Annotated in this window: 49 protein-coding genes and 1 tRNA gene (1 of these 50 running past the window's edge); 19 read left to right on the plus strand and 31 right to left on the minus strand. The window is 35.9% G+C overall.

Features of this window, described 5'->3' with window-relative positions; translation table 11 throughout:
* Nucleotides 1-128 precede the first annotated feature (128 nt).
* From KEM10_RS11265 to KEM10_RS11290, 6 genes are all read left to right on the plus strand, one after another.
* Nucleotides 129-827, plus strand: coding sequence for a hypothetical protein (locus KEM10_RS11265; RefSeq protein WP_212216106.1), 699 nt, complete (start codon nt 129-131; stop codon nt 825-827).
* Complete coding sequence (locus tag KEM10_RS11270) at nt 824-3,169, plus strand: DEAD/DEAH box helicase (protein WP_212216107.1); 2,346 nt, start codon at nt 824-826, stop codon at nt 3,167-3,169. The genes KEM10_RS11265 and KEM10_RS11270 overlap by 4 nt, the downstream gene beginning before the upstream one ends.
* A gap of 670 nt (nt 3,170-3,839) precedes the next feature.
* On the plus strand, nt 3,840-5,093 hold the full coding sequence (gene ltrA / locus KEM10_RS11275) for a group II intron reverse transcriptase/maturase (RefSeq protein WP_212216108.1): 1,254 nt from the start codon (nt 3,840-3,842) through the stop codon (nt 5,091-5,093).
* Nucleotides 5,094-5,252: 159 nt separating this feature from the next.
* Complete coding sequence (gene hxpB, locus KEM10_RS11280) at nt 5,253-5,891, plus strand: hexitol phosphatase HxpB (RefSeq protein WP_212216109.1); 639 nt, start codon at nt 5,253-5,255, stop codon at nt 5,889-5,891.
* Nucleotides 5,892-6,671 (plus strand): MBL fold metallo-hydrolase, encoded by a 780-nt coding sequence (locus tag KEM10_RS11285; protein ID WP_212216110.1) that lies wholly within the window; start codon nt 5,892-5,894, stop codon nt 6,669-6,671.
* An 86-nt stretch (nt 6,672-6,757) separates the two neighbouring features.
* Entirely contained in the window at nt 6,758-8,350 is a 1,593-nt protein-coding gene (locus tag KEM10_RS11290) for an IS1182 family transposase (RefSeq protein ID WP_212216111.1), read from the plus strand.
* 367 nt (nt 8,351-8,717) lie between these two features.
* On the opposite strand, the gene KEM10_RS11295 is transcribed toward KEM10_RS11290, so the two are convergent.
* The 8 genes from KEM10_RS11295 to KEM10_RS11330 form a co-directional block, all read right to left on the minus strand.
* Complete coding sequence (locus tag KEM10_RS11295) at nt 8,718-9,761, minus strand: inorganic phosphate transporter (protein ID WP_212216112.1); 1,044 nt, start codon at nt 9,759-9,761, stop codon at nt 8,718-8,720.
* A gap of 129 nt (nt 9,762-9,890) precedes the next feature.
* Nucleotides 9,891-11,183, minus strand: a complete 1,293-nt coding sequence (locus tag KEM10_RS11300) for an alginate export family protein (protein WP_212216113.1) — start codon at nt 11,181-11,183, stop codon at nt 9,891-9,893.
* A gap of 32 nt (nt 11,184-11,215) precedes the next feature.
* The gene (locus tag KEM10_RS11305) at nt 11,216-12,034 is read right to left on the minus strand and encodes a phosphate ABC transporter ATP-binding protein (RefSeq protein ID WP_212216114.1); all 819 of its coding nucleotides are present in this window, start codon (nt 12,032-12,034) and stop codon (nt 11,216-11,218) included.
* A gap of 8 nt (nt 12,035-12,042) precedes the next feature.
* Nucleotides 12,043-12,897 (minus strand): phosphate ABC transporter permease PstA, encoded by an 855-nt coding sequence (gene pstA / locus KEM10_RS11310; RefSeq protein WP_212216115.1) that lies wholly within the window; start codon nt 12,895-12,897, stop codon nt 12,043-12,045.
* Nucleotides 12,890-13,780 carry a phosphate ABC transporter permease subunit PstC gene (gene pstC / locus KEM10_RS11315; protein WP_212216116.1) on the minus strand — a complete coding sequence of 297 codons (891 nt, stop codon included), beginning with the start codon at nt 13,778-13,780 and terminating at the stop codon, nt 12,890-12,892. Before pstC ends, pstA begins: the two co-directional genes overlap by 8 nt.
* Nucleotides 13,781-13,796: 16 nt before the next feature.
* Entirely contained in the window at nt 13,797-14,738 is a 942-nt protein-coding gene (locus KEM10_RS11320; protein WP_212216117.1) for a PstS family phosphate ABC transporter substrate-binding protein, read from the minus strand.
* 217 nt (nt 14,739-14,955) lie between these two features.
* Entirely contained in the window at nt 14,956-15,600 is a 645-nt protein-coding gene (locus KEM10_RS11325; RefSeq protein ID WP_212216118.1) for a response regulator transcription factor, read from the minus strand.
* On the minus strand, nt 15,597-16,532 hold the full coding sequence (locus KEM10_RS11330; protein ID WP_212216119.1) for a sensor histidine kinase: 936 nt from the start codon (nt 16,530-16,532) through the stop codon (nt 15,597-15,599). The genes KEM10_RS11325 and KEM10_RS11330 overlap by 4 nt, the downstream gene beginning before the upstream one ends.
* A 185-nt stretch (nt 16,533-16,717) precedes the next feature.
* Here KEM10_RS11330 and KEM10_RS11335 point away from each other — a divergent pair, with 185 nt between their 5' ends.
* A complete protein-coding gene (locus KEM10_RS11335) occupies nt 16,718-17,626 on the plus strand; it encodes an IS1595 family transposase (protein ID WP_212216120.1) in 909 nt (302 codons plus the stop codon).
* Nucleotides 17,627-17,656: 30 nt separating this feature from the next.
* On the opposite strand, the gene KEM10_RS11340 is transcribed toward KEM10_RS11335, so the two are convergent.
* Both KEM10_RS11340 and KEM10_RS11345 read right to left on the minus strand, forming a co-directional pair.
* Nucleotides 17,657-18,862 (minus strand): site-specific integrase, encoded by a 1,206-nt coding sequence (locus tag KEM10_RS11340; protein WP_212216121.1) that lies wholly within the window; start codon nt 18,860-18,862, stop codon nt 17,657-17,659.
* A gap of 300 nt (nt 18,863-19,162) precedes the next feature.
* Nucleotides 19,163-19,236 (minus strand) — tRNA-Arg (locus tag KEM10_RS11345).
* Between the two features lie 217 nt (nt 19,237-19,453).
* On the opposite strand from KEM10_RS11345, the gene KEM10_RS11350 reads away from it, so the two are divergent.
* Nucleotides 19,454-20,815, plus strand: coding sequence for an MATE family efflux transporter (locus KEM10_RS11350; RefSeq protein WP_212216122.1), 1,362 nt, complete (start codon nt 19,454-19,456; stop codon nt 20,813-20,815).
* Between the two features lie 62 nt (nt 20,816-20,877).
* Here the strand turns inward: KEM10_RS11350 and KEM10_RS11355 are convergent, their stop codons facing one another.
* The 5 genes from KEM10_RS11355 to hydE all read right to left on the minus strand — a co-directional run bounded on the left by KEM10_RS11355 (nt 20,878) and on the right by hydE (nt 27,005).
* On the minus strand, nt 20,878-22,182 hold the full coding sequence (locus KEM10_RS11355) for a carboxypeptidase-like regulatory domain-containing protein (RefSeq protein ID WP_212216123.1): 1,305 nt from the start codon (nt 22,180-22,182) through the stop codon (nt 20,878-20,880).
* A 123-nt stretch (nt 22,183-22,305) separates the two neighbouring features.
* Nucleotides 22,306-23,481, minus strand: coding sequence for a PP2C family protein-serine/threonine phosphatase (locus KEM10_RS11360; RefSeq protein ID WP_212216124.1), 1,176 nt, complete (start codon nt 23,479-23,481; stop codon nt 22,306-22,308).
* 78 nt (nt 23,482-23,559) lie between these two features.
* Nucleotides 23,560-24,273, minus strand: coding sequence for a 6-phosphogluconolactonase (gene pgl, locus KEM10_RS11365; RefSeq protein WP_212216125.1), 714 nt, complete (start codon nt 24,271-24,273; stop codon nt 23,560-23,562).
* 72 nt (nt 24,274-24,345) lie between these two features.
* Nucleotides 24,346-25,875 (minus strand): glucose-6-phosphate dehydrogenase, encoded by a 1,530-nt coding sequence (zwf, locus tag KEM10_RS11370; protein WP_212216126.1) that lies wholly within the window; start codon nt 25,873-25,875, stop codon nt 24,346-24,348.
* 26 nt (nt 25,876-25,901) lie between these two features.
* Nucleotides 25,902-27,005 (minus strand): [FeFe] hydrogenase H-cluster radical SAM maturase HydE, encoded by a 1,104-nt coding sequence (hydE, locus tag KEM10_RS11375; RefSeq protein ID WP_212216127.1) that lies wholly within the window; start codon nt 27,003-27,005, stop codon nt 25,902-25,904.
* Nucleotides 27,006-27,246: 241 nt separating this feature from the next.
* Between hydE and KEM10_RS11380 the strand changes: the two genes are divergently transcribed.
* From KEM10_RS11380 to KEM10_RS11410, 7 genes are all read left to right on the plus strand, one after another.
* Nucleotides 27,247-29,307: an acetate--CoA ligase family protein gene (locus KEM10_RS11380; RefSeq protein ID WP_212216128.1), complete on the plus strand. Its 2,061-nt coding sequence runs from the start codon at nt 27,247-27,249 to the stop codon at nt 29,305-29,307.
* A 170-nt stretch (nt 29,308-29,477) separates the two neighbouring features.
* The gene (locus KEM10_RS11385; RefSeq protein ID WP_212216129.1) at nt 29,478-30,002 is read left to right on the plus strand and encodes a flavodoxin; all 525 of its coding nucleotides are present in this window, start codon (nt 29,478-29,480) and stop codon (nt 30,000-30,002) included.
* A gap of 71 nt (nt 30,003-30,073) precedes the next feature.
* On the plus strand, nt 30,074-31,411 hold the full coding sequence (locus KEM10_RS11390; RefSeq protein WP_244825775.1) for an aminotransferase class I/II-fold pyridoxal phosphate-dependent enzyme: 1,338 nt from the start codon (nt 30,074-30,076) through the stop codon (nt 31,409-31,411).
* Between the two features lie 127 nt (nt 31,412-31,538).
* Complete coding sequence (locus KEM10_RS11395; RefSeq protein WP_212216130.1) at nt 31,539-31,775, plus strand: 4Fe-4S dicluster domain-containing protein; 237 nt, start codon at nt 31,539-31,541, stop codon at nt 31,773-31,775.
* Nucleotides 31,776-31,808: 33 nt separating this feature from the next.
* Nucleotides 31,809-32,888 carry a 3-methyl-2-oxobutanoate dehydrogenase subunit VorB gene (locus tag KEM10_RS11400; protein WP_244825777.1) on the plus strand — a complete coding sequence of 360 codons (1,080 nt, stop codon included), beginning with the start codon at nt 31,809-31,811 and terminating at the stop codon, nt 32,886-32,888.
* A gap of 3 nt (nt 32,889-32,891) precedes the next feature.
* A complete protein-coding gene (locus KEM10_RS11405) occupies nt 32,892-33,656 on the plus strand; it encodes a thiamine pyrophosphate-dependent enzyme (protein WP_212216131.1) in 765 nt (254 codons plus the stop codon).
* A 24-nt stretch (nt 33,657-33,680) separates the two neighbouring features.
* Nucleotides 33,681-34,223 carry a 2-oxoacid:acceptor oxidoreductase family protein gene (locus KEM10_RS11410; RefSeq protein WP_212216132.1) on the plus strand — a complete coding sequence of 181 codons (543 nt, stop codon included), beginning with the start codon at nt 33,681-33,683 and terminating at the stop codon, nt 34,221-34,223.
* 99 nt (nt 34,224-34,322) lie between these two features.
* Here the strand turns inward: KEM10_RS11410 and KEM10_RS11415 are convergent, their stop codons facing one another.
* Nucleotides 34,323-34,769, minus strand: coding sequence for a hypothetical protein (locus tag KEM10_RS11415; RefSeq protein ID WP_212216133.1), 447 nt, complete (start codon nt 34,767-34,769; stop codon nt 34,323-34,325).
* Nucleotides 34,770-34,945: 176 nt separating this feature from the next.
* On the opposite strand from KEM10_RS11415, the gene KEM10_RS11420 reads away from it, so the two are divergent.
* The gene (locus KEM10_RS11420) at nt 34,946-36,493 is read left to right on the plus strand and encodes a DUF3300 domain-containing protein (RefSeq protein ID WP_212216134.1); all 1,548 of its coding nucleotides are present in this window, start codon (nt 34,946-34,948) and stop codon (nt 36,491-36,493) included.
* A 72-nt stretch (nt 36,494-36,565) separates the two neighbouring features.
* Here the strand turns inward: KEM10_RS11420 and KEM10_RS11425 are convergent, their stop codons facing one another.
* From KEM10_RS11425 to KEM10_RS11450, 6 genes are all read right to left on the minus strand, one after another.
* Nucleotides 36,566-37,222 carry a DUF2490 domain-containing protein gene (locus KEM10_RS11425; protein WP_212216135.1) on the minus strand — a complete coding sequence of 219 codons (657 nt, stop codon included), beginning with the start codon at nt 37,220-37,222 and terminating at the stop codon, nt 36,566-36,568.
* Between the two features lie 19 nt (nt 37,223-37,241).
* Nucleotides 37,242-37,916: a DUF4956 domain-containing protein gene (locus tag KEM10_RS11430; RefSeq protein WP_212216136.1), complete on the minus strand. Its 675-nt coding sequence runs from the start codon at nt 37,914-37,916 to the stop codon at nt 37,242-37,244.
* A gap of 6 nt (nt 37,917-37,922) precedes the next feature.
* Entirely contained in the window at nt 37,923-38,693 is a 771-nt protein-coding gene (locus KEM10_RS11435; RefSeq protein WP_212216137.1) for a polyphosphate polymerase domain-containing protein, read from the minus strand.
* Between the two features lie 246 nt (nt 38,694-38,939).
* Nucleotides 38,940-39,695, minus strand: a complete 756-nt coding sequence (locus KEM10_RS11440; protein WP_212216138.1) for a LytR/AlgR family response regulator transcription factor — start codon at nt 39,693-39,695, stop codon at nt 38,940-38,942.
* Nucleotides 39,676-40,875: a sensor histidine kinase gene (locus tag KEM10_RS24740; protein ID WP_212216139.1), complete on the minus strand. Its 1,200-nt coding sequence runs from the start codon at nt 40,873-40,875 to the stop codon at nt 39,676-39,678. The genes KEM10_RS11440 and KEM10_RS24740 overlap by 20 nt, the downstream gene beginning before the upstream one ends.
* Before the next feature lie 128 nt (nt 40,876-41,003).
* The gene (locus tag KEM10_RS11450; protein WP_212216140.1) at nt 41,004-42,722 is read right to left on the minus strand and encodes a carbohydrate-binding domain-containing protein; all 1,719 of its coding nucleotides are present in this window, start codon (nt 42,720-42,722) and stop codon (nt 41,004-41,006) included.
* A gap of 222 nt (nt 42,723-42,944) precedes the next feature.
* On the opposite strand from KEM10_RS11450, the gene KEM10_RS11455 reads away from it, so the two are divergent.
* A complete protein-coding gene (locus tag KEM10_RS11455) occupies nt 42,945-43,355 on the plus strand; it encodes a DUF6242 domain-containing protein (RefSeq protein ID WP_212216141.1) in 411 nt (136 codons plus the stop codon).
* Nucleotides 43,356-43,426: 71 nt separating this feature from the next.
* Here KEM10_RS11455 and hemF read toward each other — a convergent pair whose 3' ends face one another.
* The 5 genes from hemF to KEM10_RS11480 form a co-directional block, all read right to left on the minus strand.
* Entirely contained in the window at nt 43,427-44,326 is a 900-nt protein-coding gene (gene hemF / locus KEM10_RS11460) for an oxygen-dependent coproporphyrinogen oxidase (RefSeq protein WP_212216142.1), read from the minus strand.
* Nucleotides 44,327-44,547: 221 nt separating this feature from the next.
* The gene (locus KEM10_RS11465; protein WP_212216143.1) at nt 44,548-44,850 is read right to left on the minus strand and encodes a hypothetical protein; all 303 of its coding nucleotides are present in this window, start codon (nt 44,848-44,850) and stop codon (nt 44,548-44,550) included.
* A 37-nt stretch (nt 44,851-44,887) separates the two neighbouring features.
* The gene (locus KEM10_RS11470; RefSeq protein WP_212216144.1) at nt 44,888-48,124 is read right to left on the minus strand and encodes an efflux RND transporter permease subunit; all 3,237 of its coding nucleotides are present in this window, start codon (nt 48,122-48,124) and stop codon (nt 44,888-44,890) included.
* A gap of 32 nt (nt 48,125-48,156) precedes the next feature.
* A complete protein-coding gene (locus KEM10_RS11475) occupies nt 48,157-49,224 on the minus strand; it encodes an efflux RND transporter periplasmic adaptor subunit (protein WP_212216145.1) in 1,068 nt (355 codons plus the stop codon).
* Nucleotides 49,225-49,261: 37 nt separating this feature from the next.
* A complete protein-coding gene (locus KEM10_RS11480; protein ID WP_212216146.1) occupies nt 49,262-50,596 on the minus strand; it encodes a TolC family protein in 1,335 nt (444 codons plus the stop codon).
* Nucleotides 50,597-51,122: 526 nt separating this feature from the next.
* Here KEM10_RS11480 and KEM10_RS11485 point away from each other — a divergent pair.
* Together KEM10_RS11485 and KEM10_RS11490 are read left to right on the plus strand one after the other, a co-directional pair.
* The gene (locus KEM10_RS11485; protein WP_212216147.1) at nt 51,123-51,494 is read left to right on the plus strand and encodes a hypothetical protein; all 372 of its coding nucleotides are present in this window, start codon (nt 51,123-51,125) and stop codon (nt 51,492-51,494) included.
* 87 nt (nt 51,495-51,581) lie between these two features.
* A complete protein-coding gene (locus tag KEM10_RS11490) occupies nt 51,582-51,971 on the plus strand; it encodes an SRPBCC domain-containing protein (RefSeq protein WP_212216148.1) in 390 nt (129 codons plus the stop codon).
* A 9-nt stretch (nt 51,972-51,980) separates the two neighbouring features.
* Here KEM10_RS11490 and nspC read toward each other — a convergent pair whose 3' ends face one another.
* From nspC to KEM10_RS11510, 4 genes are all read right to left on the minus strand, one after another.
* Nucleotides 51,981-53,123 (minus strand): carboxynorspermidine decarboxylase, encoded by a 1,143-nt coding sequence (gene nspC / locus KEM10_RS11495; protein ID WP_212216149.1) that lies wholly within the window; start codon nt 53,121-53,123, stop codon nt 51,981-51,983.
* 105 nt (nt 53,124-53,228) lie between these two features.
* On the minus strand, nt 53,229-54,815 hold the full coding sequence (gene asnB / locus KEM10_RS11500; RefSeq protein ID WP_212216150.1) for an asparagine synthase B: 1,587 nt from the start codon (nt 54,813-54,815) through the stop codon (nt 53,229-53,231).
* A gap of 416 nt (nt 54,816-55,231) precedes the next feature.
* Nucleotides 55,232-56,425: a saccharopine dehydrogenase family protein gene (locus tag KEM10_RS11505; protein WP_212216151.1), complete on the minus strand. Its 1,194-nt coding sequence runs from the start codon at nt 56,423-56,425 to the stop codon at nt 55,232-55,234.
* Between the two features lie 272 nt (nt 56,426-56,697).
* Nucleotides 56,698-57,671, minus strand: the 3' portion of a protein-coding gene (locus KEM10_RS11510; RefSeq protein ID WP_212216152.1) for a DUF5689 domain-containing protein. 679 nt of this gene lie beyond the right edge of the window; only the last 974 of its 1,653 coding nucleotides appear in the window; the start codon falls outside the window, past its right edge; its stop codon occupies nt 56,698-56,700.

Below are 57,671 nucleotides of genomic sequence, written 5' to 3' on the forward strand. Positions count from 1 at the left end.
TGCTCGTCCTGACACTTTAGTCTACCGTCTTAGTCCCCCTATCGGGTGACACGACACCACGACTAATGCGCCACGACTTCATCCAGCCAACGTTGCCAGTAATTTTAAGAGACCTCACTACATAGATTATGGAAATTATAAATATTGAAAATATAGACATGAGTAAATATGGCAAAATAGCCAAAGGAAGTGTCTATAAAATTCATGTGAGGATTGATGATATTGAGGAAAGAGCGAAAGAATTAATAAAAACGATATCAGATAAAAGTTGGATATCGGGATTAGATATTATTGAACAAATATCATATGAAGCTAGAGCCGAAAAAACAATTACTAAGCTTGTAACTGAAATATTCGAGAAAGTTGACAATGTAGTAACAGAAGAATTTGGTGAATACTTAGTTTCTGAATCTGCTAGAGATTCTCTCTGTGATAATTTCAAACATATTAAATTGCCCCTTGCAGAAATATGGAAAGAGAAGAAAACAGGTAATCCTGGATTTGATTTCCACACAGAAAGTGAAAGCAAATTACTGTCGTTTGGGGAGGCAAAATATAGTAGCTCTTCAAATCCTCATACGGATGCAATAAATCAGATAGTAGGTTTTATTGCAAAGAATAAGGATAAGATGGAGCTAACAGACTTAAAGCATTTTTGCTCCAAAGAGGCTGTTGGAAATGCAATAAAGGGACACAAGGCATACGTAGCTGCTTTTTCTGTAAATGGACAACAATATGATAGAATATTTGATACAGCATTGAATTCGAAAGGTTTTGAGGAGTTGCTAGGTTTTCCTGAACTATACATAATTGGAGTGGAGGTATGAATATTCTAAAATATATTGAAGGAGTAGAAGTTGAGGATGTTATTCAAGAAATTTTGGATAATATACATATTTATGGTCCAGTTAATACTCATGATTTTGAAAGACTTTCATTCATTAAAAAATATCATCCACAAGTTTTTTCTTTGTACGAAGGAAAGCTAATGCATTTAATAGGTTTGTTTTATAAAACTACCACACCTCAAAGTTTAATTGAGGAAGTTTATTCAATTTATGCAGATGCAATTGAGGAAGACACAGGTCATAGATTTACACCAATACAAGCGAGTGCATTCCGAAAAATTAGTGATAAGAGATATTTTTCATTTTCTGCACCAACGAGTTCAGGCAAATCATACTTGTTTAGAGAGTTGATTTTAAATACAGAAGAAGATATTATAATAGTAGTACCTTCAAGAGCTTTAATTTCGGAATACATCTTTAGGGTAAAAGACATGCTTAAAGATGACACCTCAGTTTTAGTTTTGCAGTTTATTGAAAATGTCAACATATACAATACAACAAGAAGAATCTATATAATTACTCCCGAAAGAGGTGAAGACTTATTTAGTAAAATTGGTGATTTAAATATTGGGTTATTTCTATTTGATGAAGCTCAAATATCAGAAGAACGTATCAGAGGTATGCGGTTTGACTCTTTTGTGCGAAGAGTTGATAGGTTAATTCCAAACGCAAAAAAAGTATTCACGCATCCATTTGTTGAAAATCCACAAGCTCAACTTCTAAAACATGGATTTGAAAACGACTCTGCTTATGCACGATACAACCAAAGTTCTGTAGGGAAAATCTACATATCTGAAAGTAATAAAGGTTTCCATTATTTTTCTCCTTTTATAGATGATAAAAACAGAGAGTTTGTAGATGTTAATTATGACTTAGTTGAGGATGTTTTAATTAACAACGGAACATTACTTATTTACATCTCAAAGAATAAAATCTATGATGGTACATATATTACAGATTACGCTAAGTATATAGAACTATGTCCTAAACTAGATGAAGAAGAGTCAATTCTGATTATTGATGAACTAAGAAGTTTTATCGGAGCCTCTACAGCTCTTGGAGACAAACATTCTCACATGATTGACATGATGGAAAAAGGGATTGTTGTTCATCATGGTTCAATGCCTTTATTTGCAAGACTTTTAATTGAAAAATTTGTAAACCAAGGTCATGCAAAAATTTGTTTTGCCACATCTACCTTGACTCAAGGAATAAACATGCCTTTTGATATCGTTTGGATTGATAATTTTAGATTTCAGGGTAATGAAAATATTAAAAACCTTGATTTGAAAAATCTAATTGGTAGAGCTGGTCGAAGCACTCCTGAGCTTAACTCATTTGATTATGGATATGTAATAATCAAATCAAGAAATGTAGGTAGGTTTTGTCTTCGTATGCAAGAAACAACAAATTTATCCGAATCATCAATGCTTGACTCTAGTATAGCTGATTTGGATGAAGACTTAAGAGATGTTTCAGAAGCAATCCAGAATGATACATTTGATAATGATTTACACCTGACACAAAGTCAAGTAGTGAGATTGTCAGAAGCCGAAATCAATGACCACATTCAGCTTATTTTAGATAATTTTTTAATTGACGAAAAACCGATTACTGGGAAAGCATACTATGAAATTGAGAATGATACAAGAAGTGCAATCAAGAATTCATTCAAACAAATTTATATCAGTCATTTAAGAAAAAATGCTCTAACAAAAGGAGAAGCAAGTGTTTTAAGTGTATCTATTCCTATTTTGTTGTGGAAGATTCAGGGTAAATCATTTAAAGAAATTGTTTCCTTACGTCATGCATTCTTGACAAATAAAGATGCTCAGCGAAATATTCAAACTAGATTGCGGAGACAAGAAATATTACCATCCGAGGCTGCAACACTAAGGGAGAAAATAACCATTAGACATTCAACGATTGCAACATCGCTTCCTGATTCGGGTGCCACAACTGCTGGTATTTTCAGAAGAAATACATCAATAATTCATTTTGACTATGATATTTTAGTTTATGACACCTACGATTATTTAGATAAAGTTATTTCACTGTCCTTATCAGACCCATTATCAGCTGCATTTAAAATTTATCATGATAAAACAGGTGATAATAGAGCATTGATACTAAGAAATTATATTAAATATGGCACCAATGATGATGTAGAAATTTGGCTTTTAAGATATGGTTTTGGTTTTGAAGAAATCGAATGGATAAAAGGTTATATAGTTTCCATAGATGAAAATGAAATTGTATTTTCCGATGAAATAGATGGTTTGTCTGATTCGCGATATGAATTAATTGAGAGGTATGTATAAAAAACTACTGGCAACACGCGTTATAAAACATAGCGCGTAAAGTGTTATATTTGAAAGAAACAATATTTAATCAACGGTTTAGCGGGCTGATAGATTTGTGCTTCGAAGTGCGCAACGTTTCATACGTGTGCCAAGACGCAGTACATCGGCGTTAAACAGTACTGCATGCTTTAATTGAGATGATGGAAACCAGTTGTACGGTTGGCCCATCGGTGTCGTCTTGCAGGAGAGGGCATCAAACCACCTAAAGGTGCTGTGGTAAAGAGCCATGGTATTGAGCGTTTAGGAAAAGCTTACTCCATGAGGGTTTGCAGGTAGGTATAAAGGAGATGAACGTAAGTAAACCGCTGAAGAGGTGTCGAGAACGTGCCATACTCAGTCAAAAGCCGTAGAGGTATGAATGCGGTGATAAGTGTAGCGGAAACCTGATTACTGGCTGCACGGCTGGCGTCATTCAGGCGGCATGAACTTTATACAGGCTTGGTTAAGGAACTTGGGAAACTGCATATCAATGCCAAGCGAAAGGTACAATAGAATCAAGCTAGAGGCCGAAAAGCGAAGTGGTATGCAGAGACGGACTGACCAGTAGTAGCGATGAAGTACCTGTAATGGGAATGGAGCCAAGGGGTCAGGTTATACAGTATCATAACATTTACCAACTCGGAAGAGGATGAATTTATGGAATGAAACAAAATCAATACCGATAAGTCGCCAAATGATCTGGGAGGCTTATAAAAAGGTAAAGGCCAACAAAGGGAGTGAGGGAGTTGACGAGGTTAGTATGGACGAGTTCGATGCCAACCGAAGTAAGCACCTGTACAAACTTTGGAATCGAATGGCATCAGGCAGCTATTTTCCACCACCAGTCAAAGAGGTGGAGATATCGAAAGATGATGGAGGAATTCGCAAATTGGGAGTGCCAACCATCGCAGATAGAGTAGGTCAAATGGCTGTAAAAGATTATTTTGAGCCAAGATTCGAAAAGCTATTCAGCGAACACTCTTATGGTTATCGACCTAACAAAAGTGCCCATCAGGCATTGACTGATGTCAGGGAGAACTGTTGGAAGTATGATTGGGTGATCGATTTGGATATTAAGGGATTCTTTGACAACATTAGCCACGAAAAACTCATGGTAGCAGTACAAAGGCACGTTCCGGAACATTGGGCGTGCATGTATATCAAAAGGTGGTTAGAAATGCCTGTGCAACAGAAAGACGGAAATCTAATGGAGCGACAGGGTAAAGGCACTCCGCAAGGAGGTGTGATAAGCCCGTTGCTAGCAAATCTGTTTCTTCATTACACGTTCGATAAATGGCTAGAACTAAAAGCTTCTGGGGTAAAATATGTGCGTTATGCCGATGATGCCATAATTCACTGCAAAAGCCAAGCCCAAGCGGAATGGGTGTTAAGTCAACTGCATCAAAGAATGAACGACTGCGGATTGGAATTACACCCCGAGAAAACAAAGTTGGTGTATTGTCGAGACTATAAGCGTAAAGGCAAGTACAGAACTGTAAAATTTGATTTTCTTGGTTTCTCGTTTCAACCTCGTACGACCAAATCCAAGAGGACAGGGAAACTGTTCTTGGGTTTTGATTGTGCAATAAGTATAAAATCACGTAAGAAACTAGCCGACAAACTGGAGGAACTTGATATTATAAACATGAGTTTCAAAAGTATAGTAGGTATAGCCCAAAAGTTGAATCCACTTATTCGGGGTTGGATAAACTATTATGGTAAATTCAGAGGACATGAGCTTTCAAAGGTATTCTACCTCTTGTGGTGCCGATTGGTACGCTGGGCGCGAAAACGGTATAAACGCTATAGGTATAGCCTCAATAAAGCCTATGCATGGTTGGATAGGGTAAGGAAACAATATCCTTACTTGTTTTACCATTGGCAATTGAGATATTCCCATTAACTTGTAGCAGATTGTATAACAAGAGCCGTATGATGGGAGACTATCACGTACGGTTCTGTGAGAGGCTTAGGGTGCAATTCCCTTTGCCTACTCGACCGCCACCGTTATGGGCAAGGTTAACTGACGGGCTTTGATACTTTTACAGGTAATTAAAAGAGAATGAATAAAGCGATTATATTTGATATGGATGGAGTCTTAATTGACTCGGAAAGATTTTGGAAGCAAGCAGAGAATGAGGTATTTACATCTTTAGGAGTAAAAGTCACTAATGAATACTCTAAACTAACGGAATCAATGACAACTTCAGAGGTTACTAAGTTTTGGTATGATAAATATCCTTGGAAAAACATAGAATTAAGGACTGTAGAAGAAATGGTTATTTCAAGAGTTATAGAATTGATTAAAACTGAAAATTGTCAAATTAAAGGAGTAAAACCATTTATTGAAAAACTTAAAACAAAAAAATATAAAATTGGATTAGCAACAAATTCACCAGATAAAATCATTCCTGTGGTTTTAGAAAAATTAAATGTTTTTCATTTATTTGATTCCATTTCATCCGCGGAGTTTGAAATAAAAGGTAAGCCTGACCCTGCAATATATTTTAAAGCTGCAAAAAAGTTAGGGATTAAACCTGAAAACTGTATTGTAATTGAAGATTCTTATTCAGGTATGTTGGCAGCAAAAAATGCAAGAATGAAAGTTGTTGCTTTTACCAATGGAAATAGAGAATGTGACTTTGAAATAGCCGACTATAAAATAGAAAATTTTAACGATAAAGAAATCGAATTTATATAAATGACAAATAGTAAGAAAGATAATTGGTTTACAATTGAAAAAATTGACGAGAACACATCAATAATAAGTGAGTACAAACATTGGGAAGAAACACATTGCTATGTGCTAAATGGGACAGAAAAATGTTTGCTAATTGATACGGGACTTGGAGTTGAAAATATTCTGGAACAAGTACAAATACTAACAGATAAACCTGTTACAGTCGTTACGACACACGTGCACTACGACCATTTTGGTGGACATAAATATTTCCCTGACTTTTATGTGCACGAAGCAGAAACAGAATGGATAAATGGAGGATTTCCATTGGCAATAGAACAAGTTAGAAACTTTTTGATAGAAGAACCGTGCGATTTTCCAAAAGATTTTAATGTTAACGATTACGACCTTTTTAAAGGAGTTCCGACAAGAATACTAAAAGATAACGATACAATTGAATTGGGAGGACGAACAATACAAGTTTTACACACTCCTGGACATTCACCAGGACATATGTGCTTTTTTGAAAAAGATAAAGGCTATTTATACACAGGAGATTTGATTTATATGGATGTATTGTTTGCGGATTTTCCATCAACAGACCCAATTGCTTATATGAATTCAATTAAAAAATTATTGCCATTGACTGTAAAGAAAATTTTACCTGCACATCACGATTTAAATGTACCATTGTCGATTATAAAAGATATGGATAAAGCTTTTTCCAAATTGTACGAGAAAGGAAAATTAAAACACGGAAGTGGAACATTTACATATGAGAATTTTGGAATAAGACTTTGAAAACAAGAAAATTGATTAAAACCCAGCCCATAACATTTGTAACTGTTGCACAACTAGCAAATAGCCAAAAATTATTAACTTAAGGCATGCAAGGCAATAAAGAATATCAGGAAAAGCTATTTGTTAGTTTTCAGCTCAGTCAAGTTGTTCCAGAGCATAACTTCTACCGCCGATTAAAGTCAGTATTGAATCTGGATTTTCTGCTAAAAGAAACCGAATCTTATTATGGTAATTGCGGTCAAAAAAGTATCGATCCACGTGTCTTTTTTAAGTTATGTATTGTGGGCTATTTAGAGAATATTATTAGCGATCGTAAATTAATTGAACATTGTTCAATGCGTCTGGATATATTGTATTTTTTGGGATATGATATTGACGAGCCCTTGCCTTGGCACAGCACTGTCAGCCGCACCCGTCAGTTGTTTCCAGAGGATATTTTCGAAAAGGTATTTACTCAGATATTTAAATTGTGTGTTGACAGTGGTCTGGTGAGCGGACATACTCAGGCTACTGATGCCGCCCCTATCAAAGCCAATGCAAGCATGGATAGTCTGGAGTTAAAAGTACCGGAAGAAGAACTGGAAGAACATTTATCAAAAATAAGAGCCATCTCCCATGGAGATCAGCAACCGGTGAGAAAAGCAAAGAAGGATAAAGCTCAATCTTCTCAAAGAAAAGTATCTGCCACTAAAGATGAACTCAATGAGATAGCTGCTCGCCAAAAGAAATGGTCCACCGAGCAAACCACTCGTCAAGGAGCTAAATCCAAACGATCAAAATACACCAGCAACAAAACACATTACAGTCCTACGGATCCCGATGCACGTATCAGCGTAAAGCCTGGAAAAGCTCGAAAGTTAAACTATCACGGAAACATTACGGTAGATACTTCACACAATATAATAAGCGACGTTCAAGCCTACCATGCAGATAGAGTTGACAGTAAAAACTTACAGGACATTGTTGAACGGACAAAAAATAGACTGACAAGATCCGGATTATTATGGACAACTATTTTGGCAGATGCCGGCTATAGCAGTGGCGAAAACTATCACTTTTTAGAAGACCAAAAACTGGTAAGTTACATCCCTAAGCACGGTACTTTTAAAGGAGGACCCGAAGGATTTACCTTTGTAAAAGATCAGAATTATTGGATCTGTCCACAGGGAATTAAAGTAGTGTTCAAAAAACAAAAATACAGCAACGATTCATTACAAAATCATTATTACACCAAGCGAAGCGACTGTAAAAACTGTCCTCAGAAGAAGGCTTGCATTGGCAAATCGTTTGAAAAAAAGATTGCTATAACTGCTTATTTGGATGAATATCATAGAAACAACAAACGTGTAAATAGCTGGTTTGGCAAACGAATGAAAGGCAAACGGCAAGCCACCGTAGAGCCAGCTTGGGGTACTTTAACCCAATTTCTTGGATTACGGAAGATTAATACGTTGGGACTAAAACAAGCAAATAAGGTTGTTCATATGGCTGCTTGTGCCTACAACTTGAAAAAACTATTAAAATATAGCATAAGTAAGATTGAGTCTCAGGCAATGACTCCAAAAGCTAATATATTGACCAAATATGCTCTATTATTAGCCTTTTTAGACTCATATGGTACATTTTTACGAATTATAACAAGAGCAACTAAAATGAGAATACAACTTTCTATTTTATGAATAGAATCTATATTAACGCATATAATTGTATAAAAAACGATTTGTGCAACAGGCACATTTTGTATAAGTAATGGCAGGCGATGTGGTAAATATCAAGGTTTGTAGCCCGGTCAAACTGCGTAGTGGTTTGACAGGAAAGTGCCACGCAATCTGCCACTACTCATAAAATCAACCGTGAAAAGGTGAAATGATAATCTTCCAATTAGCTTAAATACAATTATATATGGTTGTTTATTTGAAATTTATGGGAAATACAAATTGCCATACAAAAGGGTAAACAAAACACCTAAAAAATAATAGAAAACCTGTTGATAACTTTTATATTTTTTTATTTGTTGCCCTAATTTTGATGTTCAATATAGATAGATTATTTTGATATTGACGTTATGTGACTTACAAAGTCAAACTGAAAAAATATGTAAGTCAAAAGAAAAGATATACCAAACGCTATTAAAGGAGCAATAAGCCACATTATAAAAAACTTATTCACTTCTGTTTTTCTAAAAATATTTCTGAAACCAAGCTTTGCTGTTCCAATTCCAATTATTGCAGCAACATTTAATTGAACCAAAGAAGTTGGAATCCCTTTAATAAGTGATGCAATAAGCAAAAGGGAGGCAGAAATAAAGGATATAATAACAGCCTCTATTTTGCCAAACAATACAATTTCTTTCCCTGTATTCTTAACCACTTTATAACCAAATAATGAGCTTCCTATTCCGAAGCAAGGTGCTATTATTAATGTTGAGAGTATTAAAATATAAACATAGTCACTTTCACTAATACTAAGAGTGTTGAATGAAAGATTAGCTAATGGGCCGACAGCATTAGCTACATTATTTGTACCAATGGAAAAAGCAACATATAACGACATAGCGATAATTAATCCTTTTAGGATATGACTTTCATTCAATTGCTTTGACATTGTATAACCTCTTTTTCGTATAGGTTTATAGATATACTTACCTATTAAAAATGAAATAACAAATGAAGCAATTGGCATGATTAGCCATGTTGGAAGAATTTCGTAAAAAAGCTTATGAGTATTGAGTGAATTAAAATATACAGCAGGAGCTACAACTGATAAAACGGTTGCCTGGCTTGTTGATTGAGGTATGCCTAAAATATTTGCTATTAATAGAGATATGGAAACCGAAAATAAAATAATAGATACAACAACAAAGGTCATCATTTCCGGATTTAATATACCCTTTCCTATTGTTTTTGCTGTCTCCTTACCACCCACAATTGCTCCAATAAAAACAGCAACTCCAAATAAGCCGGGTATAAGACCTCTTCGTAAAACTCTGGCACCATAGGCTGCTGAAAAGGCTGGAGCAGTTCCACTTCCCCCCATGTTAATTGCCAGAAACATTGCTATAATAAAAGGAATTATAAAAGGAGTAATCATATTATATTTTTGTAACAAAGGTAGTTCCCATCATTATGATTTTAGTACATACAAAACCGTAAAAAAATAATACGTTCAAAAACGTATATGTACGTTTTTGAACGTATTCACAATATTTTTCACAAAACTTTAATTAACGGTAGTTTTATCTGGTAAATCAAACAGAACCGATGGTTTAACAGTTATTGCAACATAGCAATATTGTGGTGTTTTTAGTTCTTGTCCCATTACTTTTTTTAGCTGCTTTAAAGTGTTGGTCATACTGTATATTGAATATCCGCATTCCAGATTTACAGACTTTTGTAATTCCCACTTTAGTTTCAAATCAATTTCATGTCCTAAATTTTTATTTATTTTTTCTACAGGGTTTGTTTCATCATACTTATTACTAGAAAGCAAGAAATAATGATAGTGCAACTGAATATCTAATTTATCGGATGGATTATACGTTAGTTTTGCCATATAGTCTTGCAATCCCTGTTCTGGAGTTGTACTGAAGTAATCCATATACCCATACCATCCGTGACGACGACCATAAAGTATGTCAAACTTATTGTCCACTGTTGACGATGATGTTTCATCATTGCCTGATAGGTAATCCAGACCTATTCCCAGATTCAATTTTTGTACTAAATCATAATATATAAAAGCCGAAAGGCAAATTGATGATACTTTTCCTCCCTCATCATTTAAATTATGCTGATAATAAGCAGATATATGAGAATTAAACTTCTTATTCTTGTAGTTTAGATTTGTTCCATATGTCCCTCTTAAAATGAAGTTTTCTGTGCTATCACTAACTGTGTTTTCTGTGACAACTGCAATACCTGAAAGGGTTAGTTTTTCAATTTTGTATTGGTAGTGGATAAAATCAAACGATTTAAACTTTGTTTCAGGAAACAAAATGTTGCTTTTACTTTCAGCATTATATGACAAACCTATATGCAGACGGTGTTTTGAGGTTTTGAACTCTGCAAGCAAGGCGTCATAAGTAACCTGATAATCATTCCAATTTCTTGCAGATACAATTCGTTGGTCATCGTACGCAAATAATTGTCTTCCTATTTTTAAAGAAAGCATTTTGTTTAAGTTAAGTTTTACCCAACCTTGGTGTAAACTCAAACTTTCGGTGTTGCCATAAACACCGCTGCTTTTATAATTGTTATCCTCGCCCCATAATCTTACATCTTGCAAAGAGATATAACTTTCTACTTTATCCTGCTGAAATCCAGCGTTTAATCGAGTTCGCTGTGTAACATATAAAGGCGTACTTTCTCCTTTTAACTGTGGTGTTCCATAACCATTATCAATTAATAAACGAGGACGAAATTCTGCACCTATTTGTAGCTTACCGGATTGAGCAGAAATTTCAATTGTAAATAATACAGCAATACTTATAAATGTTAGTTTTATTTTTTTCATTGTGATTTTTGTTTTAATTAATTCCTTAAATTTTAGTTTCCATCAACCAAATACTCTTGTAATTGAGAGGATTGAGGATTTTTAAATAGTTTATCAGGAGTGCCTTGTTCAATAATTTCTCCATTCGACATAAAAACAACATTATCAGCAATTCTAACTGCTTGCCTTAATACATGCGTTACCAAAACTATTGTGTAGTGTTTTTTTAAATCTCTGAAAAGGTTTTCAATTATTTTACTAGAAATTGGGTCAAGAGCTGATGTTGGTTCATCTGCCAGTATGATTCTTGGCTTTACGGCTAATCCACGAGCCAGGCATAGTCGTTGTTGTTGACCTATCGACAGACTTTGTGGGGAACTATGCAACCTGTCTTTTACTTCATCCCATAAACCCACTTCTTTAAGATGTTTTTCAATATTGTAATCAATCAGTTTATTGTCCCTTACACCTTTCAGTTTTATACCGTAGGCTACATTTTTGTATATAGATACAGGCAAAGGATAAGGACGCTGACCTAGCAATCCCATCTTCTGTCTTATAGAAGGTATATTTTTAGTTGTATTAAGGATGTTATCATTTTCGATATGGATACTGCCAGAAACACTTAGTTCTTTATATATATCGGTAAGTCTGTTCATACATTTAAGCAGGGTTGTTTTTCCGCAGCCGGATGGCCCCAGTAAAACAGTAACCTTGTTTTTAGGGATTTTCACATTCAAATTTTTTAAAATATGATGTTCACCAGCATATACATTCAGATTGTTTACACGCAAAATGGATTCTGAATTTGTTGGAATATTTACATGGTTTAATTTATCCACATTCATCATTTCTTTTTTTAGCAAATACATAATTAAGCCTAGTTTAAATTGGTTTTTGAAAATCTTTTTGACAGAAACCTAGCCGAGAGGCTAATGAATAAAATTATGATAGTCAATAAGGCTGCTGCCGCAAAAGCTCTTTCTCTAACTTCGGGTATTGGTGAGCCAAGTTGAAAAAATATAACTAATGGTAAAGTTGCAGTAGGTTCATCAAGATGTATAGGAATCAAGTCGGTGTACCCGGCAGTAAAAAGAACAGAAGCTGCATCGCCAATACCCCTGCCAAAAGCTAATAGCAAAGCCGTAATAAATCCAGGAAACCCTTGCTTGAAAATAACCTTGAATGCCATTTCTGACCTTGTAGAACCCAATGATAATGAGGCTTCATGCAAACCTTTTGGTATGGTGCTCAAAACTTCATCAAAAGTGCGTACTACAATGGGAATAATAAGTAAAGCTACCGTTATAATTCCTGCTAGTAACGAAGCATTCATCCCTAAAAACAGCATAAGTGCGAAACCAAATGCTCCGTAAACAATAGAAGGTACACCCCACAATGCATCAAGAATGTAACGAATAGTATTTTGAATCTGCTTATATCTTGACAAGTGTATATTGATATATAATGCAGCCGGAATACCAACTATAGTAGCAATGCTGGTTGCACCTACGGATATATACAAAGAGCCTATAATTGCATTTAAAACACCGCCTTCACCGCCATAATAATAACCTCCTTTGGGTGTATCAAACACCATTTGCCATGACAATGCTCCAAAGCCTTTTACAAAAATCATGATGATTATAAATGCAAGTATTACGACAAGTGAGTAGGTTGCAAAGGCCGAAAATGCACGGAATAATTTTTCTTCGATGATTTTTCTTTTATTCATGTTTCTTTGTTCTGTAAATGAAATACCTAAATACCAGATTGATTAACAGGATTATGACAAAAAGCAAGAGCGCTGCAAACATTAAAGCCGAATCGTACATTGGAATTGAAAGCATTTCACCATAATTATTGGCTATTAGTGCTGGAAGAGGGTAAGCTGAATCAAACAAATGAAATTTGACTTGTACCATATTACCAACCACCATCATCACTGCCATTGTTTCACCAAATGCTTTGGCAATTCCTAATCCAAATGCTGATAAAATACCGGGAAATCCCTTAGATATAACAGTATGTTTAACCATTTCCCAAAACGTAGCTCCTATTGACAGAGAAGCTTCTTTTAAACCAAGAGGAATAGTATTGAATACTTCTATCAACATATTTAAAATGTACGGTATGCACATAACACTTAAAACTATTCCTCCTGCAAGGATACTGTAACCACTACTGGTTGTGCCAAATAGAGGAGCCAGATAATCAGATACAAAAGGAACAATTACAACAATTCCCCACACACCGTAAATAACCGATGGAAGACCTGCCAAAACGTCTATTACAGGATGCATAATTCGCAACACTCGTTTTGATGAGAACTGAGTGAGATATATTGCCGAGAATAAACAAATCGGAGCAGATAAAAGGAAGGCTATAAGTGTGACATACAGTGAACCTAAAATAAAAGGCAAGAACCCAAACTCCTTTTTATGAGGCAGCCAAGTACTTGAACCAACTAGTTCACCTAAGGGTTTTAGTTCTATTAATGGTGCTGCTTTGGTAAATAATCCAAATCCTATTATTATGGGCAGTATCACAATAATAAAAATAGAAGTAACCATCCACCACTCTGTAATTTTATCGGATACTATTCTTCTGTAAAGCATTCTTACAAATGATTAATTATTTAAGTTTATCCAGGTATTTGTTGATTTTTGATTGTTCGATAGGAACATATCCGGCTTCTTTAACAAATGCTTGTCCTTTAGTTAGTGTCCATTTAATAAAGTCGATGGCAGCTTCTTTTTCAGGTTTTCCTTTAGAAACAAAGTATAATTCTCGGGCGGGAGGAGCAGGATATATGCCATTTGCAATGGCTTTTAGTATCTGTTCAAATGAATCATAAAAGTCTTCTTCGGGATCTATTTTTCCGTTAGCATTTATATCAATCGGAATAACCTCGATACCGTCACGTTTAGCACCTGTTTTTATGTTGAATGCAAAAATGGTATTGTTAAATGCAATTCCAACAGGGTCTTTGCTTACAGCGTCAGCAAGACCCGGGTCGCCAAAAATGCCTACTCCGCTTAAATTTTCCTGTTTGCCTCCAAGATATTTAGCCCATGTTCCGGCAGCTCCACAAGCATCAGAACGAGTATAGACTGAAATGGTATTTTTAAGTTCTCCTGCAACTAATTCATCCCATCCGCTAATGCTTTTATCAATAAAAATGGCTTTAAATTCATCACGTGTAAGCCCTCGTTTCTTTAATATCTCTAAATATGAATTTTGGTTGCTGATAGTTGGTACTACAGCATCAATAGTTAAACCTACCCACCATACCCCTTTATCTTTTTCTTCCTGAGATATTTCACGAGAGAACATGCCCAGGTCAACCGCTCCAGCTAAAGCATCAGCCATACCCTTCCCAGCACCCCCACCAGAGATATTGAACCTGACATTGGGATTTTCCTTTTTATATTCATCTGCCCATTTTACAACCAAAGGATAAAGTGCAAATGCACCGGACAGACTAACCGTATTTTCTTTGCTTGATTTTGATGCACATGAGCTAATTAGAATAATAGCTGCTAAAGCAAGTGCAAGGATTCTGAAATTTTTCATTGTTCTGTGTTTTTTAATTACAGAACAAAACTCCTATATATTAACCAATTGAAAAACAGGTGTTAATCGTATTTTAAAATACGATTATGAACGTACCTAAATGATTTTTTTCACCTCTTTTAATGAAACGGTATTTATATAAATTCTTGTAAGTCAAAGGCGGTGGAAAGATGATGTAGCTAAAAGTATATTTAAAATAATATTTAGTTGAGAAATTTCATATCTCGAAAAATTTGTTCTTAATAGCATACACAACCAATTCGGCAGTATTATTTGTTTGGGTCTTTGAAAGAATGTTTTCACGATGTTTATCAACAGTTCTTTTCGCTATATGGAGTTCCTCTCCAATTTCAGGATTAGATAAACCTTGGCAAATACGCACTAATACTTCTTGTTCTCGTAGTGTTAATTTTTGACAAACAGGTATTTCTTGTTTTCGACTTAAACTTTTTACAATAAAGGATAGAATTTCAGGTGAAAAGTAATTTCGGTTGTTATAAGCTTCTATTATTGCAGTTTCTACATCATTAAATTTTGAATTTTTTATTAGAAATCCAATTGCCCCAGCTTCAATCATTTCACTATAAAAATTCTCATCACAATGCATTGAGAGAGCCACAATTTTAAGCTCAGGTAAAATCTTTAATGCTTCTTTAGTGGTATCAATACCATTCAATTCCGGCATCTCAATATCCATTAGCACCACATCAGGATTATAGGATTCCACGTCTGCTAAAAATTCCTGTCCATTTTTTGCTTCTCGAATTTCAGTAATGTACTGGCTATTATTTAATAAAAAGTGTAATCCTTCCCTAAACAAGGAATGGTCATCAACAATATATATTTTTAGACCTTTATTCATATTGGAAACTTTATACAGGTATAAAATCCATTATTTGGTGAAGTTATTATTTCAATAGTACCATTCAATGATTTTACTCTTGATTTGATATTGGTTAAACCCATCCCATCTTCAATATTTGAAATATCAAAACCTATTCCATCATCATCATATTTCAACTCAATACTGTCAGTATTATCAGTAAGTAAAACAGATACATTTTTTGCATTGGCATATTTGAGAGTGTTGTTGATTAACTCACAACAGATTCGGTATAGTATTGCCTCAATGTTATTTCCATATCGTTTATTCCCAAGATTTGTTGAAATGTTCATTTCAATTGTCTCTTGACTTACAATATTTCGCACAAATGTATCAATTGCTTTTTTTAAACCATAACGCTCCAATATGTGTGGAGTAAGCTTATTTGATATTTCTCTGGTAGTAACAATGGCATTGTCTACCAGATTTTCAACCTTATTTAGTAATTGGATGTTTTGTTCAGAAACATTTGTTTTGTTGATAGCTGAAACAGTCATTTTTGCGGAAGATAACACTGGTCCTAAACCATCATGAATTTCTTTGGAGAAGTTTCTTCTTTCTCGTTCTTCTGTGGTTATTATTGCTGTGAGTAACTTAGCTTCACTTTCTTTCCGAAGTTGATGAATACGGTTTAAGACTTCAAATATTTTTCTGATATATATAGAAGCGATTAACATTGCAAGAGATATGATTACAGCAATCCAACTATTAATATTTGTTAGATTATTCGATTCAATTTCTTTGAAAGAAACCAAGACTTCAAGCAGTCTCCGTATTGCCATAAGCAAAAAACCTATTGATATACTAATCCAGGCAATATTAAATTTTGTCTTTGGAATTAGGCTAATAGTGATGAAGAATGCCACAAATTGAGCGACTACTGAAATTATTAATGCAATTTGAATTTCCATAGAGCAAATTTAATTGTATTAGTCCATTAAATGAATACGTCTATGCTCGTATTTTTTTAATGAAGGGATTAAGCTTATCTGTTAGTTGATAAATTTAATTCCTTCAATTCTTTTTTTTGCTTGTCCGCAAATACTCATAATATAGAATAAAATATTAACTTTGAGTATGTTTCAAAAATACACCAATGAATATTTTTAGTTTTACGGCTCACTTCTCAAGTGAAGAGGCTTGCAAAGAGCATTTTAAAGAAGAGCGGGACAAGATTGGAGTTGTTTGCAATAAGTGTGGATGTACAGAACATTACTGGATAAAAAGCAGATGGAGCTATGAGTGTAAGAGCTGTAGGAGCCGAACCTCATTACGAAGCGGAACAATTATGCAGGGGTCGAACTTGTCTTTTATGATTTGGTATAAAACAATGTTTCTACTAACAGCTACGGAGAAAGGTTTTTCCAGTAAAGAGATTCAGCGACAGCTTGGTTTAAAGCGATACGAGCCTGTCTGGGCAATGGTACATAAGTTACGCAAGGCAATGGGGAACCGGGACTCTCGCTATTCACTTGAGGGAATGATTGAAATGGACGAAGGGTACTTTACTGTAGAGTCAACCGATATAGAGAAAGCAAAAGGCAAACGTGGTCGTGGCGCTGCTGGAAAATCAAATGTAGCCATCATGGCCGAATCAACACAGCTAGAAGATATTGAAACAGGTAAGAAAACAAGTCAGTGCAGGTACTTTAAAGCCAAAGTGCTCGAAACACATAAAGCGAACGAGATAAATCATACTGTAGAAAATTCATTTGCAGAATCCAGTATTGTATTTACCGATGATAGTTCTTCATATATTGATATTTCGGACTATGTAGAGCTGCATATTTCCGAAAAATCCAGCGAGGAACTCACAAAAGAAACACTTCGTTGGGTGCATATTACGATCAGTAATGCAAAACGAAATCTACTTGGCAACTATCATAAGATAAAAGGGAAGTATCTACAGTTGTATCTCAACGAATTTGTTTACAAGCTAAATCGAAGGTATTTTGGAGAAAGGCTCTTTGATCGCCTTGTGATAGCTGGGATTACAGGATTATGATACATTGCGGATAAGCAATAAATTAAATACTTAAAAGGACTGCCATATATTCTTTATTTTTTTCATGTCCTTACTTATTTTAGAATCAATTATTTTACCATATATCTGTGTGGTTTTTATTGAAGTATGACCTAGCATTTTAGAAACTGTTTCAATAGGAACTCCGTTTGCAAGAGTAATAGTAGTTGCAAAGGTATGTCTAGCTACATGCATTGTAAGAGCCTTTTTAATATCACATATATCAGCTATTTCTTTAAGGTAGGTATTCATTTTTTGGTTACTGTTTGTTGGAAGGAGTTTACCTTTGTTTACACTCTCCGGATAGTTTTCGTATTTTGTTAGTATGGCTTTTGCTTTTGGCAATATAGGTATTCGGCAGCGAGTTGATGTTTTAGTTCTGTCAATTATTATCCATTCTTCAGCATCATCCCCTTTGAATATATGAAATTTAGTCAGTAGATGTATATCAGAATAAGATAAACCTGTATAACAGGCAAATAAAAAAATATCTCTAACAGTTCTTACTCTTTCTATCTCAATTTTCTTGTTTTCAATTTTTCTGATCTCATTTAGGGATAAGAAGTCTCTATTAGGTTGATAACGCTTAATCTTAAAACGTGTGTATGGATTTTTATCGATTAAGCCTAAGGCAATGGAATCATTTAATACTTTCTTTAGTTTTTTATGATAGTGGCCAATTGTATTAGGACCGACACTATGATGTATTTTTAAAAATGAGTCAAATGAAGTTATAAACTTGAAATTGATACCTGATAAAGGGATATCCGTTTTTTTGTAGGTTACTTTAATAAACTCCTTGAGTCTCCCCAAGATGGTTTTATAATGTTTGTAGGTTCCATAAGAATAGTCATATCCTACGCGTCTATGGATATCATCAAGAATGGTTTGAAAGGTATCAACAAGGAAATGTTTGGGAGTGTTGGTTAGACATTCTTTTAAATTGTTGATATCATACGGATTTCCTATAGCTTCTAATTGGTAATACTTATCAAATATGGTATTTGAAAAATTATTTAGTTTCTTATTCAAATTCCTTGAATTCTCAGCTAATGGAACAACTTGTTGTGCTAAATTATCCCAATCGCATGAATTTAGATAAACGCCTGTTGATAATTCTATCCTTTTTAAATCAATTGTACAACGAATGTAAACAGGATATTTGCCGTCTTTTCTACGTTTTGATTTCTTTAATAAGAAGTTAGTAATGAGTCTCATAGTTCAATATTTTAAAATTACTATTCAATAATTGGTCTCGAAAGGTCTCGGCAAATTCGAAATTACACACTTGAATTATCGAATTAAAACCCAAAATGACCTAAAAGGAATCAATATAAATTTCAAAATATCAGAAGATTATGATTTGCCGAGACCTATTTTGTAAAAAAATGAATAGGTCTCGGTAAAGTCTCTTTTAAGAGGGAATTTTAAGCTATTTTTTGCTGTTTGACTAAAATTAAAAAAGCGCTTAAAACATTCATTTTAAGCGCTTTTAGTTGTTTTTGATATTCTTTCTAGTGATCCCGACAGGATTCGAACCTGTGACCCACAGCTTAGAAGGCTGTTGCTCTATCCAGCTGAGCTACGGGACCATCCTTATTGCCTTTTTACAAAAGCGATGCAAAGATAATCATTCAACTTAATTGATCAAAAGTATTTTCATAAAATTACGATTAAAGTAAAGGTTCAGTCTGATGGAATAAATGTATAGTATTGACGTCTAGTAAAATGTTAGGTGTATTATATTTTAATTTTTTAATCACTTTATTTGAAATACCTTTTAGTAGTTTTGTAGCAAATTTGAGAGGAATGTCAGATAGAAATGTCAAAGAGCTGGAAGGTGAGAAGATTTCGAAACTATTATATAAATACTTCATGCCTGCGTTTGCAGGAGTGATTATCAATTCGTTGTATAATATTGTGGATCGAATCTTTATAGGGCAAGGAGTGGGATCTTTGGCTTTATCCGGATTGAGTGCCATCTTTCCGATCATGGTTATTATTATGGCTTTTGGTATGCTCATTGGAGTTGGTGCCGGTGTTCGGGTTTCATTTAATCTGGGTAAAAAGGATTTTAATCGAGCAGAAAAAGTTTTAGGTAATGCTTTTGTTCTGATGATTGTTGTGGCATTTTTTATTACTCTAATAGGATTTTTGATTAAGCATCCCTTGTTAACTTTTTTTGGAGTAAATGAAGAAACATATGGGTATGCTAACGATTACCTTAATATTATTTTAGGTGGAACCATATTTCAAGTGGTAGGTTATTCATTAAATAATCTTATACGTTCAGAAGGAAGTGCTAAAGTAGCCATGTTTTCGATGGTAATTGCTGCTGGTTTAAACCTGATTCTTGATCCTATTTTTATTTTCTGGTTAGATATGGGTGTAAAGGGAGCTGCCTATGCAACCGTTATTTCTCAAATAGTACTATGCTTTTGGGTTATTTCCCATTTTAGAAGCAATAGGGCGGTTATACGCTTACATTCTAAAAATTTCACCGTACAAAAAGATATTGTCTGGTATATTGTTACTATAGGTTTTTCTCCATTTGCTATGCAGCTGGCTTCTAGTTTGGTATTTGGTACTTTTAATGTGCAACTGGTTAAATATGGAGGCGATATTGCTGTTGGTGCTATGGGTATTATTTTAAGTATTGCAATGTTGATGGTGATGACAATTATTGCCATAAATATGGCGGCTCAACCCATCATCAGCTTTAATTATGGGGGAAAGGACTATAGAAGAGTAAAAGAAACATTGGTTATAGGTCTGATAGCAGCTACTGTTGTTTCAATTGTTGGATTTATGGCAGGAGAGTTGTTTCCCCGATCGATAATTAAATTATTTAATACCAACGACGCAGAACTTTTAGAGATTGGTGTCAGAGGCTTACGTATATTTTTACTGGCATTACCATTAGTTGGATTTCAGATTATCACAGGTAATTATTTTCAATCTACTGGTAAAGCCGGATTAGCTGCCCTTATTTCTTTACTTCGTCAAGTGATTGTTTTATTGCCTATTTTGTTGTTCTTACCCAAGTTTTATGGTTTAGATGGTGTTTGGTTTGCCGGACCAATAGCAGATACTATATCTGCATTTGTAACGTCATTTTTTCTACTAAGAGAGATGCGTAAATTAAATGCTCAAATATCGGTTTATAATTAAAAAAGCCGGACTATGCAGCCCGGCTTCTTCATCTATCACTATTATTCTGTGGTGGAATTATTTTAATGTTCTAGCTTTTCAAGGTTTTTCTGAATTTTCTTTATCGCTGATTCAATTGATTTTTCAGGTTCAATAACATTGTAAGTGCCCCAAAAATTATCATCGGTGAAGCCCATTTGTGTATCAGACATTACAACGTTCATTTTCATACGATCTGAACCTTTGAAAGGTTTCTCATTAGTTGGTTTCCAGTCGGTGACAGCCATTTCTATACCGGTATGATAAACCGAATTGAATAAGCGTTTTTTCCACTTAACTTTAAAAGTAAGTTCTCCTCTTGAATAACCATAAATCCATTTTCCATCCTTTTCGCGGTATGAAACCATATAGCTGGCTTCTGTTGGGTAAACTTCGGCTCCCATTGGTTTACGCTTAATAAACATACGACCAACGGCTACTTTATCTTCTGTATTTATATTGTAAGTTGCATTTACAATGGCTAAGCTTTCAGCGTCAATGTATAGTTTACCGTAAAATAGAGGCTCTTTTACCCATTTTTGCTGAGCAAACTCAAGTACATAGAGTAGTCGGTTATCTTCTCGGGTGACATTGGCAATTGAAAAGTCATAGTCGTTAATAACATCATAATCCAATATCATGTATGGGTTTTTCATTATGTCTAACATTAATGTTGAATATGGGCCACCCTGTAGTTTAAATACCAGCGTATCAAGTTTTGAGTAATCGGCACTTTTTCTGCCTTTCATTAATCGAACAACATCTTGTCGCTCGTTGCCATATGAGTGTTTATAAACTTCAACAACAGCTTCGGATAAAGATGCATACTTTCGTCTGTTTTTAATGGTCTCTCTATAAAAGGCTGTCATTAAGCTTTCATCCTGCACATAGTTTTGTTGTCTGCGTTTTAAAACGGCCTGAATCAGAAGGTAGGGATCTTTAGGAAATACATTTATAGCATCTAAAGAAACAGTTAGTAGATCTAGCTTGATTTTATTTCTGTCTTCTTTTAGATCACTAATAGTAAACGATTTACTTTGGTAGCCAATGTAAGAAACAGAAAGTTTTTTGCTTAGCATTTCTTTTGGAACTTTTAGGCTAAAATCACCTTCAGAATTAGAAACTGTGGCGATGTTTGTTCCTTCAACGGCCAGATTGGCAAAAACAAGAGGTGAACCGTTGTCGGAGTCCATAATTTTACCTTTTACTGTTTTGAATGAGAGTGTGTCTGTTTGCTCTTGATTTCTCAATAAATTACTTGCAAAAATATTTCCTGAAACAAAAAGAGCAATAATTAAAAGTGTAAGAACACGATTAACGGGGTTTGAAATTAAAGGATTTGTTTTCATGGTATAATAGGTTTAATTGATTTTTACTTGTCTTTCGATTAAAGGACAAGCAATCAAATAAAATACCCTTATTCAAATCTCAATTTTTTTAGAAATAGGAGAGAAAAATTTACTGTTTTATGATTATAACCTTATTCCTATTAGTAGAATATCATCAATTTGATCAGTACTTCCTTTCCAGGTAGTTAAAAAGTTTTCAAACTGAATTTTCTGTTCATCCATAGGTAAGTTGTGATGATCCATAATAAGTTGTCGAAATCCTTTTTGCATTAATTTTTTATCATTTGGACCTCCAAACTGAGAGGCATAACCATCGGAGTACATGTACAAGCAGTCGCCATTCTGATAATTGATGGTGTGATTTCTGAAAGAGCGATCGACTTCGCCGTAAGCAACAGGCATGTGATCGGCTGGGTAGATATTCAAAAAGTCGTTTCTGATTAAGATGATGGGATTAAATGCACCCGCAAATTGCAACTCATTTTTTTCTTTATCAATGGTTACAATGCTAATGTCCATACCGTCTTTAATCTCACTTTTTTCATCTTGCTGAAGCGATTGAATTACAATCTCTCTTAAGCGGTCAAGTATTTTGGCAGGCTCTGTTTCTCCTTTGTCATTAATTATTTCGTGGAGGTAAGCAACTCCAAACATACTCATAATGGCACCAGGGACACCGTGTCCGGTACAGTCTGCTGCTACTATTATTACTTTGCCTCTTACTTCGCTCACCCAATAGAAGTCACCGCTTACAATGTCTCTGGGTTTCAGCATTACAAAGTATTCTGGTAACAATCTGTCTAATTCTGATTTTTTGGGGAGACTGGCTGTTTGAATCTTTTTGGCATACTCAATACTATCGGTCAGTTTTTTATTGATAGCTCCAATCTTCTGAATAAGTCTTTTATTCTGATCTCGCGCCATTTTAATGGCTACCTGAGTTTTAACTCTGGCTTTTAACTCAAGTATATTAAAGGGTTTGGTAATAAAATCCACAGCACCTGATTCAAATCCTTTAATAATGCTATCCATATCATTCTGGCCGGTAATAAATATGACTGGAATGTCGCGAGTTACCTCGTTGCTTTTAAGTATTTTACAAACTTCAAAACCATCCATTCCCGGCATGATTATATCCAATAAAATCAGATCTGGTTTTTCGCGCGACAGAGCCAATTCAATAGCAGTATCACCATTTAATGCTGATATGGTGATATACTTTGATAACGAGTCTTTTAAGATTTCCAGATTAACCTGAGAGTCGTCAACAAGCAATATGGTTGGCTTCGTATTTATCATAGATCAATATTGGATATACTCAATTTACGGAAAAAATCAGTTAAAGTTTGATGTTATGATAAAATACCTGAAAATAATTTATAATAATTCCGAAGCAGCTTCTTTGTCAAGTAACCAAGTAAGTTGATTGGTACTAACTAGCGATGCAGGGTAGCTATTGTACTGTTCTTTTTTATTAATGATTTCATTTACTTTTTCAGCTTTATTGCTGCCTGTTACTAAAAAGAAAATGCGTTGTGAATTATTTATGGTTTTACCTGTAAGACTCACTCTTGTTTGTCCACTTTCGGGATGTTTTGCCAAAGTGCAAACCGTGTCTTCGTCCCAAAGATTAATCTGATGTGGGAAAATTGAAGCAGTATGTCCGTCATCACCCATGCCCAATAACATAATATCGAATTGAGGTAAATTATTTTCAAAAGGAACATTTTCCTCAATGCAGGTAATGTAATCCTCCAGTGCTTTCTCTTCGGATAATTCGCCTTTAACTCTGAATATGTTAATGCCTTTTGTTCCAACATGATCAAAAAGATATTCTTTGGTCATTCCAAAATTACTTTCAATATCATCAGGTGGAACACATCGTTCATCTCCCCAGAAGAATTTTATGGAAGCCCAGTCAATGTCTTTTGCATATTCTTGGGCCCATACCTTAAAAATAGCTTTGGGAGTGCTGCCTCCCGAGAGAGCTATGTAAAGCTCATCTTTTTGTTGTAGTTGTTCTTTTATATTTTCTGCAAGATAACGAGCTATCGCTTCTTTGCTTTCGAAGATCTGTGTATTTGCTTTCATTAGTATAAAAACAAGTGCTTAATTATTTAATTCAACAATTAAGCGGGTGTAAATAATTATTGTTGTCCCCATTTATAACTCACAGTAATTGCCGTCGTTGGCTAAATTTTTACATGGATACCTCCAGGTAATGTTTTCTCCATCAATTAAATTATCTGATACATCAGGTCCCCAGGTACCGGCAGGATAACCATGCACTTTTATTTCGCTATTGTTTTTCCATGCTTTTAAAATAGGATCTACAAATTTCCAAGCTGCCTCTACGGCATCTCCTCTATGATACAGAGTGCTATCGCCCAACATACAATCTAGCAGAAGTCTTTCATAAGCACTTGGTAAATGAGTGCTGTCAAGATCACTATAATGAAAATCCATATTTACATTCTGCACTTTAAAACCGGCTCCAGGCACTTTCATTCCAAATTTAAACAGTAATCCTTCATCAGGTTGAATACGAATAACCAATTGATTGTGGTTATTTACAATGCTTTCGTTATTGGCAAATAAGTGATGTGGAGTTGATTTAAAATGAATAACAATTTCAGTAACTCTTGTTGGAAGCATTTTTCCACTTCTTATATAAAACGGTACATCAGCCCATCGCCAGTTATCGATAAAGCATTTCATGGCCACAAAAGTTTCTGTTCGCGAATTGGGGTCTACACCTTTCTCTTCACGATAGCCTTTTACTTTTTCGCCCTTAATGTTAGAAGCTATATATTGACCTCTTATTACATAATTAGGAACTTCCTCTTCACTTATTGGACGTAAAGAATGAAATACCTTAGCTATTTCGTTACGTATGTTGGTTGAGTCTATGATGGTAGGTGGCTCCATGGCTACAATACCCACTAAAAGTAACAAGTGGTTTTGAATCATGTCACGCATAGCTCCCGATCCTTCGTAATATCCTCCACGATTTCCAACTCCAATATTTTCCGCTGATGTTATTTCAACATGATGAATGTAATTCCTGTTCCATAAAGGTTCGAAAATTCCATTGGAGAAACGGGTAACCAATAAGTTTTGAACGGTTTCTTTTCCCAGGTAATGATCTATTCGATATATCTGTTCTTCTTTAAAGTGTTGAAGGAGTTCGTTGTTAAGTTTTTGAGCTGTTTCTAAATCATAGCCAAAAGGTTTCTCAACAATCAACCGTTTAAATCCATCATTTTCATCGCTTAGACCTTGTTTGGCCAGTTGAGCAGGTATTACATTATACATGCTTGGCGGGGTAGCCATGTAGTAAATAAAGTTGCCATCAGTACCGCATTTTTCGTCCAATTCGCGTAATTGCCATTTTAATAAGGCATATTCGTCGGGCGATTGAGTGTCAAATGAGAAATAGTATAACTGATTAACAAACGAGTTGATTTCATCTTCTCCAGAAGGTTTTGTAACAGAGAATTGTTGGATTCCTTCTTGCATTTTATTTCTGAAATCTTCGTTTTCCATTTCTGTTCGACCAATTCCTAAAATAGCAAAGTTTTTAGGTAACAGTTTCTGATTAAACAAGTCAAATACAGCAGGAATTAGCTTTCGATAGGTTAAATCGCCGGAAGCTCCGAAGATAACTAGAATATGGTTTTTTGGTTTATTCACGGTAAATCTGTTTCAATAATTAACTTCTAAAAGGCTTTATTGTTCTCTGAGGTGCGACTAAAGAAATGTTTAGAGTCGCCCCATTCGCTATAGCCAACTTCTCTATCGGCCATTTCAACCCTAATATTAAGGCAATTTGAACAATCTTCAGCTCCTTCGTCAGTGCAAGGTTTATTTTCGTATAAGGTATAGTCTTTACGGTGGATGGTTGGTGTTATATTGGGCATTATAACATTAGCGCCGTATTTCAGTGCTTTTTCTCTGCCCATAGGATCAATAGCTTGCAATGCAGTTGCAGCGGCAATATTAATGTCGGGCATTAATAAGCGTAAGCTTGCGATCATATTTATAGTAACATCAAATCTTCGTTGAAGCGACCAAAGTTTATCTTTATGTTGATATAATGGTGTTTCGGTATGCTCTATAAACGGTCCCATGCCAATCATATCAATATCTATATCTTGAAAAAAGAGCAAATCGTCAGCCAGTTCTTCATAGGTTTGAAAGGGTAATCCTATCATAACCCCTGTTCCTGTTTGATAACCCACTTTTTGCAATGATTTCAAACAGTTTATTCTATTCTGAAAATTGTGATTCGTATCTTTGGGATGGATTTTATAATACAATTCTTCATTAGAAGTTTCAATTCGTAAGAGATATCTATGTGCGCCTGCTTCAAACCAGGCCTGATATGTTTCTTCTGTTTGTTCTCCCAATGAAATGGTTATGCCCAATTTACCATCTGTAATATCTTTTATTTTCTTTAATAAATTGGTTATGCGCTTGATGAAAATAGGGTCGTTTCGTTCTCCGGACTGAAGAACAATTGATCCATAATTATTAGTGTAAGCAAATTTTGCTGCCTTTAAAATTTCATCATCATCAATGTCATATCTGTCTGATGATTGATTGCTCTTCCGGATACCACAATAAAGGCAATCTTTAGTACAGTAATTAGAGAATTCCACTAATCCTCTGAAAAAAACTTTTTTTCCAAGTGTCTGTACATAGTTTTCGCCTATCTTTTTTAAGAAATAATCCCTTTCATCACCTTTTAGTGAAATCAGGTATGTCAAGTCATCCTTAGTGAGTGTGTTTTTTTGAATAATATGGGTTGTTTTTCCAAACACTATAATTTCTTTTTTAGAAAGGGTAAAAATAAGAAAAAAAGAATATTTGTCAGTTTTAAAGTTCAATCATTCGTTTATTTTTATGTCGTTACAAATTAATAGTCCATTTTAAATAATGGATGTTACAATTGAGTTTAATAATTTGTAAATTAATAAAATGGATGTTGTTATAATTTGAAATAGTAATAGCGTCTGTTTGTATAGATAAAGAGATTGCTTATCAATCAAAAGGTTAACTGAGATGGTAAATACACAACTTATCAATCCTAAAAGTATAGTTGTTGTTGGAGGATCAGACAACATTCAAAAGCCGGGCGGAAAAATATTGAAGAACATTCTGGATGGTGGATATCAGGGCAATTTGTATGTAACAAACTTAAAGAGTGAATCGGTTCAAGGAATCAAGACGTTTGCTGATGTTACTGATTTGCCCGAAGGAATTGATATGGCTGTTATTGCTGTTGCTGCCCAGTTTTGTCCTAAAACAGTAGACGTGCTGGCGAAACAAAAAGGCACAAAGGCATTTATTATTATCTCAGCAGGATTTAGTGAAGAGAATGAACAAGGGGCTGATTATGAGCAACAGATTGTAAAAACGATTAATGAAGTAAACGGTTGCTTGATAGGTCCCAATTGCATTGGGGTACTAACCACGCACCATAATAGTGTTTTTACTACTCCTATTCCACCTTTAGAAAAAGAGGGTGCTGATTTTATCTCCGGATCTGGAGCCACAGCCGTTTTTATAATGGAAGCGGGTGTGTCAAAAGGACTGAAGTTTAATAGTGTTTATTCTGTTGGCAATAGCGCCCAAATGGGTGTGGAAGAGGTGTTAGAGTACCTTGATGAAACTTTTGATCCAAACGAAAGTTCCCGAATAAAATTATTATATCTCGAAAGTATAAATAAACCGGCAAAACTATTGAAGCATGCCAGTTCGTTAATTCGAAAAGGCTGTAAAATTGCAGCTGTTAAGGCTGGAACTTCAGAGGCTGGAAGTAGAGCTGCCTCCAGTCATACCGGTGCTTTGGCAAGTAGTGATGTAGCTGTGGATGCCTTATTTCGTAAAGCCGGAATTGTTCGCTGCTATGGCCGGGAGGAGTTGGCTGATGTAGCCGCTGTTTTTATGGCTAAAGAATTGAAAGGAGAGAATATAGCTGTGATAACCCATGCTGGTGGGCCAGCAGTAATGTTAACTGATATATTATCGGAGGGAGGATTGAAGGTGCCTTCGATTGATGGAGCAAAGGCTGAAGAGCTATTAAATAAGTTATTTTCGGGTTCAAGTGTTTCCAATCCGATTGATTTTTTGGCGACAGGTACGGCCGAGCATTTAGGCTTTATTATTGATGCCTGCGAAAATGATTTTGACCATATAGATGGAATGGCAGTAATTTTTGGTAGTCCTGGGCTATTTCCTATAAATGAAGTGTATGCTGTGCTGGATGAAAAAATGCGAACATGCAAAAAGCCCATTTACCCCGTGCTTCCTTCAGTTGTAAATGCTAAAGGTGCTATTGATGAATTTCTGGCAAAGGGTAATTTTGGATTTTCTGATGAGGTGAACTTTGGAAAAGCGATCAGTAAAGTTTATCAAACGCCAATTCCGCAACCAATAATCAAGGATGAACAGAATGTAGATGTTAAGAGAATAAGAAATATAATTGATCAGCAAAGTGATGGGTATGTTGCACCTGATGTGGTTCAATCATTATTGGATGCCGCTAATATTCCAAGAGTGAAAGAATTTGTAAGTAACCAATTGGAGGAATTGCTGGAATTGGTAAAAATAGTGGGTTACCCTGTTGTGATGAAGGTGGTAGGTCCGGTTCATAAGTCTGATGTTGGTGGTGTTGTTTTGAATGTAGAGTCGGATGAGCAAATGACTGATGAATTTCATCGGTTAATGAAAATAGAAGATGCTGAAGCGGTGATGATTCAACCCATGTTAAGTGGCCTTGAATTGTTTGTGGGAGCTAAGTTTGAACCTGGCTTCGGGCATGTTATTTTATGTGGTTTAGGGGGGATTTTTGTTGAGGTACTTCAAGATGTTAGTTCTGGATTAGCTCCTTTATCTCAATCTGAAGCATTAACTATGATTAGGAATCTGAAAGGCTACAAACTACTTCAGGGAGTTAGGGGAAAAGAAGGTGTAGATGAACACGTATTGGCTGATGTTGTTGAGCGAGTTTCTCGTTTACTGGAGTGCTCACCTGAAATAAAGGAGATGGATATCAACCCACTGTTGGGTAAAGGAAAAAAGATTGTTGCAGTAGATGCTCGAATCAGAATTGAAAAATGATAATTTTGGATTAGTCTTGAATCATATATTTTTAGATTAGTCTATTGAATTAGATCCGGTGAGTGATTGGCAATTAGAGTATTCGGGTCAAATGTGATCTAGGTTTTGAGTTGCATATCTCACATAAAAAAAGCATATTTGAATTAACAGAATTAGTAAATACGCAAACTATGTCTCAAATTGGAATCTTTTATGGTCCGCAATTAGGAAGTGTTGAAAAAGTAGCAAATTTAATAGCGGAACGTCTTGGAAAAGATCGTGTTGAACTTATTCCGGTAAAAAATTGTGAAGGCTCAGAAATCAATAAATATGATAATGTAATATTAGGTGCTTCAACCATTGGTAAAACCAATTGGGATTCAGAATATAAAGATACAGATTGGGATGTTTTTGCTACCAAACTGAAGGATGCCAGTTGGGAAGGAAAAAAAGTAGCTATTTTTAGTTTGGGGGATCATATTCAATATCCAGAACATTTTGTTGACGCAATAGGATGGATCTATGAGAGATTAGAAGAATTGCATGCGCATGTGGTTGGTTTCTGTCCTGCTGAGGAATATGTCTTTACAGAGTCGGAAGGTGTGCGTGAAGGTATGTTTTTAGGTCTTCCTGTTGATGAAGATAGTGAACCTGAAAACACAGAGGAAAGAGTAAATAATTGGGTGAATCGACTCATTAACGAGTTCGGATTCTAACATATAGCAGAGAGGGTGGTGTTTTAGTACCACTTTTTTTGTGCCATAAACCCGAACTTTATCGGGTGAATATGTCAAACAACAAAGCAATGCAGCAACATTTGAGTACACCCATATCCATTGAGCTGGTTGATAAAATATTGGAAAAATATCAGCTGGAAGATCTAAATCAGGCAACCATTCGAGAGATTGTTTCTGTAGTAAATGATATTGAGGAAGAGTCGGGTGAAAAATACATCCGAATGGAAATGGGAGTACCGGGATTAAAGCCTTCAACTATTGGCACAAATGCTGAAATTAATGCTTTGCAAAGAGGCGTCGCATCTAAATATCCAATGCTTGAGGGAATTAAAGAATTAAAGCAGGCGGCCAGCAGCTTTGTAAAAGCATTTATGAATCTGGATATATCACCCGAGGGATGTGTACCAACGGTTGGTTCAATGCAGGCCTCGTATGCCAATTTTTTAGTTACAGGACAGTTATATCCTGAAAAAGATACAGTTTTATTTATCGACCCGGGGTTTCCTGTACAAAAGCAGCAGTTAGATGTGTTGGGATATAAATATGAATCTTTTGATGTATATGATTTTCGTGGAGAGGCATTGCGTGAAAAGCTGGAATCGTATTTTTCAACTGGTAGAATAGCATCAGTTATATATTCCAATCCAAATAATCCAACGTGGATTTGTTTTACTGATAGTGAGTTACGTATTATTGGTGAATTAGCCACTAAATATGATGTGGTAATTATCGAAGATCTCGCTTACTTTGCAATGGATTTTCGAAAAGATTTATCTTGTCCTTTCGAAGAGCCGTATCAGGCAAGCGTAGGAAGATATACTGATCACTATGTTTTGTTAATATCCAGTTCTAAAGCATTTAGTTATGCGGGGCAACGAACTGGTTTAATGTGTGTTTCTGATAAGCTGTTTCATCGCAAATACGACCATTTGCAGAAACGATTTGGGTTGCCAAAATACGGACAGGTGTTGGTGTCTCGTGTTTTGTATAGTTTATCATCAGGCACATCTCATTCAGCACAGTATGCCTTGGCAGCAATGCTAAAAGCAGCTTCCGATGGAAAATTTAAGTTTCTTGACGAAGTAAAAGAGTATGGCATTCGAGGAGGCTGGATGAAAGAATTATTTTTATCGAATGGATTTGAGTTGATATATGATAGAGATATGAATGAGCCTTTGGCAGATGGCTTTTATTTTACAGTAAGATATGGCAATATGAGTGGTGGTGAATTGTTGAAAGAATTACTGTATTATGGGATAAGTGCCATTACCTTAGGTAAAACCGGCAGTAAGCAGCAAGGTTTACGAGCCTGTGTTTCACAAACCGGCAAAGAACGCTTTGCCGAATTAAAAGAGAGATTAGAGTTGTTCAGAAATAATCATACATAAACGGCAAAGTGTGTGACGAATTGTAAGTTGTCTTTATGTGTTTAAAAACAAGTGTATAGTGATACTAATCATGTTGTTTTTAAGAAGTGATGTGTAAATTTGAAGTTAAATTAAAGACTCAAAAATTATGGCAAAAGCAAAAGGTGCAATTGTAGTCGATACAGCAGCCTGTAAAGGTTGCGGAGTGTGTGTAACTGCTTGCCCTACAAAAGTAATTGAATTGGCTGCCGAGGTAAATGGCAAAGGGTATCATTATGCCTACATGGCCAACCCTGAGTCGTGTATCGGCTGTTCCAATTGCGGGATTGTTTGTCCTGATACATGTATTACCGTTTATCGCGCTAAGGCAGTTGCCACTGCTTAAATGTAAAACTGAATAAAGGAAATTTAGTCACACATGAGAGAATTAAAATTAATGAAAGGTAATGAGGCAATAGCAGAAGCTGCTATCCGCTGTGGCGTTGATGGGTATTTCGGATATCCAATTACACCGCAGTCGGAGGTTATGGAAACCCTCATGGACCGTGCGCCTTGGGATTCAACCGGAATGGTTGTATTGCAGGCCGAAAGTGAAATAGCTTCAATTAATATGGTATATGGTGGTGCCGGTTGCGGTAAGCGCGTTATGACATCATCATCCAGTCCGGGTATCAGTTTGATGCAGGAGGGATTAACTTATCTGGCAGGTGCAGAACTGCCTTGTGTTGTAGTAAATGTTGTTAGGGGAGGACCCGGTTTAGGAACAATTCAACCAGCTCAATCAGATTACTTTCAGTCTGTTAAAGGTGGTGGGCATGGTGATTATAAATTAATTACTTTGGCTCCGGCATCAGTGCAGGAAATGGCCGATTTTGTTGAGTTAGCTTTTGATTTGGCTTTTAAATATCGTAATCCGGCTATGATATTATCTGATGGGGTAATTGGCCAGATGATGGAAAAAGTGGAGTTGGGTGAGTTCAAGCCTCGCTGGACCAATGAATATATAGAAAAGAATTATCCTTGGGTGACCATGGGTAAAAATGGAAGAGAACGAAACATTATCACATCAGTTCAGCTGGAACCAAGTGTTCAGGAGGCATTCAATCATAAGCTTCAGAATAAATATCGCGAATGCGAGGAAAATGAGGTTCGTTATGAAGAATATATGTGTGATGACGCTGAGTATTTGTTTGTAGCCTATGGCTCAAGTGCCCGTATCTGCCAAAAATCAGTGGAGATAGCGCGAGAGAAAGGGATCAAAGTTGGGTTATTACGACCGATTACTTTATGGCCATTCCCAACAAAACAGATAGCACATTATGCCGACAAAGTAAAGGGTATGTTATCAGTTGAGATGAGTGCCGGTCAGATGGTGGAAGATGTTCGTCTGTCGGTATGTGGAAAAGTGCCGGTTGATCATTTTGGTCGATTTGGAGGAGCCGTTCACTCACCAGGTGAAGTGGTTGAGGCATTGGAAAATAAACTCATAAAAGCGTAAGACATGTCAGAGACAAATTCTATAATATCTCCCGAAAATATTGTATATAAAAAATCACCTGTACTTTTAGATAATACAATGCATTATTGCCCGGGCTGTAGTCATGGTACGGTACATAAATTAATTGCAGAAGTGATTGAAGAAATGGGAGTGCAGGATATTACTATTGGAGTAGCTCCGGTTGGATGTTCTGTATTAGCCTACAATTATATTGATGTTGACTGGCAGGAAGCTGCTCACGGAAGAGCGCCTGCTTTAGCAACTGGTATTAAGCGTCTTTTGCCAGAAAAGGTTGTGTTTTCTTATCAGGGAGACGGAGACTTGGCGGCAATTGGTACGGCCGAAACTATTCATGCATGTAACCGTGGTGAGAACATTGTTATGGTGTTTATCAACAATGGTATTTACGGTATGACAGGTGGGCAAATGGCTCCAACAACCTTGCCCGGTATGAAAGCGGCAACTTGCCCTCAGGGACGCGATGTAAGTCATGATGGTATGCCTATTAAAATTTCTGATTTGCTGGCTCAATTGCCAGGAACATGTTATGTTACTCGTCAGGCAGTTCATACACCGGCTAATGTGCGTAAAACCAAAAAGGCTTTACGTAAAGCATTTGAAAATCAGTTAGCCAACAAAGGTACGTCGCTGGTTGAAGTTGTGGCAACATGTAATTCCGGTTGGAAAATGAATCCTGTTCAATCTAACGAATGGATGGAAGAAAATATGTTTCCAATGTATCCTTTAGGCGATTTAAAAGACGAGTAGTCATCTTGATTAAAAATTAGAAAAATGAAAGAAGAAATAATCATAGCCGGTTTTGGCGGTCAGGGTGTACTTTCAATGGGAAAAATTCTAGCTTATTCAGGCGTAATGCAAGGTCAGGAAGTTAGCTGGATGCCATCCTATGGTCCTGAAATGCGCGGAGGAACTGCTAATGTTACTGTAATACTCAGTGATGAGCGCATTAGTTCGCCCATCCTTCATGAATTTGATACTGCTATTATTTTAAATCAGCAGTCGATGGATAAATTCGAGAATGATATTAAGCCAGGGGGAACATTAATTTATGATGGAAATGGAATAACACGTCATCCGGAACGTACCGATATAAAAATATATAGGGTGGATGCTACCGAAGAAGCAGCCCGAATGCATTCTGTTAAAACATTTAACATGATTGTGTTGGGTGGATTTTTGAAAGTAAAACCTGTTGTTGAAATGGAAAATGTAATTGCAGGTTTGAAGAAGTCCTTGCCTGAGCGTCACCATCATCTTATTCCAATGAATGAGAAAGCGATTGATCGTGGAACTGAAATTATAAAAGAAGTTTAGTTTCGATGGTGAGGTGATATCAGTTAACTAATGCCTTAGGGCATAAAATCCAATGGTCGATACGACCAGCATTATGAAAATCCGAAGAAAGCGCAACCTTCAGCAAGTTGCGCTTTTCTTATGTGCTTTGGTTTGTTTTATGTTGTAATATAATCCGGCAATTAATAATATACCTCCTAATAGAGCCAGGTAATAGGGTGCCTTACCAGGTGTGTTGATACGAACCAGTAAAGAAGCATAAAGTGAACTGATAGTTACAACAATTCCTGAAACAAAAATAATGATAACAGCCAATGTGTTTCGAGTTTTGTTAACCTGTATTTGAAGCAAAGAAATGGTAATTCCAACAGCCAGATATGCCCCGCCAAGAGCCTTCATTAAAGCTAAAATTAGTTTCTGAAATTCCATAGGAACCTCCTCCCAAGGTAACGAAACTGCTTGCCTGTGATAGGGCATATATTGAGGATTAAAGAGATAAATTATTCCTAACACCATTAGAATAACAGAAGCTAAAAGATTGAAGGTACATGCTAGAGTCTTGTTCATAATTATGTAATGTACAAATTAATAACATAGGAGTAAAGCATATGCATGTGTTAAAAAAGTCTATTATTGATGATTAAACATTAACTTAGTAAAACTACCGTGCTAATTTTAAATTTAGGCACAGCAATTGCAATTACATAGATAGATATTGCATGTCTTACTTAAAAACCATTGTTATGAAAACAAGATATTATATCATATTGCTGGTTGCATTCATCTCTGTTGTGGGGGTAAATGCACAACATAAAGATGGATTGAAAGATTTACTTGAAGAAGAAAGTTCGTTGATGGATGGGCTTGCTGCATATGATTTAACTATCAGAACAGATATTCTTACGGTATCATTATATCCAGAGTTATTCGACAAAATGGAGAAGTTGAAACAAAATTCAGGTTCGGCTTTTCAAAATATTCTGAAACCTCACAAAAGAGAAGTTCAGGAAGGATTATATGATTTAACTCGTTACCCCGACTTAATTGCCGATTTGGTTGAGGGAGGGAAAAAGTCGAAAAAAGAAGTGGAGCAACTATCGATGATCTATCCTGAAGATATTCATGAGTCTTGTAAAAAATATGGATCATCGCAATATGATGCTTTATTGGCTATTCATCGCCTGAATGAAAAGAGTAAAGAAGAATTCAGCAGAATGCTTTCTACTTATGATGAATCGTTACAGAATAGCATGACCCGCTTACTGGATTATCCTGATGTACTGTCGACAATGTCGGATAATATTGAAGTGGTGCGTTTAATTGGTCAGGCTTATCGCGAGGATGCCCCAAGTCTTGAAGCTCATCTCGAAACGCGACATTTAGAAATAGTGGAGCAGAAAAGGCAGGAGCTAGCCGATTATCGGGCGCAATTAGAAGAAGATGAGGAGGCAATGGAAGAGATGGTGGATGCTGCTCAGCGATTTGCAGAAGAAACAGGAAATGGAGATGTTCATCAGCCCGTTCAAACACAAACTGAGGTGGTTTATGTACATCATTATTCATATTGGTATGGTTATCCACATTGGTATACTTCACCTTATTGGCGCCCATATCCATGGTATTATCATACCGGTTTTTATTATGGTCCTGGTGGAGGAATGATTTTTATAGGCATGCCATCGTATTGGTATGTAGGATGGCAGTTTAGAAGATATCCTAATCGCTATCCGCATCTGTCATATCATTACTGTCGTCATTCATATCGTCATCCAAGGTCGCGCTATGATTTTAATAGAACCGTACGTCGGAATATTAGCGATAACCGACAAGTAGATAGAAGGTCATTACGTCAGATTGACAGCAGGCGAGATAATATTTTAACTTCTAACGGAAGAGTGAAAAATGATAGAGTCTCATCCAGAGAGACCACACGAACAACCCGACCTGCAACCAGAGAGGCAAATACAAATACTCGTCAATCAACAACAAGGCAATCGAATCAGACAACAACTCGTCAGGCGAATAAGACAAATAGCAGAGAAGCGACAACTCGCCAGTCAAATCAAAGTTCGACCAGGCAAACGCAACAATCAACTCGTCAATCGACCACACGACAAACACAGCAGTCGAATACAAGGTCAAATCAGAAAACGACCAGACCGATGAATTATAATAATTACAGGTCTAACGAGAGTTTTAGGTCCAATATGAGTACGCCGCGGTCAACGCCGTCAAGAAGCAGTACTCCAGCGCGCAGTGGGGGCTCATCTGGAGGAGGCAGAAGACGATAGTTAGAGCGAAAGAAAATTAAAAGCGGAAAAGCATTGACAATCGGGAAGATTAGCAGCTTTTCCGCTTTTTGGTTAAAATTTTATTTTATAACCTATATCAATAATATGCCTGTTTCGTGCTTCATTTAAATAGTAATCTAATTTATATGACAGGCCAATGCTGTTTTTCTTACTTATTTTATAATCAAAACCTACTGCATATCTTAGTTTATACCATTCAGAATTAGATAGGTCATGGTAAGCTTGAAAACTAGCTTTAGGGGTCAGTTTACAGTTTTTAATGTTGTATGAAAAGAATCCCTTATAACGTAAAAAGGCTGAACCATCATTGTCATCGGTGTAATCAGTATAATTTAAACGAAACCCGGAAGTCCAGCGATCAAAATCTTTTTTTAAAGTAGCGTTAAATAGGTATCGATGCATATATTCAGTATCCTTATTGACACGATAATTTATAATGTAACGATAACGGGTACCAATGGTTAAATAATCCAGTGCTTTATATTTTAGTTCAGCTTCCAGTTGTGTTCGATCTAAATTAAACTGATCTTCAAAACGTATTTCGGGAGCAATTTCCATTTTAAGTTTTTTAGCCAGTTTAAACTGTGCAGTAAAAGCTGTTCGTGTTTGCCATTCGTTCTCAATATTCTGTGCGGATAATGAGAAGGAAACAACTGTTAATAGTAATAAAAGGAATAGTTGTATATACGATTTTAAAAATTGTTTCATTGATTTTAATTTGAATAAGTTAATTATTGCCATTTGCATTGAAGTAGAGTGTGATCTCAGCAATATCTCTCAGGAAATCAATTTTTTTAATTTCATATCGTTTAATAGCTATTCCGGTTCTGATTTTTAAATCATCCAAAAGGTCTGCTTTTTTCATGGTATGAATGTTTTCAATCTTTTCATAAATCAACGTTATGTTGTTTTCTTGCTTGAGACTCAAACGTTTTTCCAGAAACCATAAACCAACCAAAATAATTCCGTTGGTTACCATCAATTCGGTATAACTAACTTTTTTGTTGGCCAATGCATTAATTACAGAAACGCCTATGACAATAAATAGATAAGTCATTTCTTTGATTGGAATAGCATCTGTTCTGTACCGGATAATACCAAAGATGGCAAATAAGCCCATAGCAAAACCTAACTCCAGCTTAACACTGCTTAATAAAAAGCACATTAAAAAAACGATGACACCGATAGATAAATAACTAAAGTAGAAGTCTTTTCGTTTGCTGTTACGAGCGTACATAAAATGTACAATAATGAAAATAAGCAACAGGTTGAGGCCGAAACGAACGATTAACTCTGTAAAATCACTGAGGTTTATTACTTTAATGTCAAGAAAACGAAGTTGATCTTCCCATGCAAATGTTTTCAGTAGGAGAGAAAACAATACTGTTATAAATGTAATCATTAAAAATTAAGTTAATTGATGAGTGAAAATGGAAATTCTTGATAGTTTTTGTAGATTCCGAATTTTAGGTTTAATGGCATTTGACTTTATTTTTTCGTCAACCAATGATCTTCCCATAGCATACTTACTAAAACCTGATGGTTTAATACGCATATTACGCAATGCTATTGCTATTTCCGATAAAGTATTTCTATCACCTGTTTTGACTTCAATGATGGCTAAATCTTTCAAAACAACTTTTTCTTGATGTTGTATGAATTGTAAGTTAACATCAATGGTACACCTTTCCTTTAAGTTTTTGTTTACCAGTGTAATTCTTTTAAAACGGTTTTGTAAACCCGGTTGAAGATAAATAGGATCAAACGGGGTCTTGTCATTTAGAAAAACTTGCTCTTTTGGACTTAATTCTTTAAAGATAGCCTCCGTTTCTATTCTTTCTTTGATGGTTCTTCCTTTGTTATTTTTAAACTTTATCTCTATAAAATGAATTCCAGTTGAGAGATAAGTTCTTCTTCTTATTTTATAGCGGTTTTTCTTCCCTCTTACATGGTTGGAATACATTAATGCTGATGGAGTATCGAAATAGGTTGTTTCATAAGGAAGTTGGTTCTCTCCATCCATTGTTAAAACATAGTAATGTGGTTGAATCTTTTGAAATAATTCGTTAAGTTGATCGATAGTAGCACAATATTTTGTGTCTGTTCTATTCATCAACTTCACTTCGTCCATATGTTCGAGAGATATTGGACGGAAGCAAGAAGTATCTAACATTTTCATAGCTCCTGTATGGTCTTTATTCGTGCATTGATTAATCAAATCCAGCACGAATTAGTTTTATAATAGTTTTCCTGTGTTGAAAAGGATTGAATGCTTTCCTTTTGCTTCACGATTTTACTGCAAATGAATGAGAAAGTAACTGTGGACTACTATTAAGCAACCATTTTAGCAGGTGAACTGGGAAATTTTAAGCTAGTAATAAGTATGGAATTTGCTATGTAGTTAAGGATGTTGAAATGCAGTTTGTTAGCTTTGAATAAGCCATTTTTTAAAGGATGAAACCCGGGCTTTACTTATGATGATTCGTTCTTGGGTGGGTACTACTAGAATAGCTGAAAGTCGATTGCCAAACCATATGGCAACTTCTTTAATGGCGTGATGAGAAATAATAAACTGGCGATTAGCTCTATAAAATGCTTCCGGGTCTAATTTAGTCATTAAGGTATCCAGGGACTTATCCATAGGGTAAGTTCGTCCATCAGTTGTTGTAACGGAAACTGCTTCATTGGAAGTGTAGAAGAAGGCAATTTGTGAAGTTGGGATGGGTATTAATTTATCTTTATGAGGAATTAAAAATGTTTTGGTATAATTTGTTCTACTCGATAGAAAGGTCTCAATTCGTTGAGTATATTCATCTTTATCAGTATGTGTGAGCTGTTTAAGTTTCTTTATTGCTTTGCTAACATCATTGGGTTCAATGGGTTTTAGCAAGTAATCAATACTATTTACTTTAAATGCTTCCAGTGCATATTCATCGTAGGCCGTGGTAAAAATTACCGGACATGTTAATTCAATTTTTTCAAATATCAAAAATGACTGTCCGTCAGCTAAATGAATATCCATAAAAATAATGTCGGGCAATGGATTGTTTTGGAAATAATCAACTGATGCTTGAACACTATCGAGTACATCCATAATTTCCATATCAGGTTCTTCCTGCTTTATAATGGCTTTTAGGTTTTCGGCAGCCGTATGTTCATCTTCAATTATTAGTGCTTTCATTATTTTCTTGATCTATTGAGGAAAGAGGTAATTCAACCACAAATATATTGTTAGTAATAAAGCTACTAATGTCTTGATTCATTAGTAATTTATATCGGTTATTTAAGTTACTTAATCCAATGCCAGTTCCAGGTTCAGTTTCAATTTTGGGTTGAATAGGATTAGAAACTATCAGTCTGTTGTTCTCTTTTATAAAGATATTAATTTGCATCGAGTGAGTCTTGCTTATAATATTGTGCTTTATCACATTTTCAATTAGTGGTTGAAGCGATAAGTAAGGAAGTTGAAATTTATTGTATTCTTCTGGTGTGCCTTTAATCTCAAACGAAAGGTTATTTCCATATCTGATTTGAAGAAGGTATTGATAGGCCTTTAAAAAATTAATTTCGTCTTGCAATGAAACCAGATGTTGGCAATTACCCTTTAATACATATCTGAAAATACGAGATAATTCATTGATATATTTTAAGGCGTTAGAATTATCTTTTACTCTTACCAGTCCAGACAATGCGTTAAGGGAATTAAAAAAGAAGTGAGGATTTATTTGAGCTGCCAGTGCATCAAAGCGATTGCGAAGATTTTCTGAACGTAATTTTTCCACCTCTAATCTAATTTCTTGCTGTTTAAACAAAACCTGAATAAGTTGACTAAATAACACCGCAATAATTCCAACAAAAAAGCATTTGAATAACACCATGCCGTTGAAGAAACCAAAGTCAGGCCCATGTGAGTTGATACCTCTAAAAATAGAATATAAATATTGGGCTAATACACAAATTAGCAATGTAGCAAATATTAAAAGACTAAGTCTGTATCGTGCAAATTTTTTCGAAGACTTTAAAAAGCTTTTAGGACTGTTATTGATATATAATAACAGTAATGCTAAAGCGAAAAAATAAAAGAACTCAAATAATATTTTAGGGAGGAATTTTCTGGCTCCCGGATCTATTGGATTAAAGTGTTGTTCATTTGGAGGTCTGTCATACTCGCGATTGTCTGGAATAGGATGATTCGGGTTCTGAACAGGAGGTGGAATTAAAAATTGTTCTACTCGTTCGGGCATTTCTTCATTGTTCTCCAATTCTCTGGCAATGTCAGGAAATATAACAAATAGTCCAATGATAATGGCTGCCATCCAGTTGATAGATCTGGTATTGAGTTTAAAAGGAGAGTTTGTCACTTGGTTCTGTTTTGTTCGTATAGTAAATATATGATTTTAATTTATCCTTTTAGGTGAGTCACTTTTTAAAAAACATAGCCTCTCGCTAAAAGCAAGAGACTATGTTGAGTATGAAAGAAAAATAGTTATCATCCTCTGGGACCTCCGCCTCCGGGGCCACCTCCTGAACTACCAATTTGTGTTGTAATGCTGGAAGTAGTAAATGTTGTATATTGACTGCCGGCTGTATATGTTCCATTCGTATATAGTCCTTCATTTTCAGTTCCGGAATAGGAACCATTAAGGTAAGCAATGTAACTAGTACCAATGCTTAAATCAGGTGAGGAAATAACAATCGACTGATAAGTTTTAGCAGGTGAAAATGTTACTATTTCATCTCCATTACTGGTTTGAAGGCTAAATATTGTATTGGCCGTATTGCTTGAAGTGAAATTAATCATGATTGAAGGTTGCGAAGAAGATGTGCTGGGTAATTCTGCCATGCCCGAGCTTCCTGCTGCAACAAGTATTCCTCCCGATATGTTAAAACTTCTGTCATAATCTAGTGCTCCGTTTCCATTGCTAATTGGTCCATGTACTAAAACGGTTCCATCCGTCATAGAGGCTGATCCATTTACATCTATACCATCACCTGAGGCATAAACAGCAATAAAGCCACCGTTAATTTCAAGTGTTGAGTTTCCTGAAGACATACCTCCGGATCCATCTGAGGCGTTAACTCCATCATCGCTGGAATGTAAAATGGCTGAGCCTCCATTAAACACTATAGAATTACTTTCAATCCCTTCGTAACATTTTGAGATGGTATAATAACCATCGTTTATTTCTATTGAGTTATCAGCATGTATAGCATCGTCACCAGCTGCAATTTCTGCAGTACCACCATTAATAATCAGAGCATCATCAGAGTGTATAGCATCATCAGGTGTGTTAATAACAAATGTTCCTCCATCTATCTGTATTGTAGATCCGGCTTTTAAAGCCTTTGCAGAAGCATCATTGGCCAGATAACCTGAAGATCCGTCAGCACATTCAATTGTATAATACCCTTCAGTAATTGTTAAGTTACTGTATGCTTGTATTCCATCTCCATCTGATACTATATTGCATTCGCAATAATCGATTTCGATGTATCCGGTACCCGCATCTTCATTGTCAGATTTAAAACCATCACCTCCTGCTGTTATATCAAAAATACCATCTTTGATTATGAGATAGTCTTTCCCTCTGATAGCGTCATCAACTGCTGTAATAGTGTAATTTCCACTGGAGATGATTAAGCCATCTTTACTTGTGATGCCATCATTATAATTGGCGTTAACTATTAAAGTGCCATTTCCATATAAGGTAAGATCTGATTTGCTAAATAAGGCCGCATTGGCATCTTCCTCATTTCCGTAAGTCGATCCATCTGTTATGCTGTTTGAAGTATCATCAGCCAGCATAATAACTGTTTTTTCAGATTGCTCAATATAGATTGCAGCATTGTTAGAACAGGTAATACTTGCACCATCTAGTTGAATGTGTACACTTTCACTATCTGTTGAGTTCACACGCAGTTGTCCGTCATTTAATGTGCCTGATACTGTATAATAACCTCCGCTGTCAATGGTTGCTACAGTTCCAGAAACACTAACTCCGCTTCCTTCAACATGAATATAAGTTTCTTCCAGTGCAATAAGGGTTCCATTGGATTCATCCCAATTATAGTCAATATCATCATCGTGACTATCACCACTGGCAGTATCGTCGTCATCGGCTATATCAATGTCCGAAGAACGATCGCAACTGTATTGAACAGCAGAAAATGCCAGTAACATCAGTGTGTAAAATATTAGTTTTTTCATATTTTCCTCCTATGTAATTCTCAGCGATTTTACGATTTTAAAAAATGACTTGTTAAAGAATAAATTGTCAGTGAGAAAAAATGGATGGTGAAGTGGGTTTTTATTTGGATCTCTATTTAGTATTTTTGTCTGTTCCAAAATATAGATCATAAAAAGATGTTATTTCAAGATCTTTAAATAGACGGATGGATAACGTTTTTAGATAAAAAATTAAGTAGGGTTATGAGAACAGGTTTACAAAAGGTTGCAATTGGGTGCGTGTTGTTTGTGGCATTTCTATTAACGTCGTGTTTGCCAGAAGATGATGTTAAATCATCTCTTACCGGATTAACTTCATTTGGATTTACAGCTGATGAAAATATTCCAGGTTTAGAGAATATTGAATTTAATATTGATGCTTTAAACAGAACAATCACAAATTCAGTACCGCTGCCATATAATTCAGATGTAACTTCGTTGATTGCTACCTTTGAAGCTATTGAAAAAACAACTGTAACAGTGGACGGTATTGTACAAGAAAGTGGTGTTACAGCAAATGATTTTAGTCGGACCCTAAATTATGTGGTAACGGCAGAGAATGGTTGGACCGAAATTACATACGAAGTAAAGGTAAAGGTTTCGCAGGTGGAGTAGGATAAAAAAGTTGGAAGGTAATTATTCTTCCAACTAAAAATTAGGTTTATATCTGATTGATTGGGCCGTGATTATACAATATTGATCCAATCAATCTCCTTTTTTAATAATTTTTGAGTTTCGGCTTCTCTTGAACCTTCTATTGGTGTTTGCATATATTCCCACGAAGCATCGGGAGGCATGCTTAAAAGAATAGATTCAGTATTTCCTCCTGATACCAGTCCAAATTTAGTACCCCGGTCATGTACCAGGTTGAATTCAACATATCTTCCTCTTCGAAGCAATTGCCATTTTCGTTCTTCTTCCGAAACAGGTTTGTCACCATGACGTTGAATTAGCTCAGAGTAAATCTTAGGGTATAATTCACCTAAATCAATACTGAAGTTGAGCAGTTGTTGAATAGATAGTTTTTCATCTGGTTTAATTCTGTCGTAGAAAATTCCACCTACGCCACGTGTTTCATTTCTGTGAGGTAAAAAGAAGTAATCATCTGCCCAAGGTTTAAAACGTTCGTAAAAATTGGGATAAGTTTTATCACATACCTTTTTTAACTGTTGATGAAACCATTGAGCATCTTCTTTAATGATGTAGTGAGGAGTGAGGTCAATACCTCCGCCGAACCAACTAATGCCATTATCTAGTTCGAAGTACCTCACATTCATATGAATTATCGGGACATGTACATTTATAGGATGCAAGATGGATGACACACCGGTTGCAGTATAGTTATTAGCATCTTCACCTAGTAATTGAGCCATTTGTTTTGTATAAGGCCCACTAACCTTAGAAAAGTTAACTGCTGCTTTTTCAATGTATTTGCCATCCTGCATTACTCCGGAAACTCCTCTGCCAATATCCTTTTGCCAGGGATTCATTTTAAAAGAGGTTTTACCATCAGCCTTATCTAATACTTTGCAAATATTCTGCTGCAGTTGCTCAAATTGTTCTGTTATATAATCAGAGTTGATCATTTTTTAATCTGTTTAGGCTTAATAACGATTAAACAACCTTGTTGTTTATTTGAATGAAATAGATAAATAGAATTTTTGGGATGTAGCAATAAAGGATTATTCGTAGGTGTTTTATGAATGAGTTATTTAGCATTAATAATAAAAAGCCGGAAGAAAAACTTCCGGCTTTACGGGGGATTGTACCTGCATATAGCAGTTTGTTGTGCTCTTAATACAGGTTGTTAAAAACCTTTTTCAATATTTAATAAGTAAGCATGAAGATTACAATCCGGCATCTCACGTTTACACTCCTCAAGTTTTTGCATTAGGTTTTCTGCCTGATCATCATCTATCATTGTGAAAAAGGCAATTTTACCTAAAGGTTGACTCCCATGGCCAAACCAATTACCTAGACGGTGCGGTTTCTTTGTTTTTTCAATACTACCCACTTCAAACTCGTTGTAAAAAGTGACGTTGTGTTCACTGAAAATTTTTTGAATCTGCTCGCTGTAATTGGTTGCAGATGTTGTGAAAAGCATTTTCATACGATTAATTATTTAGTTAGTTATTAAAGGTGAAAATTCAATCAATAGCATCCGTATCCAGTTCTGACTTGTTTTTTGTATCCTTTTTACTTCTATTCTTTTGTTCAACCATATAAAATATAAGAGGAACAATAACAAGAGTAAGGAAGGTAGATGCGATGGTTCCACCCATTAAGGATATTGCCAAGCCTTGGAAAATGGGATCAAAAAGAATAACAACAGCACCAATTACAACCGTTCCGGCTGTTAAGAGAATAGGTGTGGTACGTACAGCCCCGGCTTCAATTACCGCTTCTTTCAGCGCTGCTCCTTCGGCCAATCGAATATTAATAAAGTCGATAAGCAGAATGGAGTTTCGTACCATTATACCTGCCAATGCAATCATACCAATCATTGAAGTAGCTGTAAAGAATGCATCAAGCATTAGGTGCCCCAATACAATTCCAACCAACGATAATGGAATAGCAATCATCATAACAAATGGAACCTTTAGGTTCTGGAACCATCCAACAATAAGCATGTAAATAATTACTAATACTACAGCAAAGGCGGTTCCTAAATCGCGGAATACTTCATATGTAATTTGCCATTCGCCATCCCATTTTAGACCAAATTCGTTCTCAAGGAATGGTTGTCCGTTATAAAACTCATCTATCTTATAGCCAGATGGTAGTTTTATTTCATTAAGCCTTTCCGACATATCTAATATCGCATAAACCGGACTTTCAAGTGTGCCTGCAACATCGGCTGTTACAAATACAACCTCTTTTTGGTTTTTACGATAAATACTTTTTTCTTTTATTTTTTCTCCTATTTCAGTTACGTCTCCAATTGCGACCATATCACCATGATTAGAAAGTAGATTGATCTTTTTGATGCCATCAAGATTGATTCGATCTTCTTGAGAAAGACGTAATTGAATGCCCACTTGTTGATGATCCTTTTCGGCATATAAATATGAAACAGTAGCACCGCGAAGGTTCATATTAATGGCATGAACTACTTGCTGTGGTGTAATTCCATAAAGGAGAGCTTTTTCCTTGTCAACCTCAAAGGTGTATTCAGTTTGATCATCTTCAACCATCCAATCCACATCCACAACACTCTCTGTAGTTTTAAACAGGTCTTTTATCTGACTAGCTACATTTATTTGAGATTCGTAATCAGGGCCATAAACTTCTGCTACCAATGTTGACATCACCGGAGGTCCAGGGGGAACTTCAACCACTTTAACATTAGCGTTATATTTCTTTCCAATCTTTTGTAAGGCTGGCCGCAACTCTTTTGCGATGCCATGGCTCTGTATATCGCGTTCTTTTTTTGATATCAGGTTGACCTGAATGTCGGCTACATTTGATCCGCGTCTGATATCGTAATGACGAACTAAACCATTGAAGTTAATTGGAGCTGAGGAGCCCACATAAGTTTGATAATTATCAACCATCTCATGGTTTCTCAAATAAGCAGCTAATTCCTTAGTTACATTTGCCGTTTGTTCCAAAGTTGTACCTTCTGGCATGTCTACTACAACCTGAAATTCATTTTTATTATCGAATGGTAATATTTTAACCGTAACAACCTTAAATAAGAATAAACTGGCTGATGCAAAAAGTAATAGTGTAACACCAATAATGAATGCCCATCTTTTAAAGGGGCTTTCGATCATGGGTCTCATGGTTTTGTTATAAAGCTTATAGATGATTGTTTTCTCCAACGAATAGTCTTTGGTTTTGTCCTCATCTTCATCAGTCTTCAATAAACGATAGGCCAACCATGGTGTTATCATTAAAGCAATGAATAATGAAAAAATCATAGCAATGGACGCTCCAATTGGCATTGGGCTCATGTAAGGTCCCATCATTCCGGATACAAAAACCATTGGTAGAACTGCAGCAATTACTGTAAAAGTCGCCAGTATAGTGGGATTACCCACTTCATCTATCGAACGCAATGCAGCCTGCCAAAAGGGTAATTCACGCATTTTAAAATGCCGGTGCATGTTTTCAGCAATAATGATGGAGTCGTCCACCACAATGCCGGTCACAAATACCAGGGCAAATAAAGTTATGCGGTTTAAGGTGTAATCCAGAAAGTAATAACTAAACATGGTTAAGGCGAAGGTGATGGGTACAGATATGAAAACCACTAATCCACCTCTCCAGCCCATGGCAAGCATAACTACTATGGTAACAGCAATAATAGCTCCCATAAGATGTAATAATAACTCACCAACTTTGTCGGAAGCAGATTCACCATAGTTACGAGTAATTTCAATATGTATGTCTTCAGGGATCAATTCCGATTCCAATGCTACTATCTTTTGTTCTATCTGATCGGCCAAACGCATGGCATCTGCACCTCTTCTCTTGGCAATAGATAATGTAACCGCATTATATTCTCCCGGAAAGCTATTTTTTTCTTCGTTAGCAGCTCCATACCCAAAAGCAACATAATTGGCTGGGCGTTCAGGTCCATCAGAAATGGTGGCAACCTGATGAAGGTATACAGGTTGGTTATGGTTGTTTCCAATGACCAGGTTACCTACTTCTTCAGCAGATTTGAGAAATGATCCGGTTGTAACCAAATACTCATTGTTATTTTGGTTAAATGATCCGGAAGAAGACTGTAAGTTGGAGGCTTGAATCATTTGGGAAATAATTAAAGGATCTACTTTGTAAGTAGCCATCTTGTCACGATTCAATACAACTTGTATTTCGCGGTTGCGTCCTCCTATTATTTTAGTTTCAGAAACATCCGTTACTTTTTCAATTTCGGAATTAAGTTCCTGAGCAACTCGTTTTAGTTGGTAGTCGGAATAGTTTTCACTCCATAATGTTAATCCTAAAACAGGTACGTCATCAATAGAACGGGTCTTAACCAAAGGAATGGAAGATCCTTGTGGCATTTGATCCATATTCTTCATGATTTCGTTGTATAGTTTTACCAAACTACGTTCCACATCCTCGCCAACGTAAAACTGTACAATCAGCATAGCCTGTTCGGGCATTGATGTGGAGTAAACGTATTCCACACCTTTTACATTAGAAACTATTTTTTCTAAAGGTTTAACAATTCTCGATTCTACTTCTTTGGGGCTGGCTCCTGGGTAGCGGAAGTAGATATCAGCAATGGGTACATCAATCTGCGGCTCCTCTTCACGAGGTGTGAGATATGAGCTATAAAGACCAATTGCTAAAAATGCCACCATCAATAATGGTGTTAATTTTGAATTTATAAATAATCGGGCCAGAGTTCCTGCAAATCCTGTCTTCATTTGTATAATTCTTTTGTTTTTTTAATAATGAATTAGTTAAGACTTAGGAAAAGGCCATCGTATAAACGACTGTCGCATTCCAAAATGAGCTGATCACCATTTGATAATCCTGAAATTACTTCCTTTTTGTTATCAAATGATTTACCAAGTTGAACCCATCTCAACATAGCATGTCCCGAGCTGCTAACAGTCCAAACGCCGTTTAACTGACCGCGATTAATAATCAGGTCAGATGGAACCAATATTTTTTCTTCGGTGCCTTTGGCTAATTCAACCTTGGCATAAATGCCGCTTCTGATCATTGAAAGTTGCTCATTGGTTGGCTCCAGTATAACCCGGGCTTCAAACTGTGAACCTGAGAATCGACTGGATGGGCTTACACGAGATACATAGCCTTTTATGACTTTGTTTGAGTGATTCAATAGTACGGTAACTGAATCAGCTTTTTCTATTAAATCAATCTCTGATTCAGGTACTCTTGCAATTACTTCAAACTTATTGGGTGACTCGATTGCAACAAGAGGTATCCCTGGATTGGCCATGTCGCCACCATCAACAAAGCGTTCGGTAATAACACCGTCATAGGGTGCTCTAATATTGGCATAATTAAGTGTTTCCTCAACTTGCTTTTGGGCTTCTTCAGCCGCTTTTAATTGAGCTTTAGTCATTAAAAAGTGAGTTGTAATATCGTCCAATTCTTTTTGGGTTGCACTTTTTGATTTATGTAGTTTTTGAATTCGTTTGTAGTCGGTTTGAGCATTTTTATAGGCAGCTTTTGTAGCTGCTATATTAGCTTCAACCTGACTTTTTTTAGCAACTATATCATTGCTTTTTAAGGCTACTAATAGCTGCCCTTTCTCAACCTTGTCGCCTTCGTGAACTAAAACTTTGTCTATTTGCCCCATTATGCGTGTACTTAATGTAGATTTTTTAACGGAAGAAATAGTACCTGAAAAGGTATATGTTTTGGATACTTTTTCAGTTTTTATGGTTGTAGTTTTTGTTGGAATAGCTTTTTTTTCGTTGATTTTATTTGAATCGGAACTACAACTGTGCAACATCCATGCTGCACCCATTACTAATAGGAAAATTTTCTTCATGATTATTTAATTTTTTGTTGTTATCAAATTTCGAAGCCTATCGATTAGACTGAGATGCCAGTAATTCATATTTGAATACAGCAATATTAAATTGGTAAATGGCATTTATTCTTTTCAGTTCACTTTCTTCGTAACTAGCCTCGTTAGCTAATAAATCAGAGGTTCGCTCAAGTCCTTCTTTGTATCGTTCAGATATGATTCGCATTGATTCTTTTGCCTGCTCAGCTGCCAGCTGATAACTCATAGCCTGACTTTTTTTAACTTCTATATTGCGAATGGCTTTTGATAGTTCAATGTTTTCTTTGGCTATATATTCCTTATAAGAAAGTTCTGTTTTATGAAGCTGAGCTTTTGATTTATTGATACTACCTATGTTTTTACCACCGTTAAATATTTTCCATTGCAGACTTAAACCAACCATCCAGCTGTTAGAGTCAAAACTGGCAAATTCCGAATCGTATAGGTTATACATTCCAAAACCGTTCACACGAGGCAAGAACTTCATTGAGCTGCTCTTTTTCATGAGCTTTTGAGCTTCTAAACCATTATGCATGGCCTTTACGTCTGAACGGTTTGAGACGCTCAGAGTACCATAGTTTGTATATTCAACCTTTTCAATGTTATCGGCAATGGTGAATTTTGTTTTCAATTCTCTTCCCAAAAGGAAGTTCAACATTTCAGACACTGATTGTATCTGATCTTCTGCTTCTTTAACTTTAGCTTCTAAATCCAATAACCTAACTTTTACTGCCAGTACATCAGTTATTTTTAGATAGCCTTGTTTCATGTTATCCTCTGCTACTGCAACATGAGCCTCTGTTGCTTTCAGAGCCTTTGAAAGTACAAGTTGTTTTTCCTCCGCCAATTGTAATGCATAATAGGTTTGTTTTACAATAAATCGAATGTGTTCTTTGGTATAGTCACTTTGATACTCAGCTGCTTTAATAGCATGGTTCGTTGCACTTTTTGCCATCCATGCATCTAGGTTAATGATGGGTTGTGCAACCTTTATCTGACTATTAAAATGATCAATGCGGTCCGGATTATTCAACAAGTCCGGATTAAAATCGTTTTGTGTGACGATTCCTTGTTGTAGCTTATTGCCAAAAGCATATAGTGGATCGTTTGTAGTTGAGTAGTTATATGAAAGATCAACAGAAGGTAAAAAAGCGGCCAGTAATTGTTGTTGGTCAGCTTTTGCATTTTTAATATTTGCTAAACTCTTTAATATTTCCGTATTATTAGCTTCAGCAAGTGCTAGTGCATGATCTAAGGTTAATACACTGGAGGTGTCTTTCCAATTTGCAAAAGAGCTTACATTTAGCCCTACAATGATGATGAGAATAGTTGTAATGATTTTTTTCGTATGCATGTTTATTAATATTTGACTTGTTTTCGCATTAAAGAATGCAAATATATAGATAATAACATAAAAAGATATATTGGGAAGTAACCATGAATCTCATTTTTGGTTTAATTTGGTATGAAAAAATTTATACTTTTTTCTTTGTTTTGATCTAAATACTAATCTATGTGTTTGAATGTGAGGTTTGTGTATTTGTGAGAAAATCGTGTGCAGATTGATGAAAAAAAATTATTAATTGTTGTAAAGGAGGCTCTAAAAAGGGGGGGCAGACTTAGTAATTTTGGTTTTAAGAGGGTTGTCATATGAATGGTAGGTAAATGAAAGTTTAAATCTATTAAACAGCATCAATACCAAAAATTGTTCTTTGTATCACCAAAGAAGTTGTGAATTTTATTTTGAAATACAGCGTATTTTTTCTAAATTATGTACAGCTAAAGAGAATCAGGTCTTTGTTGCATTGTGATTAAACCCTGTTTGACGGACGAGCCTGTGTCAAGTGTTAATTTTAAGTGGAACTAATTAATTCTTGCTCATGAAAAATGGAAAGATAAATCTGGTGGATCTTGATTTTGAATATAAGATGTGGAAAAATCGTCTGACTTTATTTGTTCAGGAGATTGATATTTTAAAGAATCGTAATGAGGAGGTGAAGACAGAAGAATACATTGAAGAGTTAAATATGGTTGAATTAATGGTGTTGGATGAGCACATTGATCAGTTAAAAAAGTTAATAAACCGTATTAAAGTTCAGGAGAATGAAATGCAGTATTACAACAAAGATTTTCCCATAACAAATGATCATAAATATTATAAGGAACACGAGTTATTGCGCAAGCAAATGAATAGTATATCAAAAGTACATTTGACCAGGGTAGCTGATTTAACCAATGCCTTAGGTATTTAAAAATTTTTCGGAAACTGGTTTTGGATTTTGGTCTTGTCCATTGGGTGGCAAGGCCTTTTTTTGTTTCTTTGCAGAAATATCAATACTATGCCTAAAGATTTTAAAACACGCATTAAGATAAAAGCCGAGATGGAAGATGTGTTTGCAGCTTTCACCAATCCTTTTACCATTGAGTTATGGAGTGGTTATCCGGCTAAAATGAGTACTGAGCCGGGTGCGCCTTTTGAATTATGGGAAGGTGATATTGTTGGGCATGTGGTTGAAGTTGAAGATCAAAAACGCATTGTGCAAGAGTGGTATTTTGGACCGCAGGAAGAACAATCTATTGTTACTATTAAATTATTCCCTCAAGGAGGCAATAAAGTGCAGGTAGATGTTTTTCATACTAATATACCTGACGAAGCATATGAAGAAATCGTAGAAGGATGGAATGATTACTTCCTAGGACCTATCAAAGAATTTTTGGAAATAGAATAAATGGGCTATTTAGCCCATTCTTCCTTTGTAATCTTCGTATCCAAACTCACGAACGATTTTTAATCCTTTTTCATCATTCCAAATTGCAATTGAAGGATGAGGAACTCCGTTGAACATGGTGGTTTTTACCATGGTGTAATGAATCATATCTTCAAAAATAAGCTGGTCTCCAATCTTTAATTCATTATCAAACGACCATAATCCCATATAATCGCCCGCCAGACAACTATTACCACCTAGTCGGTAGGTTGGCTTCCCTTTTTTAGGTTCCTGATAAGCGCCTGTTACTTTGGGTTTGTATGGCATCTCAAGGCAATCGGGCATATGAGCAGTAAACGAAACATCTAAAACGGCTGTTTTAATTTCATTGTCTAATACAATATCAACCACTGAAGCTACCAAATCGCCTGTTTGCCACATAAAAGCACTTCCTGGTTCCAGGATGATTTTCAGATTCCATTTTTCTTTAAAAGCTTTCAATATTTTAATCAGGTGTTCAGTGTCGTAACCTTTTCGAGTCATTAAATGTCCGCCACCCATGTTAATCCATTTTGCTTTTAGTAGATAAGTAGCAAATTTCTTCTCAATAGCTTGTAAAGTCTTTTCCAGATCAAAGGATGAGGATTCGCATAAAGAATGAAAATGTAAGCCTTCAATTTCTTCAGGTAATTCATCTGGCAGGTTATTGGCAGCTACTCCTAAACGAGTTCCCGGAGCGCAAGGATTGTATAAGTCTGTTTCTACATCGCTAAACTCAGGATTGATCCTTAATCCAACAGATATATGTTCCTTGTGATTTTTTAAAGTGTCTTTATGAGCCTCAAACTGAGTAAGTGAATTAAAAGTAATATGACTACTGTATTTTAAAATTTCAGTAAACTCCTTACGTGTAAAAGCAGGGGAGTAGGTGTGAGCTTTAGTACCCATTTCTTCAAACGCCAGACGAGCTTCATGAATAGAACTAGCTGCAGCTCGGGGAATGTATTCATTAATGATTGGAAAAGCACTCCACATGGCACAGGCTTTAAAAGCCATAATTATTTCAATGCCTGCGTTATCCTGAACCTTTTTAATTAATTCAAGATTTTTTCTTAAACGTGTTTCGTCTAAAACATAACAGGGTGAAGGAACTTGTTTGTAATCAATAGCCATTGTTTCTAATTTTTTGCAAATAAAGTAAAAAAGCCGAAATGCTCAACGCATTCCGGCTTTTTCGTGGTTAATGTATTCTATGGCTAATGTTTTGCTAAATATTTTTTAGCTTCCGCTTGCTCCGTAGTTAGGCAATACGCGGGCGCTTGGGTCGTTTACATCGCAGTTTTCCCATTCTTTGTTTGGCATCCAAAAATCAACTACCGCTTCACTTCGGTCAGGGAAGTGTGATTCAAATATCTCACGATACATCAATGATTCTTTTGAGATTGGAGTCGCGTGTTTGTATTTAAACTGAGCTTTTTGCAAGTCATCATCAGTATACATCTCTTCGGCATATGCTTTCAGATAATCAACACAGCTATGTCCAACAGCATCAGAGAATGCTGCCTTTTCGCGATACAAAATATCATGTTGTAAATATTCTCCTTCAAATGCTTTACGCAACAGATATTTTCCAACACCGGTAAAGTTCATCTTTTTCTTAGGATCGATGCTCATCACATACTCAACAAAATCAAGATCTCCGAATGGAACACGAGCTTCCAATCCATTACACGAAATACTTCTGTCGGCACGTAATACATCGTACATGTAAATCTCGGTCAATCTCTTCTCTGCTTCTTTCTGAAATTCTTCAGGTGATGGAGCATAGTCAGTGTATTTATAACCGAAAATCTCATCACTTATTTCACCTGTCATTAATACTTTAATGTCTGTATTTTCAGAGATGTATTTACAAACCATGTACATACCCATCGAAGCACGGATGGTAGTAATATCATAGGTTTCGATACAATAAATAAGGTGACTTAGTGAGTCAAAAATATCCTGACGCTTAAATAATACTTCAGTATGGTCGGCTCCAAGGTAATCAGCTACCTGACGAGCGTATTTTGTATCAATAGGATCGTCTTCGATACCAACAGCAAATGTTCTGATAGGTTTATTAAGCATTTTAGCACCTACGGCACAAACAACACTTGAATCTAATCCGCCACTTAAAAGGAAACCTACCGGTACATCAGCATTTAATCTTTTTTCAATACCAGCTACTAATTTTTCGTTGATGTTTTTATAGATTTCATCTAAATCATGATCAACAAAAGCTTCGACTTTGGCAATGTCGCGATATTGTTTGATGCTTTCACCATCGTAATAATGCCCCGGAGGGAATGGTTTAACATCATCACACATTTTGTGCAAGGCTTTCATTTCACTGGCAAACATGATGTTTCCATCTTTTGAATGACCGTAAAATAAAGGACGAATCCCGATAGGATCACGTGCTGCAAAATATTTTTTAGCTACCGAGTCAAAAATTACAAATACAAACTCTGCATCTAATGATTTGGCTGTTTCTTCAATTCCTTTTTCAAGAAATAAAGGTATAATTACTTCGCAATCGCTGTTTGATTTAAATTCGAATGATGAATCGTAATTAGCTTTAAGCTCATTGTAATTGTATACCTCTCCATTACATACCAAATTAATGTGCTTATAAACTAAGGGCTGATTACCGGCTGCCGAAACATCCATAATACTCAAACGGTGAAATCCCATCCAACCGTCATCTTCAAAATCCCGGGTAATTGAGTTGTCAGGTCCACGGTACTGGATCTTCTTAAACTCTCTGGCAAACTGAAGTTTGTCCATCTTGTCACATCCTGTATACACTGCAAATCCACACATGTCGTTCTACTTTTATAATTGTAATGGAGTTATTTGATTTAAATTTCTATGTCAAAAGTAATGATTTAATATTAAATGACAATGAAAACTAACAAAAAATAAGAATAGGTACCCTCAAACTATCAAATCAACACAATAGAAAAATAGGGGTGTCTTGCTTTAAATTGTCAAAAAGTGAGTTGGTTTACCGATGATTATGGGGGTTGAGGTTCTTTTTAAAGAAAAAAAATACGAAAGAGTAATTTTGAATGGGGAGTAATGAAAAAAAATAAAAATGATGATTTGATAGAAAAAAAATGGATGAGGTTTCAGATTGATTATTTAGAGCTGATTTGGTTGTAAATAGGAAACTAATAAAAGAAAAAAAACCGCTAATGATTGCATTAGCGATTTCCATTAATATAAATTGGTAGTTCTTATAATTCTAAATCTATATTGTGTAATTCATTCCATGGAAGACCTAACTTGTTAAGTTGCTCCATAAACGGATCAGGATCAAATTCTTCTACGTTAAATACACCCGGTTTTTTCCATATATTTTGCAGGTACATCATGGCTCCAATGGTGGCTGGTACTCCGGTAGTATAACTTACCCCTTGGGCACCTGTTTCATTAAATGCATCCTGATGCTTACAATTATTATATACGTAATAGGTTTTTTCTTCTCCGTCTTTTACACCTTTAATTCTACAACCTATAGATGTTTCTCCTGTATAGTTTTCTCCTAAATCGCCCGGGTCGGGTAAAACTGCTTTCAGGAACTGAATAGGAACAATTTCTTTTCCTTCGTACATAATAGGTTCGATACCTGCCATACCAATGTTCTGAATCACACGTAAGTGAGTCAAATATTCTTGTCCAAAAGTCATCCAGAAGCGAGCTCGTTTGATACTTGGAAAGTTCTTCACCAATGACTCTAATTCTTCGTGATAAATAACATACGATTCGCGATCGCCAATATTAGGATAATTTAATGGCTTGTGAATTTCGTGTGGTTCTGTTTCAACCCACTGACCATTCTCCCAGTATTTACCTTTTTGGGTTACCTCGCGAATGTTAATTTCGGGATTGAAGTTGGTGGCAAAAGCTTTACCGTGATCTCCACCATTACAGTCAACAATATCCAGGTACTGAATTTCGTCGAAATGATGCTTGGCAGCATAAGCCGTGTAAATACTGGTTACACCCGGATCGAATCCGCATCCCAAAATAGCAGTAATGCCCGCTTCTTCAAAGCGTTCTTTATATGCCCACTGCCATTTGTATTCGTACTTAGCTTCGTCAAGAGGCTCGTAATTGGCTGTATCAAGATATGCTGTTTTGGTTTCTAAACAGGCGTCCATAATTGTCAGATCCTGGTATGGAAGAGCCACATTAACTACAATATCTGGTTGATAGGAGTTGATTAACTCAACCAACTCAGGTACATTGTCTGCATCAACTTGTGCAGTTTGTATCCTGTTATTTCCAATTTTATTGGCAATGGCATCGCACTTGCTTTTTGTACGACTTGCCAACATAATTTCAGAGAACACCTCTGGCAAGGATGCCATTTTATGGGCTACAACGGTACCTACACCGCCAGCGCCAATAATCAGAACTTTACCCATTCTTGTTTTTCAATTAAAAATAAATCTGTTATAAATATCAATGTACAAATAGACGAAAAAATAGCATGATGTCAAATGGATGCAGATAGATTTAGTGAATTTTTTTAATCATTCATAAATGAGATGACTTTTTCTTACTGGGCGTCTATTTATACACTGGTTTGAACCTGTTTAATATGGAAGGGTTTAAATCAATTGTTGATAGGTTTTGTAAAAAAAAGACCGTGATTACAAGAGTAACACGGTCTTTTTATATAACTATTTAAGAAAAATTAGTTTTCAAAGCAGTTGATGTTGTCAATCTGCCAGGTGGTAGTTTGACTTGTACTACCGATATATTTAAATGCTATATGAATGGAACCGGAGAACGATGAAAGATCCATGTCTCCTGAACTCTCGAAATTATCACCATAGCCACTTGAAGGTACGCTTGGTAATGTAATGTCTAATTTGGTTGCAGTTGCATCCCATGGATTTGAACTTCCATCATAATCAGTTAATACATACACCTCAAGTATAGCACCATTATCATAGCCTCCTTTTAAATCACAATTAAATGTTGGATTGGTTTTTCCATCTATATTGATTGATGGTGTAACCAGCCAAATGTCATTGTTGTCATCGCTTGAGTTATATGCAGTAGCTTGAGCATAGTTGTTATTGCTATAATTGTTACCTTGCCATAAACGTTCTCCTGTTTGTGCTTTGTTATCCCATCCTGTAATGAAAATATCCATATCATCCATCGTATTTTCGAAGTTTTCAAAGAAGAAACTTCCGGTAGGATAATCTGTTTCCGGAGTTGGATCATCCTCTGTTCTGTTATCTGGGTCAATTCCGGCACCATCAAGCCAATAACCGGTCAGGCTTTTAACACCACTGAAACCGTAATACCATTCTAAGCTACCCAATACAATGACTTCTTTACCAAGGTTTGATTCGTTGTCAACCAAATTTAAAGCGGTTCGAATGGAGCCGCTTGGTAACTGAACACTTACCATGTTCTCAACGTTGGTTTCATCTGCTGAGGCAGCAATCAGCATATTGGTGGCAACATCAAAGGGGGCTGTTAAAGTAGCTTCACCTGTAGCAGGTATAGTACCAATAATATATCCTTTTACCCATCCTGAGATTGAACCATCATCTGCAGAAGACAATACGTAAGCTACATCATAAGGATCGTCTTTTGTGCCGGTTCCATCACCTGATCCGCCACCTCCACCGGAACAGCGTTCTCCGGTCATGT

This window comes from Carboxylicivirga linearis, from assembly GCF_018271995.1.
Lineage (GTDB): Bacteria > Bacteroidota > Bacteroidia > Bacteroidales > Marinilabiliaceae > Carboxylicivirga > Carboxylicivirga linearis.

Excerpts from the sequence above, each read along its gene's own strand:
- KEM10_RS11290 (WP_212216111.1), top strand. The coding sequence starts at position 6,758 with ATGCAAGGCAATAAAGAATATCAGGAAAAGCTATTTGTTAGTTTTCAG.
- KEM10_RS11285 (WP_212216110.1), top strand. The coding sequence starts at position 5,892 with ATGACAAATAGTAAGAAAGATAATTGGTTTACAATTGAAAAAATTGAC.
- pstC (WP_212216116.1), bottom strand. The coding sequence starts at position 13,780 with ATGCTTTACAGAAGAATAGTATCCGATAAAATTACAGAGTGGTGGATG.
- KEM10_RS11390 (WP_244825775.1), top strand. The coding sequence starts at position 30,074 with ATGTCAAACAACAAAGCAATGCAGCAACATTTGAGTACACCCATATCC.
- KEM10_RS11305 (WP_212216114.1), bottom strand. The coding sequence starts at position 12,034 with ATGTATTTGCTAAAAAAAGAAATGATGAATGTGGATAAATTAAACCAT.
- pgl (WP_212216125.1), bottom strand. The coding sequence starts at position 24,273 with ATGAAAGCAAATACACAGATCTTCGAAAGCAAAGAAGCGATAGCTCGT.
- KEM10_RS11265 (WP_212216106.1), top strand. The coding sequence starts at position 129 with ATGGAAATTATAAATATTGAAAATATAGACATGAGTAAATATGGCAAA.
- KEM10_RS11435 (WP_212216137.1), bottom strand. The coding sequence starts at position 38,693 with ATGAAAATGTTAGATACTTCTTGCTTCCGTCCAATATCTCTCGAACAT.
- KEM10_RS11330 (WP_212216119.1), bottom strand. The coding sequence starts at position 16,532 with ATGGAAATTCAAATTGCATTAATAATTTCAGTAGTCGCTCAATTTGTG.
- KEM10_RS11335 (WP_212216120.1), top strand. The coding sequence starts at position 16,718 with ATGAATATTTTTAGTTTTACGGCTCACTTCTCAAGTGAAGAGGCTTGC.
- KEM10_RS11465 (WP_212216143.1), bottom strand. The coding sequence starts at position 44,850 with ATGAAAATGCTTTTCACAACATCTGCAACCAATTACAGCGAGCAGATT.
- KEM10_RS11380 (WP_212216128.1), top strand. The coding sequence starts at position 27,247 with ATGGTAAATACACAACTTATCAATCCTAAAAGTATAGTTGTTGTTGGA.
- KEM10_RS11490 (WP_212216148.1), top strand. The coding sequence starts at position 51,582 with ATGCCTAAAGATTTTAAAACACGCATTAAGATAAAAGCCGAGATGGAA.
- KEM10_RS11360 (WP_212216124.1), bottom strand. The coding sequence starts at position 23,481 with ATGATAAATACGAAGCCAACCATATTGCTTGTTGACGACTCTCAGGTT.
- KEM10_RS11395 (WP_212216130.1), top strand. The coding sequence starts at position 31,539 with ATGGCAAAAGCAAAAGGTGCAATTGTAGTCGATACAGCAGCCTGTAAA.
- KEM10_RS11270 (WP_212216107.1), top strand. The coding sequence starts at position 824 with ATGAATATTCTAAAATATATTGAAGGAGTAGAAGTTGAGGATGTTATT.
- asnB (WP_212216150.1), bottom strand. The coding sequence starts at position 54,815 with ATGTGTGGATTTGCAGTGTATACAGGATGTGACAAGATGGACAAACTT.
- ltrA (WP_212216108.1), top strand. The coding sequence starts at position 3,840 with ATGAATTTATGGAATGAAACAAAATCAATACCGATAAGTCGCCAAATG.
- KEM10_RS11400 (WP_244825777.1), top strand. The coding sequence starts at position 31,809 with ATGAGAGAATTAAAATTAATGAAAGGTAATGAGGCAATAGCAGAAGCT.
- KEM10_RS11350 (WP_212216122.1), top strand. The coding sequence starts at position 19,454 with ATGTCAGATAGAAATGTCAAAGAGCTGGAAGGTGAGAAGATTTCGAAA.
- KEM10_RS11325 (WP_212216118.1), bottom strand. The coding sequence starts at position 15,600 with ATGAATAAAGGTCTAAAAATATATATTGTTGATGACCATTCCTTGTTT.
- KEM10_RS11295 (WP_212216112.1), bottom strand. The coding sequence starts at position 9,761 with ATGATTACTCCTTTTATAATTCCTTTTATTATAGCAATGTTTCTGGCA.
- KEM10_RS11320 (WP_212216117.1), bottom strand. The coding sequence starts at position 14,738 with ATGAAAAATTTCAGAATCCTTGCACTTGCTTTAGCAGCTATTATTCTA.
- KEM10_RS11475 (WP_212216145.1), bottom strand. The coding sequence starts at position 49,224 with ATGAAGAAAATTTTCCTATTAGTAATGGGTGCAGCATGGATGTTGCAC.
- KEM10_RS11385 (WP_212216129.1), top strand. The coding sequence starts at position 29,478 with ATGTCTCAAATTGGAATCTTTTATGGTCCGCAATTAGGAAGTGTTGAA.
- KEM10_RS11505 (WP_212216151.1), bottom strand. The coding sequence starts at position 56,425 with ATGGGTAAAGTTCTGATTATTGGCGCTGGCGGTGTAGGTACCGTTGTA.
- nspC (WP_212216149.1), bottom strand. The coding sequence starts at position 53,123 with ATGGCTATTGATTACAAACAAGTTCCTTCACCCTGTTATGTTTTAGAC.
- KEM10_RS11485 (WP_212216147.1), top strand. The coding sequence starts at position 51,123 with ATGAAAAATGGAAAGATAAATCTGGTGGATCTTGATTTTGAATATAAG.
- KEM10_RS11410 (WP_212216132.1), top strand. The coding sequence starts at position 33,681 with ATGAAAGAAGAAATAATCATAGCCGGTTTTGGCGGTCAGGGTGTACTT.
- KEM10_RS11300 (WP_212216113.1), bottom strand. The coding sequence starts at position 11,183 with ATGAAAAAAATAAAACTAACATTTATAAGTATTGCTGTATTATTTACA.
- KEM10_RS11405 (WP_212216131.1), top strand. The coding sequence starts at position 32,892 with ATGTCAGAGACAAATTCTATAATATCTCCCGAAAATATTGTATATAAA.
- KEM10_RS11420 (WP_212216134.1), top strand. The coding sequence starts at position 34,946 with ATGAAAACAAGATATTATATCATATTGCTGGTTGCATTCATCTCTGTT.
- KEM10_RS11355 (WP_212216123.1), bottom strand. The coding sequence starts at position 22,182 with ATGAAAACAAATCCTTTAATTTCAAACCCCGTTAATCGTGTTCTTACA.
- KEM10_RS11450 (WP_212216140.1), bottom strand. The coding sequence starts at position 42,722 with ATGAAAAAACTAATATTTTACACACTGATGTTACTGGCATTTTCTGCT.
- KEM10_RS11440 (WP_212216138.1), bottom strand. The coding sequence starts at position 39,695 with ATGAAAGCACTAATAATTGAAGATGAACATACGGCTGCCGAAAACCTA.
- KEM10_RS11415 (WP_212216133.1), bottom strand. The coding sequence starts at position 34,769 with ATGAACAAGACTCTAGCATGTACCTTCAATCTTTTAGCTTCTGTTATT.
- hemF (WP_212216142.1), bottom strand. The coding sequence starts at position 44,326 with ATGATCAACTCTGATTATATAACAGAACAATTTGAGCAACTGCAGCAG.
- KEM10_RS11340 (WP_212216121.1), bottom strand. The coding sequence starts at position 18,862 with ATGAGACTCATTACTAACTTCTTATTAAAGAAATCAAAACGTAGAAAA.
- KEM10_RS11480 (WP_212216146.1), bottom strand. The coding sequence starts at position 50,596 with ATGCATACGAAAAAAATCATTACAACTATTCTCATCATCATTGTAGGG.
- KEM10_RS11455 (WP_212216141.1), top strand. The coding sequence starts at position 42,945 with ATGAGAACAGGTTTACAAAAGGTTGCAATTGGGTGCGTGTTGTTTGTG.
- KEM10_RS11425 (WP_212216135.1), bottom strand. The coding sequence starts at position 37,222 with ATGAAACAATTTTTAAAATCGTATATACAACTATTCCTTTTATTACTA.
- KEM10_RS11430 (WP_212216136.1), bottom strand. The coding sequence starts at position 37,916 with ATGATTACATTTATAACAGTATTGTTTTCTCTCCTACTGAAAACATTT.
- pstA (WP_212216115.1), bottom strand. The coding sequence starts at position 12,897 with ATGAATAAAAGAAAAATCATCGAAGAAAAATTATTCCGTGCATTTTCG.
- KEM10_RS11470 (WP_212216144.1), bottom strand. The coding sequence starts at position 48,124 with ATGAAGACAGGATTTGCAGGAACTCTGGCCCGATTATTTATAAATTCA.
- hxpB (WP_212216109.1), top strand. The coding sequence starts at position 5,253 with ATGAATAAAGCGATTATATTTGATATGGATGGAGTCTTAATTGACTCG.